The 57,671-nt window shown below is 70.2% G+C and carries 48 protein-coding genes and 1 pseudogene (1 of these 49 running past the window's edge); 13 read left to right on the top strand and 36 right to left on the bottom strand.

Annotated elements, in window-relative coordinates; all coding sequences use genetic code 11:
* From JW592_RS18710 to JW592_RS18725, 4 genes are all read right to left on the bottom strand, one after another.
* On the bottom strand, nucleotides 1-2,373 hold a 2,373-nt coding region (locus JW592_RS18710), incomplete at its 3' end, for a peptidoglycan binding domain-containing protein (protein ID WP_209266290.1).
* Nucleotides 2,374-2,500: 127 nt separating this feature from the next.
* Nucleotides 2,501-2,929 carry a DUF6113 family protein gene (locus JW592_RS18715; protein WP_229376374.1) on the bottom strand — a complete coding sequence of 143 codons (429 nt, stop codon included), beginning with the start codon at nucleotides 2,927-2,929 and terminating at the stop codon, nucleotides 2,501-2,503.
* Nucleotides 2,926-3,897, bottom strand: a complete 972-nt coding sequence (gene mshB, locus JW592_RS18720) for an N-acetyl-1-D-myo-inositol-2-amino-2-deoxy-alpha-D-glucopyranoside deacetylase (protein ID WP_209266291.1) — start codon at nucleotides 3,895-3,897, stop codon at nucleotides 2,926-2,928. The genes JW592_RS18715 and mshB overlap by 4 nt, the downstream gene beginning before the upstream one ends.
* A 103-nt stretch (nucleotides 3,898-4,000) precedes the next feature.
* Nucleotides 4,001-4,195: a hypothetical protein gene (locus tag JW592_RS18725; RefSeq protein WP_099883855.1), complete on the bottom strand. Its 195-nt coding sequence runs from the start codon at nucleotides 4,193-4,195 to the stop codon at nucleotides 4,001-4,003.
* Between the two features lie 276 nt (nucleotides 4,196-4,471).
* On the opposite strand from JW592_RS18725, the gene JW592_RS18730 reads away from it, so the two are divergent.
* Nucleotides 4,472-6,739 (top strand): prolyl oligopeptidase family serine peptidase, encoded by a 2,268-nt coding sequence (locus JW592_RS18730; protein ID WP_209266292.1) that lies wholly within the window; start codon nucleotides 4,472-4,474, stop codon nucleotides 6,737-6,739.
* Between the two features lie 123 nt (nucleotides 6,740-6,862).
* On the opposite strand, the gene JW592_RS18735 is transcribed toward JW592_RS18730, so the two are convergent.
* From JW592_RS18735 to JW592_RS18755, 5 genes are all read right to left on the bottom strand, one after another.
* A complete protein-coding gene (locus JW592_RS18735; RefSeq protein WP_209266293.1) occupies nucleotides 6,863-8,008 on the bottom strand; it encodes an ABC transporter ATP-binding protein in 1,146 nt (381 codons plus the stop codon).
* Between the two features lie 25 nt (nucleotides 8,009-8,033).
* Nucleotides 8,034-9,104, bottom strand: coding sequence for an ABC transporter ATP-binding protein (locus tag JW592_RS18740; protein WP_209266294.1), 1,071 nt, complete (start codon nucleotides 9,102-9,104; stop codon nucleotides 8,034-8,036).
* 12 nt (nucleotides 9,105-9,116) lie between these two features.
* Entirely contained in the window at nucleotides 9,117-10,094 is a 978-nt protein-coding gene (locus tag JW592_RS18745) for an ABC transporter permease (RefSeq protein ID WP_209266295.1), read from the bottom strand.
* Between the two features lie 132 nt (nucleotides 10,095-10,226).
* Complete coding sequence (locus tag JW592_RS18750; protein WP_209266296.1) at nucleotides 10,227-12,023, bottom strand: ABC transporter substrate-binding protein; 1,797 nt, start codon at nucleotides 12,021-12,023, stop codon at nucleotides 10,227-10,229.
* A gap of 95 nt (nucleotides 12,024-12,118) precedes the next feature.
* Complete coding sequence (locus JW592_RS18755) at nucleotides 12,119-13,156, bottom strand: ABC transporter permease (protein WP_267878042.1); 1,038 nt, start codon at nucleotides 13,154-13,156, stop codon at nucleotides 12,119-12,121.
* Between the two features lie 488 nt (nucleotides 13,157-13,644).
* Between JW592_RS18755 and JW592_RS18760 the strand changes: the two genes are divergently transcribed.
* Nucleotides 13,645-14,667, top strand: coding sequence for a hypothetical protein (locus JW592_RS18760; RefSeq protein WP_209266298.1), 1,023 nt, complete (start codon nucleotides 13,645-13,647; stop codon nucleotides 14,665-14,667).
* Nucleotides 14,668-14,711: 44 nt separating this feature from the next.
* Here JW592_RS18760 and JW592_RS18765 read toward each other — a convergent pair whose 3' ends face one another.
* The 12 genes from JW592_RS18765 to JW592_RS18820 form a co-directional block, all read right to left on the bottom strand.
* Nucleotides 14,712-15,794, bottom strand: a complete 1,083-nt coding sequence (locus tag JW592_RS18765; RefSeq protein WP_209266299.1) for an ABC transporter ATP-binding protein — start codon at nucleotides 15,792-15,794, stop codon at nucleotides 14,712-14,714.
* A complete protein-coding gene (locus JW592_RS18770) occupies nucleotides 15,784-16,764 on the bottom strand; it encodes an ABC transporter ATP-binding protein (RefSeq protein WP_209266300.1) in 981 nt (326 codons plus the stop codon). Before JW592_RS18770 ends, JW592_RS18765 begins: the two co-directional genes overlap by 11 nt.
* A 6-nt stretch (nucleotides 16,765-16,770) precedes the next feature.
* Nucleotides 16,771-17,772, bottom strand: a complete 1,002-nt coding sequence (locus tag JW592_RS18775) for an ABC transporter permease (protein ID WP_209266301.1) — start codon at nucleotides 17,770-17,772, stop codon at nucleotides 16,771-16,773.
* 282 nt (nucleotides 17,773-18,054) lie between these two features.
* Nucleotides 18,055-18,978, bottom strand: coding sequence for an ABC transporter permease (locus JW592_RS18780; protein ID WP_209266302.1), 924 nt, complete (start codon nucleotides 18,976-18,978; stop codon nucleotides 18,055-18,057).
* 6 nt (nucleotides 18,979-18,984) lie between these two features.
* A complete protein-coding gene (locus JW592_RS18785) occupies nucleotides 18,985-20,631 on the bottom strand; it encodes a peptide ABC transporter substrate-binding protein (RefSeq protein WP_209266303.1) in 1,647 nt (548 codons plus the stop codon).
* A gap of 139 nt (nucleotides 20,632-20,770) precedes the next feature.
* A complete protein-coding gene (locus JW592_RS18790; protein WP_209266304.1) occupies nucleotides 20,771-21,826 on the bottom strand; it encodes an ABC transporter ATP-binding protein in 1,056 nt (351 codons plus the stop codon).
* Nucleotides 21,810-22,796 carry an ABC transporter ATP-binding protein gene (locus tag JW592_RS18795; RefSeq protein WP_209266305.1) on the bottom strand — a complete coding sequence of 329 codons (987 nt, stop codon included), beginning with the start codon at nucleotides 22,794-22,796 and terminating at the stop codon, nucleotides 21,810-21,812. The genes JW592_RS18790 and JW592_RS18795 overlap by 17 nt, the downstream gene beginning before the upstream one ends.
* A 17-nt stretch (nucleotides 22,797-22,813) precedes the next feature.
* On the bottom strand, nucleotides 22,814-23,758 hold the full coding sequence (locus JW592_RS18800) for an ABC transporter permease (protein ID WP_209266306.1): 945 nt from the start codon (nucleotides 23,756-23,758) through the stop codon (nucleotides 22,814-22,816).
* Nucleotides 23,751-24,680 (bottom strand): ABC transporter permease, encoded by a 930-nt coding sequence (locus JW592_RS18805; protein ID WP_209266307.1) that lies wholly within the window; start codon nucleotides 24,678-24,680, stop codon nucleotides 23,751-23,753. Before JW592_RS18805 ends, JW592_RS18800 begins: the two co-directional genes overlap by 8 nt.
* A gap of 85 nt (nucleotides 24,681-24,765) precedes the next feature.
* The gene (locus tag JW592_RS18810; RefSeq protein WP_209266308.1) at nucleotides 24,766-26,376 is read right to left on the bottom strand and encodes a peptide ABC transporter substrate-binding protein; all 1,611 of its coding nucleotides are present in this window, start codon (nucleotides 26,374-26,376) and stop codon (nucleotides 24,766-24,768) included.
* A 452-nt stretch (nucleotides 26,377-26,828) separates the two neighbouring features.
* Complete coding sequence (typA, locus tag JW592_RS18815) at nucleotides 26,829-28,700, bottom strand: translational GTPase TypA (RefSeq protein ID WP_209266309.1); 1,872 nt, start codon at nucleotides 28,698-28,700, stop codon at nucleotides 26,829-26,831.
* Nucleotides 28,701-28,882: 182 nt separating this feature from the next.
* Entirely contained in the window at nucleotides 28,883-31,123 is a 2,241-nt protein-coding gene (locus JW592_RS18820; RefSeq protein WP_229376376.1) for an ABC transporter family substrate-binding protein, read from the bottom strand.
* 555 nt (nucleotides 31,124-31,678) lie between these two features.
* On the opposite strand from JW592_RS18820, the gene JW592_RS18825 reads away from it, so the two are divergent.
* The 6 genes from JW592_RS18825 (at nucleotide 31,679) to JW592_RS18850 (ending at nucleotide 38,112) form a co-directional block, all read left to right on the top strand.
* Nucleotides 31,679-31,978, top strand: coding sequence for an Rv0250c family protein (locus tag JW592_RS18825; RefSeq protein WP_209266311.1), 300 nt, complete (start codon nucleotides 31,679-31,681; stop codon nucleotides 31,976-31,978).
* Nucleotides 31,979-32,059: 81 nt separating this feature from the next.
* Complete coding sequence (gene sdhC / locus JW592_RS18830) at nucleotides 32,060-32,902, top strand: succinate dehydrogenase subunit SdhC (protein WP_209266312.1); 843 nt, start codon at nucleotides 32,060-32,062, stop codon at nucleotides 32,900-32,902.
* A gap of 16 nt (nucleotides 32,903-32,918) precedes the next feature.
* Nucleotides 32,919-34,901, top strand: a complete 1,983-nt coding sequence (locus JW592_RS18835; protein WP_209266313.1) for a fumarate reductase/succinate dehydrogenase flavoprotein subunit — start codon at nucleotides 32,919-32,921, stop codon at nucleotides 34,899-34,901.
* 53 nt (nucleotides 34,902-34,954) lie between these two features.
* Nucleotides 34,955-35,758 carry a succinate dehydrogenase/fumarate reductase iron-sulfur subunit gene (locus JW592_RS18840; RefSeq protein WP_209266416.1) on the top strand — a complete coding sequence of 268 codons (804 nt, stop codon included), beginning with the start codon at nucleotides 34,955-34,957 and terminating at the stop codon, nucleotides 35,756-35,758.
* Between the two features lie 121 nt (nucleotides 35,759-35,879).
* Nucleotides 35,880-37,346: a sensor histidine kinase gene (locus JW592_RS18845; RefSeq protein ID WP_307805459.1), complete on the top strand. Its 1,467-nt coding sequence runs from the start codon at nucleotides 35,880-35,882 to the stop codon at nucleotides 37,344-37,346.
* 88 nt (nucleotides 37,347-37,434) lie between these two features.
* On the top strand, nucleotides 37,435-38,112 hold the full coding sequence (locus JW592_RS18850; protein ID WP_209266314.1) for a response regulator: 678 nt from the start codon (nucleotides 37,435-37,437) through the stop codon (nucleotides 38,110-38,112).
* Nucleotides 38,113-38,131: 19 nt separating this feature from the next.
* Here the strand turns inward: JW592_RS18850 and JW592_RS18855 are convergent, their stop codons facing one another.
* The 10 genes and pseudogenes from JW592_RS18855 to JW592_RS33690 all read right to left on the bottom strand — a co-directional run.
* Nucleotides 38,132-38,845, bottom strand: a complete 714-nt coding sequence (locus JW592_RS18855; RefSeq protein ID WP_209266315.1) for a phosphatase PAP2 family protein — start codon at nucleotides 38,843-38,845, stop codon at nucleotides 38,132-38,134.
* 115 nt (nucleotides 38,846-38,960) lie between these two features.
* Nucleotides 38,961-39,860, bottom strand: coding sequence for an ABC transporter permease (locus JW592_RS18860; protein WP_209266316.1), 900 nt, complete (start codon nucleotides 39,858-39,860; stop codon nucleotides 38,961-38,963).
* Complete coding sequence (locus tag JW592_RS18865) at nucleotides 39,857-40,840, bottom strand: ATP-binding cassette domain-containing protein (protein ID WP_209266317.1); 984 nt, start codon at nucleotides 40,838-40,840, stop codon at nucleotides 39,857-39,859. The genes JW592_RS18860 and JW592_RS18865 overlap by 4 nt, the downstream gene beginning before the upstream one ends.
* Nucleotides 40,821-41,279: a lasso peptide biosynthesis B2 protein gene (locus JW592_RS18870; RefSeq protein WP_209266318.1), complete on the bottom strand. Its 459-nt coding sequence runs from the start codon at nucleotides 41,277-41,279 to the stop codon at nucleotides 40,821-40,823. The genes JW592_RS18865 and JW592_RS18870 overlap by 20 nt, the downstream gene beginning before the upstream one ends.
* A complete protein-coding gene (locus JW592_RS18875; protein WP_209266319.1) occupies nucleotides 41,276-41,536 on the bottom strand; it encodes a lasso peptide biosynthesis PqqD family chaperone in 261 nt (86 codons plus the stop codon). The genes JW592_RS18870 and JW592_RS18875 overlap by 4 nt, the downstream gene beginning before the upstream one ends.
* Nucleotides 41,533-43,446: an asparagine synthase-related protein gene (locus JW592_RS18880; protein ID WP_209266320.1), complete on the bottom strand. Its 1,914-nt coding sequence runs from the start codon at nucleotides 43,444-43,446 to the stop codon at nucleotides 41,533-41,535. The genes JW592_RS18875 and JW592_RS18880 overlap by 4 nt, the downstream gene beginning before the upstream one ends.
* Nucleotides 43,447-43,632: 186 nt before the next feature.
* The gene (locus JW592_RS18885; RefSeq protein WP_209266321.1) at nucleotides 43,633-43,758 is read right to left on the bottom strand and encodes a lasso RiPP family leader peptide-containing protein; all 126 of its coding nucleotides are present in this window, start codon (nucleotides 43,756-43,758) and stop codon (nucleotides 43,633-43,635) included.
* Nucleotides 43,759-43,906: 148 nt separating this feature from the next.
* The gene (locus JW592_RS18890) at nucleotides 43,907-44,782 is read right to left on the bottom strand and encodes an ABC transporter permease (protein ID WP_209266322.1); all 876 of its coding nucleotides are present in this window, start codon (nucleotides 44,780-44,782) and stop codon (nucleotides 43,907-43,909) included.
* On the bottom strand, nucleotides 44,769-45,320 hold the full coding sequence (locus JW592_RS33685) for a DUF8746 domain-containing protein (protein ID WP_443742760.1): 552 nt from the start codon (nucleotides 45,318-45,320) through the stop codon (nucleotides 44,769-44,771). Before JW592_RS33685 ends, JW592_RS18890 begins: the two co-directional genes overlap by 14 nt.
* Nucleotides 45,306-45,668 (bottom strand): annotated as a pseudogene (locus JW592_RS33690) (ATP-binding cassette domain-containing protein); the annotation flags it as partial. The pseudogene JW592_RS33690 and the gene JW592_RS33685, both read right to left, overlap by 15 nt.
* Before the next feature lie 213 nt (nucleotides 45,669-45,881).
* On the opposite strand from JW592_RS33690, the gene JW592_RS18900 reads away from it, so the two are divergent.
* Nucleotides 45,882-47,240, top strand: coding sequence for a histidine kinase (locus tag JW592_RS18900; protein ID WP_307805460.1), 1,359 nt, complete (start codon nucleotides 45,882-45,884; stop codon nucleotides 47,238-47,240).
* On the top strand, nucleotides 47,237-47,932 hold the full coding sequence (locus tag JW592_RS18905; RefSeq protein ID WP_209266324.1) for a response regulator: 696 nt from the start codon (nucleotides 47,237-47,239) through the stop codon (nucleotides 47,930-47,932). Before JW592_RS18900 ends, JW592_RS18905 begins: the two co-directional genes overlap by 4 nt.
* Before the next feature lie 89 nt (nucleotides 47,933-48,021).
* Here the strand turns inward: JW592_RS18905 and JW592_RS33390 are convergent, their stop codons facing one another.
* The 5 genes from JW592_RS33390 to JW592_RS18930 all read right to left on the bottom strand — a co-directional run bounded on the left by JW592_RS33390 (nucleotide 48,022) and on the right by JW592_RS18930 (nucleotide 55,200).
* Nucleotides 48,022-48,696, bottom strand: coding sequence for a response regulator transcription factor (locus JW592_RS33390; protein ID WP_209266325.1), 675 nt, complete (start codon nucleotides 48,694-48,696; stop codon nucleotides 48,022-48,024).
* A 225-nt stretch (nucleotides 48,697-48,921) separates the two neighbouring features.
* Complete coding sequence (locus tag JW592_RS18915) at nucleotides 48,922-50,928, bottom strand: ATP-binding SpoIIE family protein phosphatase (RefSeq protein WP_209266326.1); 2,007 nt, start codon at nucleotides 50,926-50,928, stop codon at nucleotides 48,922-48,924.
* A gap of 302 nt (nucleotides 50,929-51,230) precedes the next feature.
* Nucleotides 51,231-53,816, bottom strand: coding sequence for a SpoIIE family protein phosphatase (locus tag JW592_RS18920; RefSeq protein ID WP_307805461.1), 2,586 nt, complete (start codon nucleotides 53,814-53,816; stop codon nucleotides 51,231-51,233).
* Nucleotides 53,817-54,016: 200 nt separating this feature from the next.
* Nucleotides 54,017-54,250, bottom strand: a complete 234-nt coding sequence (locus JW592_RS18925) for an SPOR domain-containing protein (RefSeq protein WP_209266327.1) — start codon at nucleotides 54,248-54,250, stop codon at nucleotides 54,017-54,019.
* A 197-nt stretch (nucleotides 54,251-54,447) separates the two neighbouring features.
* Nucleotides 54,448-55,200, bottom strand: coding sequence for a GntR family transcriptional regulator (locus JW592_RS18930; RefSeq protein ID WP_209266328.1), 753 nt, complete (start codon nucleotides 55,198-55,200; stop codon nucleotides 54,448-54,450).
* Nucleotides 55,201-55,520: 320 nt separating this feature from the next.
* Between JW592_RS18930 and JW592_RS32835 the strand changes: the two genes are divergently transcribed.
* From JW592_RS32835 to JW592_RS18945, 3 genes are all read left to right on the top strand, one after another.
* Entirely contained in the window at nucleotides 55,521-56,120 is a 600-nt protein-coding gene (locus tag JW592_RS32835; protein WP_229376380.1) for a hypothetical protein, read from the top strand.
* Nucleotides 56,121-56,560: 440 nt separating this feature from the next.
* On the top strand, nucleotides 56,561-57,232 hold the full coding sequence (locus JW592_RS18940; protein WP_307805462.1) for a DUF4232 domain-containing protein: 672 nt from the start codon (nucleotides 56,561-56,563) through the stop codon (nucleotides 57,230-57,232).
* Nucleotides 57,233-57,635: 403 nt separating this feature from the next.
* Nucleotides 57,636-57,671, top strand: the 5' end (the start) of a protein-coding gene (locus JW592_RS18945) for a hypothetical protein (RefSeq protein WP_209266330.1). 276 nt of this gene lie beyond the right edge of the window; only the first 36 of its 312 coding nucleotides appear in the window; its start codon is at nucleotides 57,636-57,638; its stop codon lies beyond the right edge, outside the window.

Genomic DNA, 57,671 nt, shown 5'->3' on the forward strand with positions numbered 1-57,671 from the left:
GGCTCCCGGGACCTCGGCGACGCGCTTGGCGGGCTGCGCCGGTGCCTTCTTCCTGAGGGCGTCGACCATGGCGGCAGCCGCGTGCCGCGGGGTCATCCTGACCGTGCCGGCACCGCCCTGGATCACCACGTTGTCGAACGCCGACCCGTAGGTCTCCTTCAGCTTCGCGGTGTCGATGTAGGGCTGGAGCTTCCCGTTGGCTGAGGGCCGCATCGTCAGGAACGTCCCGATCGTCTTCTGGCTGTAGGGGACCTCCACATCCCCCGCCTTCAGATAGACCCAGCCGGACATCGCAGTCCGGCCGAAACCGTCCACCGCCTTGTTCAGCTCGGCAGAGGTCACCTTGGGTTTGCGCACGGTGCCGGGGAGTTCGACCGGTTCGTTCTTGCCGGAGACGGCCCGCTGGATGAACGCCTTCTTCAGCGCGGCCGGAGCCTTGTCGACATCGATGACCTTGTGCGGGCTGCCCTTGACCGCGACCGGCTTGCCGCCGGTGAACTTGACCATGCCCTCGGACGGCGACTTGGCCTCGGCCTTCGCGATCAGGGGCTTGAGCGCTGCGCGCACCTTGGCATCGTCCACCTCGACGGCGGGGTCCGCCTCGCGGGTGCCGCCCATGAGGGAGCCGATGACGGAGACCGGGTTGTAGTCGCGGCCCGCGGCGGAGCGCACGGTGGCCTCGGTGTCGAGGGTCACCCCCGCCACACTCGGCTTCAGCTCCGTCTGGCCACCGCTCGTCCTGATCCGGAACGGCTCCTTGGTCCGGTCGCCCAGTTCGTCGTCCAGCTTGTTGACGGCCTCGTGCTTGGTCAGCCCGCCGATCTCCACACCGAGCACCGTGGTGCCCTTGGGCACGTCGGCGTGGTCGAGCAGCAGGCCCGTTCCGTAGGCCACGCCGAGGACGCCGACGACGGCCACGCCCGCGAGCACCAGCTTGGAGCGGCCGCCCTTCTTGGCCGGCTTCGCGGGCTTGGCGGGCTTGGCGCCGCTCGGTGCCGACGGCGAGCCGGCGGGCCCCGCGCCGGGCGCCGGGGACGAGGGGCCGGGCGACGGCACGGCGGAGTCGCCGGGCGCGCCCGGGCCACCCACCTGCGGAACGCCGCTGACCATCGTGTCGCTCGACAGCCGCCCCTCGCCGGGCGCGCCCGGCGACTGCGCGCCGCCCGCGCCGAAGGGGGAGCTGCCGGTGTCCGGCACCATCGGGGTGCCGTCCGGCGGTGTTCCGCCGGGACCCGTGCCCGGACCGCCGTCGCCGTCGGAGTGCCCTCGGTCGAACGTGTCCAGGGCGGAGGTTCCACGCCCCTGGTCGCCCGGGTTCTGACCCGCTCCGGGCGCCGCCAGGGAGCCGGGCGCTCCGCCGCCCCGGGTGGGCGGTACGGGCATGTCGCCGGTCGCCGGGCCCGTTGTGGGGCCCGCGGGACCCCCCGGTGCGGTGGTGCCGAGGTGGGGCACGCCGTCGGGTGGCGTGTCCATCGGACCGGCCCCGCCGGGGAACGGCGACCCGCTCCCGGACACCTGCGGGATGCCGTGGGTACCGGTCGACTCGGGGATGCCGTGCGAGCCGGTCGACTCGGGGATGCCATGCGTGCCGGTCGACTCGGGAATCCCGTGCGTGCCGGTCGACTCGGGGATGCCATACGTACCGGTCGTCTCCGGCATTCCGTGCGTGCCCGTCGACTCGGGCCGCCCGTGCGTGCCAGTCGTCTCGGGCCCCGGCCCGGAGACGTACGGCAGATCGCCACGGTCCCCGGCAGCGGCGGGACCTGAGCCCGTACCGGCACCCGCGCCCGGACCGGCGGCGGCCGGACCGGACGGCGCCGAACTGCTGCGGGGTGGCTTGCGGGGCGCGAACCAGTCGCTGGTCTGCTGGGTGAACTTCTCCTCACCACCGGACGCGTCTCCGGCGCCTGCGCCCGTACCGCTGCCGACGGTCGGGGACGGACCGGACGCGGGGGACGGCCGACCTGCCGGGCCACCGGTCTGGCCGCCCGGCGGCGGCGGGACAGCGGCGGCACCGGAGCCGCCGCCGGTCGCGCGCTTGCCCGCGCCGAGGTCGGGGGTGCCCTTCGCCTCCTGGCCGCCGGTCCCCCTGTCCGTTCCGTCGGACGCGCCGTCATCGCCGTCGTCGGCGACCGGCGTCCGCATCACCACGGGCGGGATCGGCCGAGAGCCGGGGATGTTGATACGGATGCGGGTGGTGAGCGTCGTCTCCGTCTTCGGCTCGTCCGGCTTGGACCCGGCCGAAGGTTCGGCTTTCCGGTCGCCCTGGCCCGCGCCGGAGCCCGGGGTGCCGTACGGCTCGGTCCCCGAGGGGTACGACGAACCGCCGCGCCGCTTGGGCCCGGAGGACGAACTGTCAGTTTCACGACTCAAAACAGGTACTCCCGGATGGATTCGCCGTCTTCCTGTTGGCCTGAAGGCGGCTCGCCGGCGCGCACCACTGTACTTGGGGCGCGGGGCTGGGGCCCCGCGACCGCCGAATCGCCCGGTGGCGGCTCTCTCAGCGGTTTTTACCGGGCCGCACGGGGGGTGCGGGCAACGCGATGGTGGTACACATCACAGCCGCGAGCATGCCGCCGAACAGGTAGACATAGCTGGCGATTCCGGCGGCGAACAGAAAGTCGCCCTCGGCACGCGAGGGCGTCATCAGCAGCACCGCCAGCACCCATCCGGCGCCCGGCGCCGCTGCCCCCACCTTGGTACGGCACAGCTTGGAGCCGCCCCAGAAGAGTCCCACGGCGGCCGCCAGTGCCAGCAGCAGCCCGAGCGGGAACCATCCGCCCTGGACGAGGGTTCCGGTGATTCCGGTCAGCACGCCGAGGACGGCCAGCGCCGCGTAAACGGCGACCCGGCCCCCCAGCGCCCGCGGATACGGCCCCCAGTCCGCTGCGCCCTTCTCCACCGCCGTGTTCGCGCCCGCCGCTGTCATGCGTCCACCCCGGCGAACAGATCATCGGCTCCGGCCGGTGCCGCGTCGGGGTGGTCGGCGCGGTCGGCGCGCTGGAAGAACTCCGTTCCGGTCAGCGGCTGGGCCGCGCCGTTGGAGAGCGCGAAGAAGTGACCGCGCGAGGTGCGCCGTACCGACACCTGGGTCTCGTGTGCTGCCATCGCTTCGGCCTTCGCCTCCTCGTACGCCTCGGCGTGCACCGTGACATCGACCTCGCCCGCGCTCTCCACCACCCCCGGTACATCGTCCGGCTGCGCGAAGCCCGTTGTGCCCGAGAAGCCCGGAAAGGGAAACACCTCACCGTCGTCGGCGGCGGCATACAGCCGGGCGAATCCCTCGTCGAGCACGGGGCGCGGCACGACGTTCCAGTACACGCGCCGCACCTGGTGCGGCGCGCCCCCGGCACGGCGCCCGTCCAGCGCGGCGAGCTCGACGGCGCGCATGGCGACGCGGTGCGCCTTGATGTGGTCCGGATGTCCGTAACCGCCGTCGGGGCCGTAGGTGACCAGCACCTGGGGGCGGACCTCGCGCACCACGGCGGCCAGCAGGTGCGCCGCCTCGTCCAGGTCGGCCTGCCAGAAGCAGCCCGGGCGGTCGTTGGTCGGGGCGCCCATCATGCCGGAGTCCCGGTAGCGCCCCGGGCCGCCGAGGAAGCGGTGGTCGGTGACGCCCAAGGCGCGCATGGCGGCGCGGAGTTCGCCGATGCGGTGCGGGCCCAGGGTGTCGTCCTGGCCGGGTGCCAGGTGCGCCAACCCGTCCGGGATGACCTCGCCCTCCTCGCCCAGGGTGCAGGTGACGAGGGCGACGTGTGCGCCCTCAGCCGCGTACTTGGCCATGGTGGCACCCGTGGTGATCGACTCGTCGTCGGGGTGCGCGTGCACCAGCAGCAGGCGGCGCTCGGGGGCGGCCGGTGAACCGGGGGCCGCCCCCGGAGGAAACGCAGCGGTCATGCCCCGAGCCTACGACGGACGCCGCGGGCGGCCGCTGCGGGCTCGGGGTGGATGCGCTGTACGAGGTGAGGCCGGTGAGGCCGGAGTGCCGTAAGGGTTCGGGTCAGAACTTCAGCTCGCCGATCATCCCGGCGACGTTGGTGGTCAAGTCGTTGATGGTGGGCGCCATCGAGGAACTGGCCAGGTAGAAGCCCAACAGCACGCAGATCACCGCGTGTCCGGCTTTGAGCCCGGATTTCCTGACGAGCAGGATGACGATGATCGCCAGCAGCACCACCGCCGAAATCGAGAGTGCCACGGCGGTTCACCTCCAAGTACGCACGGTCGGTACGGGATCGGTACGGGTCACACGGACACGGCAGCACGCCTCCGGCATGGAGGAGCCACCGGCTTCATACCCAGCACTCACCATGCGCAACGGATCATAATTATCCGCACGACCGCACGGCTCGGTGCACAGGTGCAGAGGAGGGGCGCATATTCAGTTCCAGCCAACTGCACACCACCCGACGATCGTCCCGGCGGGCACCCGGAGCGGATCACAGCCCGGCTCAAGCGAAGTACGGTCGGCCGCATGGCTACGACTTTCCCGCGGCAGCACGCGCGTACCCACCGATTCACACTTGGCTCCCCCAGGTCCTTCACTGTCGCCCCTGACGGCACACGGGTGGCGTTCCTGCGCACCCGTAGCGGCTCCGACCGGGCACATCTCCTCTGGGTGCGGGATGTGGCCGGCGGCGAGGAGCGGATCGCGGCCGATCCCGAGGCACTGCTGGGCGGCGCGGCCGAGGAGCTCTCCCCCGAGGAGCGCGCCCGGCGCGAGCGGAGCCGGGAGGGGACAGCGGGCGTGGTCGGATATGCCACTGACACTTCCCTGCGGATGGCCGCGTTCGCCCTTTCGGGTCGGCTCTTCACGGCTGATCTGAGCGGCGCGGCTGATCCGAACGGCGGTAAGGCGGTGGAGCTGCCGGTGCCGACCCCCGTGGTGGACCCGCGACCGTCCCCGGACGGGCGGCATGTGGCCTATGTAGCAGCCGGTGCGCTGCGGGTCGTCGCGGCCACGGGTGAGGACGACCGGGCGCTGGCCGAGCCCGGGGCCGGGACGGTCACCTGGGGCCTGGCCGAGTTCATCGCCGCCGAGGAGATGTCCCGTACCCGCGGTCACTGGTGGTCCCCGGACTCGGACCGGCTGCTGGTCGCCAGGGTGGACGACGCTCCCGTACGCCGCTGGACCATCGCCGATCCGGCCAACCCGCAGGAGGAGGCGACCAGGGTGGCCTATCCGGCGGCCGGCACCGAGAATGCCGAGGTCACCCTGTATCTGCTCGGCCTCGACGGCTCCCGGACCCAGGTCGCGTGGGACCGGGAGCGCTACCCGTATCTGGCGCGTGTGCACTGGTCGCAGGCCGGGCCGCCGCTGCTGCTCGTCCAGAGCAGGGATCAGCGCGAGGCCGCGTATCTGAGTGTGGACACCGCCACGGGTGCGACTTCCGTCACACTCACCGAGCGGGATGCAATCTGGCTTGAACTCTTCGGCGGAGTCCCGGCGTGGGCGCCGGACGGCAGTCTGGTGCGGATCGCCGACGAGGCCGGCGCGGCTGCGGAAGCGGGGGAGGCCGGGGAAGGCGGTGAAACCCCCGGGGCGCCCGGCAGCCCGGGCGCACGGGTGCTGATGGCGGGCGCACGGCGGCTCACCACCTCCGCGCTGCACGTACGGGCCGTGCTCGACATCGGGGAGCGGGACATCCTCTTCTCCGCCTCGGAAGGCGACGGTGCCCGCTCCGACGAGGCGGAGGCGGACACCGCGAGTGGCCCGGCGGCGCGCAGCGCACCCGGGGACATCGGCGTCTACCGGGTGCCGCTCGACGGCGGGGAGGCGGTGCGGATCGCGGACGAGGAGACGCCGCACCTCGCCTCCGCCGTGCGCGGCGGAGGAACTCTGGTGCTCTCGACCGCGGTCCCCTCCCGGCCCGGCACGCGGGTGGTACTGCTGCGCGAGGCCGACTCGGCCCCGCTCGGTACCGTCGCCTCCTACGCCGAGACGCCGGTGCTGGCCACCGCGCCGCGGCTGCTGCACGCCGGGAAGCGGCGCATCCCGACCGCCGTCGTCCTGCCGACCGGCTACCGGGAGTCGGACGGGCCACTGCCGGTTCTGATGGACCCCTACGGCGGGCCGCACGGGCAGCGCGTCGTCGCGGCGCACAACGCGCATCTGACCGCGCAGTGGTTCGCCGACCAAGGCTTCGCCGTGGTCACGGCGGACGGGCGCGGGACGCCGGGGCACAGCCCCGGCTGGGAGAAGGCCGTCTCACGCCGGCTCGCCTCCGTCACGCTGGACGACCAGGTCGAGGCGCTGCACGCGCTCGCCGAGGACTTCCCGCTGGACCTGTCCCGGGTCGGTATCCGCGGCTGGTCGTACGGCGGTTACCTGGCGGCCCTCGCGGTGCTGCGGCGGCCCGACGTCTTCCACGCCGCGGTCGCCGGTGCGCCGGTGACCGACTGGCGGCTGTACGACACCCACTACACGGAGCGGTACTGCGGCACCCCGCAGAACGATCCCGAGGTGTACGCGGGGTCCTCGCTGATCACCGACGAGGGGCTGTCGCTGGTGGACGCGGACAGCCCTCATCGGCCGATGATGATCATTCACGGGATCGCCGACGACAATGTGGTGGTCGCCCACGCCTTGCGGCTGTCCTCCGCCCTGCTCGCCGCGGGCCGCGCGCACGAGGTGCTCCCCCTGTCGGGGGTGACCCATATGGCAAGCGGCCCCGAGGTGGCGGAGAACCTGCTGCTGCTCCAGGTCGACTTCCTGAAGCGGTCGTTGGGGGTGGCCGGCTGACGTTGCGACCCTGCGGGGGCTGCGCCCCGTCAGGGGCGCGGGGAACTGCGCGACCAGCCACGAATGCACCCGCAGCCTGCAACGGACAGCAAGGGGCACCCCCCTCCCCAGCAAAGGCGATGCCTAAGGCTTGCTGTCCTCCATGGTGCGGAGCGCCTCATCCCTCACGACGTCCTCCGCGCGAGCGGCAGTCGTCGGCTCCTCCGGGAAGTGGCAGGCCGTCAGATGGCCTGCCGTATTCCCGGGGAGCTGCACCAGCGGGGGCTCATCGGTGGCGCACTTGTCCTGCGCCTTCCAGCAGCGGGTGCGGAAGCGGCAGCCCGAGGGCGGGTTGATCGGCGAGGGCACGTCTCCGGCCAGCCGGATGCGCTCCCTGGCCGTTCCCGTGTCCGCCTGCTCCTCCTCGTGGAGCACGGCCTCGGGCACCGCCGACAGCAGCGCGTGCGTATAGGGGTGGCGGGGGCGGTTGTAGATCGCCTCCCGCTCCCCCACCTCGACGATCTTGCCGAGGTACATCACCGCGACCCGCTCGGAGAAGTGCCGCACGATCGCCAGGTCATGGGCGATGAACACGAAGGCGATGCCCATCTCCCGCTGCACCTGCTGGAGCAGGTTGACCACCTGCGCCTGGATGGAGACGTCCAGCGCGGAGACCGGCTCGTCGGCGATGATCAGCTTCGGCTCCAGCGCCAGGGCACGGGCCACGCCGATGCGCTGGCGCTGGCCGCCGGAGAACTCGTGCGGGAACCGGTTGTAGTGCTCGGGGTTGAGACCGACCGTCTCCAGCAGCTCGCGGATGCGCCGCTCACGCCCGCCGGGCGGGTTGATCCCGTTGACCTCCATGGGGCCGCCGATGATGGTGCCGACCGTCTGCCGCGGATTGAGCGACGAGTACGGGTCCTGGAAGATCATCTGGATCTCGGAGCGGATCGGCGCCATCTGCTTGCGCTTCGCGTGGGTGATGTCCTGCCCGGCGTAGCTCAGGGAGCCGCCGGTCGGCTCCAGCAGCCGGGTCAGCAGCCGCCCCGTGGTGGACTTGCCGCAGCCCGACTCGCCGACGAGGCCGAAGCTCTCGCCCGGGTGCACGGCCAGGTCGACGCCGGAGACGGCCTGGACCTCGCCCACCTTCCGTTTGAAGGGGAAGCCCCCCATGATCGGGAAGTGTTTGGCCAGGTTCTCCGCCTTCAGCAGCGGCTCTCCCGTCCGTGCGGGCCGTGTGTCCTGCGGCTCGCCCTCGCCTTGCTTGGTCAGGGTGAGGTCATCGCTCATTGGTCCGGTTCTCCCTCTGCCTGTCCTAGCTCAGCCTGGGCTTGATCTGCTCGACGAAGAACGTCCGCTTCTGCTCCGCCGTCAGATGACAGGCGGCGCCCCGGCCGTCCGGCAGCAGCGGCCGGTCGGCGGTGCATGACTTGCCGGCCACCTCGTCGACGTAGCCGCAGCGCGGGTGGAAGGGGCAGCCGGACGGGGGCGCCAGCAGGCTGGGCGGGGAGCCGTGGATCGGCGTCAGCTCCTCGTTGACGTTCCCGCTCAGCCGGGGCATGGAGGTGAGCAGGCCCCAGGTGTAGGGGTGCTGGGGCGAGCGCAGCACCTCGGAGACGCTGCCCCGCTCGACGGCGCGTCCGCCGTACATCACGAGGATGTCGTCGGCCACGTTGGCGATGACGCCGAGGTCGTGGGTGATGAAGATGATGGCGGAACCGAACTCCTGCTGGAGGTCCTTGAGCAGGTCGAGGATCTGCGCCTGCACGGTGACGTCGAGCGCGGTGGTGGGCTCGTCCGCGATCAGCAGGTCCGGGTTGCACACCAGCGCCATGGCGATCATCGCGCGCTGCCGCATACCGCCGGAGAACTGGTGCGGGTAGTCGTTGACCCGGGTCTTCGGGTTCGGGATGCCGACCTTCTCCAGCATCTCGACGGCCCGCAGGTGCGCCTCCCGCTTGGAGACCCCCATGTGCTTGCGGTAGGGCTCGGCGATCTGCCGCCCGATCGTGTAGTACGGCGAGAGCGCGGTGAGCGCGTCCTGGAAGATCATCGCCATCTTGTTGCCGCGCAGCGTCTCCAGCGTCTTCTCCCGCGCGCCGGTCAGCTCCTGTCCGTCCAGCAGGATCTCGCCGGAGACCTCGGTGGTCCGCGGGTTGTGCAGCCCGAGGATGGACAGGTTGGTGACCGACTTGCCGGAGCCGGACTCGCCGACGATGCCGAGGGTGCGGCCGCGTTCCACGTCGAAGGAGAGCCCGTCGACTGCCTTGACGGTGCCGTCCTCGGTGTCGAAGTGCACGTACAGATCGCGCACCGAGAGGAAGGCGTCCCCGCTGCCGCCGTCGCGCGGGGCCGGTACGTCCGCTTCCTTGGTCAGGGTGGTCATGTGCCGGTTCTCCTAGGACAGCCGTACGCGCGGGTCGATGAACGCGTAGGCGGCGTCCACGATGATGTTGAAGAGGATGATGAAGGTGGCCGCGAAGAGCATCACGCCCATCACCATGGGCAGGTCGGTGTTCTGCACCGAGTTGACCGCGAGGGTGCCCAGCCCGGGCAGTGAGAACGTCCACTCGGTGATCATCGCGCCGCCGAACAGCGAGCCCAGGTCGACGCCGAAGATGGTGATGATCGGGATCAGCGAGCCGCGCCAGGCGTAGCGGAAGAAGACGTACTTGCCCGACATGCCCTTGGCTCTGGCCGCTCTGACGTGGTCCTCCTGCAGCTGTTCGATCATCGAGGACCGGGACAGACGGGTGTAGTTCGCGGTGAAGATGATCTGGACGACCATCCAGGGGATCAGCAGACCCATGAACCAGCCGACCGGATCCTGGGTGAGCGGCACGTACTTGGGCTGGTCGAGCAACTCCAGGTTGTAGACCACCAGTGCCAGTACCAGCGGGCCGATGAAGTAGATCTGCATCGAGGAGAGCACCAGCGACATCGAGCTGAACGCCTTGTCGATGACCGTGCCCTTCTTCCAGGCGGCGATCATGCCCGCGCTCAGACCGATGGTCAGGAAGACCACGGCACCGCCGACGGTCAGCGAGACGGTGGTCGGGAAGCGGTCCAGGATGGTCTCCCACACGGGGTCCTGGTTGGCGAAGGAGTAGCCGAAGCACGGCGCCGGGCAGTCTCCCACGTTGAACTGGCGCCCGGCGACGATGCCGACCATGAAGTGGAAGTACTGGACCGGGACCGGCTCGTCGATCCCCATGTTCTTGCGGATGACCGCGAGCGCGTCCGGCGTGCAGTTCTTGCCGCAGGCCAGCATCGCCGGGTCCCGTGGGACGGCGTAGAAGAGGAAGAAGGTGACAGCGCTGATGACCAGCAGGATCACCACGGCGCCGAGCGACCGGCGGATGAGAAATCGCAGCATGACGGAACGCAGCTCTCGTGCGACAGCGGGATCGAGACGTGCGGGACGGACCGGGGGCTTGCCTCCCCCGGGGCTCCGCCGCCCGGCCTCAGCGGGCCGGGCGGCGGATTCGGCGCCCGAGGGCGCGGTGGGTTACTTCTTCACGTAGAGCGACGTCGGATTGATGTCGTGCAGTCGCTCGTCGAAGTACATACCGCCGATCTTCGAACCGGAGATCTGCATCGCCTTGTAGTAGTGCATCGGCACGGCGGGCACGTCCTCGGTGAGGATCTTGTCCGCGAGCTTCTGCCACTCATCGGCGGCCTTGTTCGCGTCGGACATGGAGCGGATGCGGTCCATCTCCTTCTCGAACTTCGGGTTCTTGTGGTGCGAGTAGTTGGCGGCACCGTCCTGGATCTGGCGTCCGTCGAACAGGTTCGGGACGACGGTCGAAGCGCTGGGCCAGTCGGCACCCCACGAGTTGTGGTAGATGTCGTAGCCGTTCTTGACCTTGCCGATCTGGTCGTAGTACGTGTCCGCGATGATGTCCTTCTTCTGGACGTCGAACCCGGCCTTCTCCAGGTTCTGGGTCGCGGCCACCGCGAACTGCTGCCACTCGGGCGCGTTCTGGTAGGCGAAGGTGAGCTTCATGCCCTTCTTGCCGGACTCCTTGAGGAGCTTGGCTGCCTTCTCGACGTCACCCTGCGGGTTCTTCAGCTTGTTGAAGGGGTCGGTCTTCTTGTGGCCGACCAGCGTGGGGCTGATGTAGTTGCCCGCCATCTCACCGCCGCCTGCGCCACCGAAGGCCGAGACGATGGACTGGTTCGGGATCGCGTAGGCGATGGCCTGCCGGACCTTCTTGTTCTTGATCCGGTCCATGTTGATGTTCAGGTAGCTGACGTACGACTGGAAGCCGCCGACGGTGCGCTTCTTGATCTCCGGGTCGGTGCGCACCTTCTGCAGGCTGGAGGCGTCGACCTGGTTGGTGAAGCTGGTGGCGGTCTGGTTCTCACCCGCGTCGGACATCAGCCGCTTGGTGGAGTCCTCGAAGGAGACTCCGAACTGGATGTTGAACGCGTCCGGGTACTGGTGCCGGGCCGGGTCCGTCTTCGGGTCCCACTCGGAGTTGCGGACCAGCTTCATGCTCTTGCCGGACTTGAACGAGGCGATCTTGTACGGGCCCGAGCAGAGCGGCTTCTTGTCGTACTTCTCCTTGGTGTCCTTCTTCTCGGACACCACCGAGTAGCCGGCCATCGCCAGCGCGTACGGCAGCTCGGCCTGCGGCTTCTTGAAGTGGAAGATGATGGTCTTGTCGTCCGGCGTCTCCAGGACGTCGTCCGGCAGGTGCTTGCCCTTGTAGGGGCCGTCCTTGAGCATCTTGCGGTAGTCGGTGCCGCCGGTGTCGGCCAGCCACTGCTGGATGAAGGTGGGGCCCTCGGTGACGAAGGGGGCGAACGTGCGCTCGATGGAGTGCCGGATGTCCTTCGAGGTGATGGCCGAGCCGTCCTCGAACTTGATCCCGTCCTTGAGCTTGTACGTCCAGGTCTTGCCGCCGTCGGACTTGGTACCGCTGTTGGTGGCCAGGTCGCCGACGACCTCGTACTTGTCGTCGCTGACCTTCTTGTAGGTGGTCAGACCGCGGTGGATCAGCTCGGCGAGCGCACCCTCGTCGCTGACGTAGATCTGCGCGGGGTCCAGGTGCGCGAAGCTGTCACGCTGCAGCACCTTGATGGTGCCGCCCTTGCGGCCGCCCTTGACCTCGGGGGCCGGGCCCTTGGAGGCGGCTTCGTCGGCGAAGGTGTAGGAGACGTCCTGGCCCTGCTGCTTGGCCTTCTCGTCCTTCTTCGTGTCGTCGCCCCCACCGCCGCTGCTGCACCCGGTGAGGAACAGTGCGCCGGCGGCGAGCGCCGCGAGGGAGGCACGCGCCGTGCGTATGCTCACTCTGCTCATGGTGGTGTCTGCACCTGCCTGTCGGTTGTCCGTCGCTGCCTGACTGATGCCGTACGGGGTGGCAGCACCCCCCACCACTCGGTCGCGCCTGGCCCTCATCGGCCGGACTTGGGGTCGAACGCGTCCCTGACCGAGTCTCCGAGCAGGTTGAATGCGAGGATGAAGATCACCATCGCGCCGCCCGGGAAGAACATGTAGGTGATGTCGCTCTGATAGATCTCGGCGCCCTTGGCGAACATCCGGCCCCAGTCGGGGGTGGGCTCCAGCAGACCGACACCGAGGAACGAGAGCCCAGCGATGGCGGTGACGTTGTTGGGCAGCATGTAGGTGGCCTGCACCAGGATGGGCGTGACGAGGTTCGGCAGCAGCTCCTTGCGGACGATGCGGCCCGAGGGGGTGCCGGCGACCCGCGCCGCCTCGATGAACTCCCGTTCCCGCAGCGACAGCGTCTGTCCGCGCAGCAGCCGTGCCAGTGTCATCCAGCCCAGCAGCCACATCACATAGACCAGCACGCCGGCCCGCAGCCACGTCGGCATCTCGTCCCGCGGGTCCACCAGGAGCGCCGCGACGACAGGCGTGAAGGCCACGAAGAACAGCTGGTTGGGGAAGGACATCATCAGGTCGGTGAACCGGCCGAGGAAGTAGTCGACCTTGCCGCCGAAGTAGCCCCCCGCGACGCCGATGACGATGGCCGTCAGCACCGACAGCAGGGTGATGATCACCGCGAGCGCCAGCGAGTTGCGGATTCCGTAGAGCAGCTGGGTGAACACATCCCGGCCAAGCCCGGGCTCCAGCCCGAACCAGAACTCCCCGTCGATGCCGCCGTTGGGCTTCACCGGGTAGAAGTTCTCGTTCAGCAGGTCCGGCCTCAGCTGCCCGTAGCGGGTGTACGGATCCTTGCCGTACAGCTTGGAGATCAGCGGGGCCAGCGCCGCGATCAGGAAGAAGGCGAGCACGATGCACGCCGAGACCACGCCGGTGCGGTCGCGCTTGAAGCGCATCCACATGAGCTGGCCGGGGGATCGGCCCGCGAGGTCGGCCTCTTTGGCAACTCGCGTAGAACTCAGACCGGCGCCGTCGGGGCCAGGGGTGTCGGCCCCGTCCGCCGCAGCAGTCTGGGAAGTACTCGTCATCGCGTGTGTGCTCCCGCGCTCAAATCTCGCCGGAACCCGAATCGTTGGGCGTGATGCGGGTGGGTTGAGCCGGACTTTCGCAAGCCAATTACGCACCAGTCAAGGGGTGTTGGTCAGGCTGAACGCCGTTCAACGCTTTCTTGAGCGAACGTTGCGCAGATCGAGGTCGCAACGTGCTTGACATCACAGCAGCCCAGCGGACATAGCTGAATAAATCCCAGGGAAACGCCTTAACAGACCCGCAACACGGCCGACTCCTCACCGATATCCGAAGCCGCCGCTGCGAAGTGCGTACGGCTCCCAACTCCCTCGGACGGCTGGTTTGATGGCGTTCCCATGCGCGAGCGGTGTGCATCGTGCGAACATGGGCGTGCGGACGCATCGGCGTGCGTCGCGGCACCGGGGGCGCTTGTAGCCGCACGGCGATCACGGGTAGACACGGGTGGATCTGGGACGTCGCGACACCGCACATAACGGGGGGCCGAGCCATGGGCCAGGACAGGACGCTCGCGCGCGGGGCGCGGGCCTTCGGAGCACTGCTGACCGCCGCGCTCGCGCTGATCAGCCTCGCCTGGATCATCAGGGACTTCACCAAGGCGCACGAGGTCGTCGACGTCTGGTGGAACTGGGCCGGCCTGCCCGCCCGCGCCGAGGACGGGGTGTGGGTGACCTCCTTCCTGGAGCCGACGCTGATGTTGCTGTACTCGGTCGCTGCGGTGACCGCGTTCCGCTCCTCCTCGTCCGCGGCGATACTCACCTGCACAGGGCTGCTGACCGTGGCCGTGCGCACCCCCGGCCTGTGGAACCTCAACGCCGACTGGATGCAGGGCGTCCCGGACGGGCTGCTGAGCAAGGTCCTCTTCAGCACCATCGCGACCGTCGTCATCGGGGCCGTGCTGGTGGTCACGGCCGTCGTCGGCCGCCGTCCGGCGCAGTCCGTCTCCGGGTACGGCCCCTCCGGATACGGCGTACAAGCCGCCCCCGACCCCGCTGACGAACCGCCCGCCGGCCCCACCCGGGGCGGCGCAGTGGCCGCCTTCCTGCTGTTGGGCGCCTGCGGTGTGGTGCTGGCCGCCTGGGAGATACGCACCTGGCAGCAGAACGGCTGGGACCGGTACGAGATGACGCTGACCGGCGAGCGGACCATCGTGCGGCTGCTGGACGCCCCTTCCGGCTGGGTGCTGTGGGCCGTCGTCCTGCTCACCCTGGTCGCCGCCGTCGCCGCACTCGCCGGGGTCGCCTTCTCCCGGCCCTTCGGCCTGATCGCGGCTGCGCCCCTGCTCGCTCTCGGCCTGTTCGCCATGGCCTTCGATCTCAAGACGGAACTGATCGAGCACTTCGGCGAGCTCGGCATCGAAGCGCAACTCCACATTCTGACCGACGCCTTCGAGGTGGCCGTCGGCTGCGCGCTGCTGGTGGCTCTCTCCCGCGGAGAGCGCCGCGACTCCTCCACCGTCCCCTCGTACCAGGGCGGCACCGCGCCCTACGGAGCTCCGCCGCGGGCCTGGTGATCCCCGGCCGTGAGCCCACCGTGGGGGACAGCCCACTGGCGGGGTCAGCCCACCGGCGGGATCACCGTTGCACGCTCAGCGGCGAAGTGACAGGCCGAGGGGTGGTGCACCGGCTCGTCCGGCAGGGTGGCGGCGAAGTTCTCCGGGACGGCCAGGGCCGGTTCCTCGTCGGCGCAGCGCTGCTGCGCCTTCCAGCAGCGGGTGCGGAACCGGCAGCCGGAGGGCGGGTTGGCCGGTGAGGGGACATCACCTTCCAGCACGATCCGCTCCCGCTTCCCCTCCGACTCCGGGTCGGGCACCGGAACAGCCGACAGCAGAGCCTGGGTATAGGGGTGCGTGGGATGGTCGTAGATCTCGGTCTCGGTGCCGATCTCCACGATCTTGCCGAGGTACATCACTGCGACGCGGTCGGAGATGTGGCGGACGATGGACAGGTCGTGGGCGATGAACATGTAGGAGAGCCCGAACTCGTCCTGCAGCCGCTCCATCAGATTCACCACCTGCGCCTGCACCGACACATCCAGCGCCGAGACCGGCTCATCCGCCACGATCACCTCGGGCCGCAACGCCAGCCCCCGCGCGATACCGATCCGCTGCCGCTGACCACCACTGAACTGATGCGGATACCGGTTGATGTACTCCGGATTCAACCCCACCACATCCAGCAGCTCCTGCACCCTCCGCCGCCGATCCCCCTTCGGCGCCACCTCCGGATGAATATCGAACGGCTCCCCCACGATGTCCCCCACCGTCATCCGCGGATTCAACGACGTATAAGGGTCCTGGAACACCATCTGAATGTTCCGCCGCACCGCCTTCAAAGCACGACCCGACAACCGCGTGACGTCCTCACCCTTGTAACGGATCGTGCCGGAGGTCGGCTGCTCCAGATGGGTGACCAGCTTGGCCACCGTCGACTTGCCGCAGCCCGACTCCCCCACGATCCCCAGGGTCTCGCCCTTGTGCAGGTCGAAGGAGATACCGTCCACGGCCTTGACCGCGCCGATCTGCCGCCTGAAGAGGACGCCCTGGGTCAGCGGGAAGTGCTTGACCAGGTCCCGCACCTCCAAGAGCGCCTCACGGCCTTCCCCCGGGGCCTGGGCGCGCCCCGAGTGGTCAGCTCGCATCGAACATCTCCTTCCAGAAGTGGCAGGCGCTGCGCCGCTCGTCGACGACCTCGTAGAGCGGTGGTTCGTCCGTACGGCACACAGTGCGTGCCATGGGACAGCGCGGGTTGTAGGCGCAGCCGGGCGGGATCTGCAGCAGGCTGGGCGGCATCCCACGGATGACGCTGAGCTGCTGCCCCTTCTGGTCCAGGCGCGGGATGGAGTCGAGCAGGCCCTTGGTGTAAGGGTGCGCCGGCGTTCGGTAGAGGTTGCCGACGGGGGCCGTCTCCACGATGCGGCCCGCGTACATCACGGCGATCTTGTCGGCCACATCCGCGACCACACCCAGATCGTGCGTGATCAGGATCAGACCCATGTTGTACTCACGCTGAAGATCCGCCAACAGCTCCATCACCTGCGCCTGCACCGTGACATCCAGCGCCGTCGTCGGCTCATCCGCGATGATCAGATCAGGCTCCAGCGCCAACGCCATCGCAATCATGATCCGCTGCCGCATACCCCCACTGAACTGATGCGGGAAGTCCCCCACCCGCTGGCGGGCGGCCGGAATGCGCACCCGCTCCATCAGCTCCACGGCCCGCGCCCTCGCCTCCTTGCGGCGCAGCCCCTGGTGGACACGGAACATCTCGGCCAGCTGATAGCCCACCGTCAGCACGGGGTTCAGCGACGAGAGCGCATCCTGGAAGATCATCGCCATCTTCGAACCGCGGATCTTCCGCCGCTCCTCCTCCGGGAGCGTCAGCAGGTCCCGGCCCTGGAAGACGATCTCTCCCCCGGTGATCCGGCCCGGCGGCATGTCGAGGATGCCCATGACCGCCTGGGCTGTCACCGACTTGCCCGATCCCGACTCGCCGAGCACCGCGAGGGTCTCACCGGCCTCGACGCTGTAGCTCACCCCGTTGACGGCCTGGGCCACACCGTCCCGGGTACGGAACTCCACGGCCAGGTCACGGACGTCCAGCAGGCTCACCCGCACTCACCTCAGCTTCGGGTCGAGGGCGTCGCGGACCGCGTCGCCGAGCATGATGAAGGCCAGTACGGTGAGGCTGAGCGCGGCGGCCGGATAGAGCAGGATGTGCGGCGCGTTGCGGAACTGCATGCCCTGCGAGGCCGCCGAGATATCGGCGCCCCAGGAGACGGTGGGCGGCTGGAGCCCGACGCCGAGATAGCTGAGCGTCGCCTCCAGCGAGATGTACGTCCCCAGCGCGATGGTCGCGGTCACGATCACGGGAGCGACGGCGTTCGGGAGGATATGGCGCGCCATCATCCGTACATGGCTCGCCCCCAGCGCCCGTGCCGCCAGCACATAGTCGTTCTGCTTGACGGTGATCACCGAGCCGCGCGCGATACGGGCGACCTGCGGCCAGCCGAGCAGGACGATGAAGGTGACCACCGTCCACACCGAGCGGCTGCCGGTCATGGAGAGGAAGACCAGTCCGCCGAGGACGATCGGAATGCCGAAGAAGATGTCCGTGACGCGGGAGAGGATCGCGTCCCACACTCCGCCGAAGAACCCCGCCAGCCCGCCCAGCAGGCTGCCCAGCACCGCGACCCCCGCCGTGGCGCAGACCCCGACGGTCACCGAGGTGCGGGCTCCGTGGACCACGCGCGTATAGACGTCGCAGCCCTGGGTGTCGAAGCCGAACCAGTGTCCCGCCGAGGACGGGTCGAGGGAGCGGCCGAGCCGGCAGGAGAGCGGGTCCTGGCTGGTGATCAGTCCCGGCCAGACCGAGATGAGCACCAGAAAGGTGATGAGCAGCCCCGCAATCACGAAGACGGGGTTGCGCCGCAGGTCGTGCCACGCGTCGGACCACAGGCTCCGCGCGCGCTCCTGGGACTCCCGCCCCGGAGGCGGTGGACCCGGTTCCCGCTGGTCGGACTCCCCTCCTGGTGGCGGCGCGCCCTCCGCGGTGAGCCCGTCCGCCACTCCGCCGTCGACGGCCCGGCTGCCCCCCTCGAACGCGGATGCCCCACTCACAACCTCCCCCTCCCCACCGCCCCCCTCTTCTCCGCCACAACGGCGAGAAGCCCGTGAGCGGAGACCGGCGGTGCCGAACGGAGTTCGGCCAAGAGGGCGTGGTGGCGCCGCCTGCCGTGCATTCCGCCGGACCCTGTCCGCCGTGGTCGCGCGCCGCGCCGGCGGCAGAATGGCTCCGCCCGGCAAGAGGGCTCCGCCCGGCAAGAGGGCTCATCCGCGAGCGGGCGCGTCCACGCGCGAGGGAGTACGCGACCGTCGGCGGCGACAAGGTGGGGGGGTGGGTTACGCATAGCGGATCCTCGGGTCAAGCACCGCGTACAACAGGTCGACGAGCAGGTTGGCGAGGAGGAAGACGATGACGAGGATGGTCACGAAGCCGACCACGGTGGGCGAGTTCTGCCGGACGATGCCCTGCCACAGCTGAAAGCCCACGCCCTGGATGTTGAAGATCCGTTCGGTCACCAGTGCTCCGGCCATCAGGTTGCCGACATCGGTGCCGAGGAAGGTGACGACGGGGATCAGCGAGTTCCGCAGCAGGTGCCGTACCGTCACCCGCCCCCTCGACAGCCCTTTCGCGACAGCGGTCCGTACATAGTCGGCGCGGGCGTTCTCCGCGATCGAGGTACGGGTCAGCCTGGTGACGTAGGCGAGCGAGACGAGCGCGAGGACCAGCGCGGGCAGCAGCAGCTCGCCCGCCGGCGCGGCCGGCGAGACCGCGGGAGCGATCCAGCCCCATTTCACCCCGAGCAGATACTGCGCGAGGGTGCCCGTCACGAACGTCGGTACGGAGATGACCACGAGGGTCATCATCAGCACCCCGGAGTCGACCGGCCGCCCGCGCCGCAGCCCGGTGATCACGCCCAGCACGATGCCGACGATGATCTCGAAGACGACGGCGAGCAGGGTCAGCCGGATGGTGATGGGAAAGGCCGTCGCCATCAACTCGGTCACCGGGCGGCCGTTGAACGCGTTCCCGAAGTCACCGGAGAAGATCTTTCCCATGTAAAGCACGTACTGCTGCCAGACGGGCTTGTCGAGGTTGAATTCCGCGCGCAGTTGCTCAGCGGTCGCCGGGTCGGGCGCCCGTTCTCCGAACATCGCGTTGACCGGGTCTCCGACTGCGTACACCATCACGAAGATGAGGAAGGTGGTCCCGATGAAGACCGGGATCATCTGGAGCAGTCGCCTGATGACGTAGCGCCCCACGGCGGCTCACTTGACCTTGATGTCCGTGAAGACCGGTACGGAGAAGGGGTTGAGTTTCACATTGCTGACCCGGCTGGAATAGCCGGCGTTCCCGTTCTGGTACCACAGCGGGATCGCGGGGAAGGTCTCCAGGATGCGCTTCTCGGCCTGCTGGAAGAGGCGGACGGCGGACTTCTCGTCGGTGGCGGCGTTCGCCTGGTCGATGAGCTTGTCGACCTGGGGGTCGGAGAAGCCCGAGTCGTTGGAAGAGGCATCGGTGTAGTAGATGGGCTGGATGAAGTTCTGGATGAGCGGGTAGTCCATCTGCCAGCCGGTCCTGAACATCCCCTTCATCTTCTTGTCCGAGATGTCGGAGCGGAATTTGCTGAACGTCGGCACGGGGTTGATGGTGCAGGCGTTGTTCTTGCCGAGCGCGCGGTTGATGCTGTTGCAGACGGCCTCCATCCACTGCCGGTGGGAGCCGGTGTCCACGTTGGAGGTCAGGGTGATCTTCCCGCCGGGCAGCCCGCCGCCCTGCTTGATGAGTTTCCTGGCTGCCTTGGGGTCGTATTCGCAGGCGTCACCGCAGAGGCCGGGCTTGTAGCCGCCGGAGGTCTTCAGCACAGGTGAGGTCAGGTCGGTCGCCGGTTCGCGGGTGCCGTGGTAGATCTTCTCGGTCACCTCCTTCCGGTCGATCGCCCTGGAGAGTCCGCGGCGCACCATGGCGGCCTTCTTGCTCTGCCACTTCTTGTCGTACATCGGGAAGGAGATGGTCTGGGTGATGCCCGCGGGCTGGTTGATGTACCGCCCCTCCAGGTCCCGTTTCGCGTTCTTGAGCTGTCCGGCCGGCAGTTCGTCGACCACATCGAGGTTTCCGGCCTGGAGGTCGGTGTAGCCGGTGTTCTGGTCCGTGTAGACCTTCAGCTCGACGCCCTTGTTCTGCGGCTTGTCCTCCCCGGCGTAGTACTTGTTCCGGGACAGCTTCATCGACTGGCCCTTGGTGTAGGAGTCCACCTTGTAGGGGCCGTTTCCGACGGGCTTGGTGAGCCAGGCGTCGTGGTCGGTGAAGAACGACTTGGGCAGCGGGGCGTAGGCGCTGTAGCCGAGCGTCTGCGGCCAGAGGGAGAACTTCTGGTTGAGCTTCACCGTGAAGGTGTGGTCGTCCTGCACCTTCAGCCCGGCCAGCTTCTTCGCCTTGGGCTTCCCCTTCTCGGGGTGGACGTCCTCGTAACCCTCGATGTACTGGAAGAAGTAGGAGTTGACCTGCTTGTTGGTGACCAGCGCTCCGTAGTTCCAGGCGTCCACGAAGGACTTGGCCGTCACGGGGGTGCCGTCGGAGAACTTCCAGCCCTTCTCCAGCTTGATGGTGAAGTTCTGCTGGTCGTCGGTCTCGATGGACTCGGCGACAGCGTTCTCGGCCTTCCCCGTGGTGGGGTTGTACTTCATCAGGCCCCGGGAAATCATGTCGAGGACCTTGCCGCCCTGCACCTCGTTGGTGTTGGCGGGCTCGACCGGGTGCTGCGGGTCGGTCCAGAACGCGCGTACGACCCCGCTCTGCGCGCCGGCGCCACCACTGGCGGTCGAGCCGCCGCCGCAGGCCGTCGCCGTCAGAGCGACAGCGCCGGCGGCGGCGAGCGCCCGCCTGGTCATGGTGGTGCGGGTGGCTCCACGCATGGGTGCCTCCTGGGTGCGCTGTGGGTCTCGAGTACGCCTCGAACCCACATAACACCTTTTGACACCATATGCCTGGCTGCCTTGCCCGCCGCGGAACGGGCCGGAACCCGTTTGGGGGACACCACGGGCAGCGGCCGCGTCAGGCCGCGACCACCGCCGCGCGCTCCTCGGCGAAGTGGCAGGCCGACGGGTGCGCCGCACCCGATCCCGAGCCCTCGAACAGGGTGGGAACAGCCAGCAGCGGCACCTCGTCGGCGCAGCGCTGCTGCGCCTTCCAGCAGCGGGTGCGGAACCGGCAGCCGGAGGGCGGGTTGGCCGGTGAGGGGACATCACCCTCCAGCACGATCCGCTCCCGCTTCCCCTCCGACTCCGGATCGGGCACCGGAACAGCCGACAGCAACGCCTGGGTATAGGGGTGCGTGGGGTGCTCGTAGATCTGCTCGTCGGTGCCGATCTCGGCCATCTTGCCCAGATACATCACACCGACGCGGTCGGAGATGTGGCGGACGATGGACAGGTCGTGGGCGATGAACATGTAGGAGAGCCCGAACTCGTCCTGCAGCCGCTCCATCAGATTCACCACCTGCGCCTGCACCGACACATCCAGCGCCGAGACCGGCTCATCCGCCACGATCACCTCGGGCCGCAGCGCCAGCCCCCGCGCGATACCGATCCGCTGCCGCTGACCACCACTGAACTGATGCGGATACCGGTTGATGTACTCCGGATTCAACCCCACCACATCCAGCAGCTCCTGCACCCTCCGCCGCCGATCCCCCTTCGGCGCCGCCTCCGGATGAATATCGAACGGCTCCCCCACGATGTCCCCCACCGTCATCCGCGGATTCAACGACGTATAAGGGTCCTGGAACACCATCTGAATGTTCCGCCGCACCGCCTTCAAAGCACGACCCGACAACCGCGTGATGTCCTCACCCTTGTAACGGATCGTGCCGGAGGTCGGCTGCTCGAGGTTCATCAGCAGCTTGGCGACGGTCGACTTGCCGCAGCCGGACTCTCCGACGATGCCCAGCGTCTCCCCCGGGTAGAGGTCGAAGGAGATACCGTCCACGGCCTTGACCGCACCGATCTGCCGCTTGAAGAAAACGCCCTGGGTCAGCGGGAAGTGCTTGACCAGGTCCCGCACCTCGAGGATCGGCTCACCCCGGCCGCCCTGCTCACGCCGCTCGGTCATCGATCGTCTCCTTCCAGAAGTGGCACGCGCTGCCACGTCCGTCGCCGACCTCGGCGAGCGGGGGCAGTTCGGTGCGGCAGACGTCCCGGGCGGCGGGGCAGCGCGGGTGGAAGGCGCAGCCGCCAGGCACTGTGGCCATGTTGGGCGGCAGGCCCTTGATGGCGTAGAGCTCCTGGCCCTTGCGGTCCAGGCGCGGGATGGAGTCGAGCAGGCCCTTGGTGTAGGGGTGCGCCGGCGTCCGGTACAGCTCCTTGACCGGTGCTGTCTCCACGATGCGGCCCGCGTACATCACGGCGATCTTGTCGGCCACATCCGCGACCACACCCAGATCGTGTGTGATCAGGATCAGACCCATGTTGTACTCACGCTGAAGATCCGCCAACAACTCCATCACCTGCGCCTGCACCGTGACATCCAGCGCCGTCGTCGGCTCGTCCGCGATGATCAGATCAGGCTCCAGCGCCAACGCCATCGCAATCATGATCCGCTGCCGCATACCCCCGCTGAACTGATGCGGGTAGTCGTTCACCCGGGCCTTGGCCGCCGGAATCTTCACCCGTTCCATCAGCTCGACGGCTTTGGCCTTGGCCTCCTTGCGGCGCAGCCCCTGGTGGACACGGAACATCTCGGCCAGCTGGTAGCCCACCGTCAGCACGGGGTTCAGCGACGAGAGCGCATCCTGGAAGATCATGGCGATCTTGGCGCCGCGGATCTTCCGCCGCTCTTCCTTGGACATGGCCAGCATGTCGTTGCCGTGGAAGAGGATCTCGCCCTGGGGGATACGGCCGGGCGGCATGTCGAGGATGCCCATGATTGCCTGGGCGGTCACCGACTTGCCGGAGCCGGACTCGCCGAGCACCGCGAGGGTCTCGCCGGCCTCGACGCTGTAGTTGACGCCGTTGACGGCCTTGACCAGGCCGTCGCGGGTCTTGAAGTCGACGTGCAGGTCACGCACTTCGAGCAGGGTCATGGCTTTACCCGCCTCCCTCAACGGCTCTTCGGATCGAGGGCGTTGCGGACCGCATCGCCGAGCATGATGAACGCCAGCACGGTGAGGGACACCATGACGGCCGGGGATATCAGGATGTGCGGCGCCGTGCGCAGGGCGTCCTTGCCGTTGGAGACGTCCACACCCCAGGAGACCGTGGGCGCGGCCAGGCCGATACCCAGATAGGAGAGAGTGGCCTCGGCGGCGATGTAGCCGCCCAGCGCCGTGGTGGCGACGACCACCACAGGGGCGAGCGCGTTGGGCACGATGTGCCGGAACATGATCCGTACGGTGCTCGCGCCCAGGGACTTGGCCGCCTGTACATAGTCGCTCTGCTTGACGGTGATCACCGAGCCGCGCGCCACCCTGGCGATCTGCGTCCAGCCGAGGAAGAGCAGCGCCGCGATGACCACCCACAGGTTGGACTTGGTGAAGGTGGTCAGCACGACCATGGCCCCCAGCAGGAAGGGGATGCCCTGGAAGATGTCGGTGATCCGGGAGAGCACGCTGTCCAGCCAGCCGCCGAAGTAGCCGGCGACGAGGCCGACGAGACCGCCGAGGATCGTCACGAACAGCGTCACCAGGACGCCGACGAGCACGGAGGCGCGAGCGCCGTGCACCATCCGGGCCCATACGGAGCGGCCCTGGGTGTCGTATCCGAACCAGTCCTCGGCGAAGAAGTGCCCGTAGTTGGGCTTGCCCTGATAGTGGTGCGTCAGGTCGCCCACGGTCGGGGAAGCGGAGGTGAACCAGCCGGGGAAGGCGACCATCGCCAGCAGTACCACGATCAGTACGGCGGAGATGAGGAACAGCGGGTTGCGCCGCAGGTCGTGCCAGGCGTCGGACCACAGACTGCGGCCCTTGGCCGGCTTGGCGTCCGCGCCCGGCGGGGCCGGCTGCGGTTCCATGGACGCCGACGCGGGCACGTTCAGGGTCTCAGTCATAACGGATCCTCGGGTCCAGGACCGCGTAAAGCAGGTCGACGAGCAGGCTGGCGACGAGATAGACGATGACGATCAGCGTGGCGATGCCGACGACCGTGGAGCCCTCACGCCGGTTGAGCGCTTCGAAGATGGTGTTGCCGACGCCGTGCACGTTGAAGATGCCTTCGGTGACGACCGCGCCGGCCATCAGCGCACCGATGTCGGTGCCGAGGAAGGTGACCACCGGGATCAGGGAGTTGCGCAGCAGGTGGACGCCGACCACCCGGCGCCGGGGCAGTCCCTTGGCGACGGCGGTGCGGATGTAGTCGGCACGCAGGTTCTCCGCCACCGAGGTACGGGTCAGCCGGGTGACGTACGCCAGCGAGAGCGCCGCCAGCACGATGGCGGGCAGCAGCAGCTGCCCCGGGTCTCGCGAGTCCTGGACGGTCGGGGTGAGCCAGTCGAGCTGGAAGGCGAACAGGTACTGGAAGAGGTAGCCGAGCACGAAGCTGGGCACCGAGATCAGCAGCAGCGTGAAGACGAGCACGATCCGGTCGAACGCCTTGTCGGCGAACAGGCCGGATACCAGACCCAGCAGCACACCGACGACGACGGTGAAGACGAAAGCGAAGAGCGTCAGCCGGATGGTGACGGGGAACGCCTGCGCGATCACGTCGGCCACCGGGCGCTGGGTGGCTATCTGGGTTCCGAAGTCACCCTGGAAGAGCCCGGTGAGGTAGTTCCAGTACTGGTGCCACAGGGGCAGGTCCAGTCCGAGCTGGTGTTTGATCGCCAGGATCTGCGCCGGGTCGGGCTTCTTCTCGCCGTACAGCGCCGCCACCGGGTCGCCGGGCAGCGCGTACATCATGCAGAAGATCAGCAGGGTCGACCCGATGAAGACCGGGATCATCTGGAGCAGTCGCCGCGCGACATAGCGCCCCATAGTGCCTCCGTAACGGAAAAGGAGATCAGGCGACGGCCGGGGCCGCCCGCGTCGGTGCGGGCGGCCCGGCGTCGGCAGCGTGCTGCTACTTGACGGTGATGTCGGTCACCAGGACGTTGCCGTCGAAGCCGACCTTGACGCCGTCGATGTCCTCGCCGTGCACGATGTTGGCCGCGTAGTCCCACAGCGGGATGGCCGGCATCTTCTTCAGCAGTTCCTTCTCCGCCTTCTGGTAGTCCTTGACGGAGGCGTCGAGGGACCCGGCGTGGTCACCCTTCTCGAACAGCTCGTCGACCTTCTTGTCGGAGAACCGGCCGTAGTTGGTGGAAGCACCGGTCTTGTACAGGTCCTGCATGAAGTTGACGTTCAGCGGGTAGTCCGCGAGCCAGCCGCCCCGGTACATACCCTTGACCTTGTTGTTCTGGCGGGCCTGCAGGTCGGTCTGGAAGTCCGGCTTGGAGTCGCCCACGCACGTGACGCCGGTGGCCTTGGTGATGCTGTTGCAGACAGCCGTCACCCATTCCTTGTGGCCGCCGTCGGCGTTGTACTGGATCCAGATCTTGTTGCCCGGGATTCCGCCGCCTTCCTTGATGTACTGCTTGGCCTTCTTCGGGTTGTAGGACAGCACATCCGTGTCGAGCTTCTGGTAGCCCTTGACCTGCGGCGGGGTGAAGCCCTTGGAGGGGATCCGGGTGCCCTGGAGGACCGTCTTGGTGATCGTCTTGCGGTCGATCGCCATCGACAGGCCCTGGATCACCTTGGGGTCGACGTCCTTGAACGGCTTGGAGTAGAAGACCGGCACGATGCTCTGGGTGCCGGCGTAGGGCACGTCCAGGGCCCGGTCACCGAAGTCGGCCTTGCGCTTGGGCAGGTCCTTCGGCCCGACGCCGTCGACCAGGTCGAGGTTGCCGGAGAGGGCGTCCTGGTAGGCGGACTCCAGGTTGGAGTAGTTCTTGAACTGGATGCCCTTGTTCTTGGCCTTGTTGGAACCCTTGTAGCCGCTGACGGCCTCGACCTGGATCAGCTTGTTGTGGGTCCACTTCTGGAACCTGTAGGGGCCGTTGCCGACCGGCTTCTGGCCGAAGCCCTTGGGGTCCTTGTAGAACGACTCGGGCAGCGGCGTGAAGGTCTTGTAGCCCAGCTTGTACTCGAAGTACGGCACGGGCTTGGACAGCTCGATGGTGAAGGTGTGGTCGTCGACGACCTTCAGCCCGGACATCTCGTCCTTCTTGGGCTCGCCCTTCTCCGGGTGGACGTCCTTGTAGCCCTCGATGTCGTCGAACCAGTAGCTGTTGGCCTGCTTGTTCTTGACGTTGGCCATCCAGTTCCACGCCTTGACGTACGACTCGGCGGTCACATCCGTGCCGTCGTGGAACTTCCAGCCCTTCCTGAGCTTGACGGTCCAGGTCTTGTTGTCCTTGGTGTCGACCGAGGCGGCGTTCATGTCGATCAGGCCGCCCTTGGCGTCGTAGCCGACGAGCCCGGTGAACAGCGCGTCGATGACGTAGCCGCCGAACTTCTCGTTCGTGTTGGAGGGAAGCAGCGGGTGCTGAGGCTCGCCGTTGAACATCGAGACGTACCCGGCGGGCTTCCCGGAGGCCGAGTCGCCGTCGCCGCCCGATCCGCCGCAGGCCGTTGCCGCCAGGGCCACGGCCGCCGCGAGAGTGGACCACTTCATCGTCTTCGCGCCACGCATGGGCCCGTCCTCCTCAAAGATGTCGCCAAGAGAAAAGGGGCGGTGCCAGGTCCGGCAGCAGCTCTGCCGGATCTTCTGCAACACGCCCCCACGCTCGCGGAGTCGGCGCCCATTTGACGGTGCGTGACCCTTTAACCCGAGCTCGATGGATTCACTATCAGCCCTCACCCCCCTGTTGAACCAGAGTCAAGGGATTTCATTTTGGTTACACATACAACTTCTTATCCGTTATCCGGAGAGCGAGGGCCGTCAAAACGGCACAAGAGGGGCATCACTCAGGGTTGCTGCCCTGTTTTCCGGACACCACGCCCCTCAGATGTGCACAGTGCGCTGGGGAACGGGGACTCAGCGTGCCCGGACCGGGAACACGCAAAGGGCCCCGCCCGGGAGGGTGGGGCCCTTTGCCAGCACGCTGGTCGCTACGGTGTGTAACGGCCGTGCGAGGGGATCGGCTACCGCTTGGCGCGAGCGGCGGCCCGCGCGCGCTCCTTCATGTCGAGGTTGACCTTCCGGATGCGTACCGTCTCCGGGGTCACCTCGATGCACTCGTCCTCGCGGCAGAACTCCAGCGCCTGCTCCAGCGAGAGCTTCCGCGGCGGCACCAGGTTCTCCGTCGTATCGGCGGAGGCGGCCCGCATATTGGTGAGCTTCTTCTCCTTGGTGATGTTGACGTCCATGTCGTCGGAGCGGGAGTTCTCCCCGACGATCATGCCCTCGTACACCTCGGTGCCCGGCTCGATGAAGATGACGCCCCGCTCCTGGAGGTTCATCATCGCGAACGGCGTCGCCGTACCGGAACGGTCCGCCACCAGCGAGCCGCTGCGCCGGGTGCGCAGCTCGCCGAACCACGGCTCGTGCCCCTCGAAGATCGAGTGCGCGATACCGGTGCCCCGGGTCTCGGTCAGGAACTCGGTACGGAAACCGATCAGCCCGCGCGAGGGGACCAGCCACTCCATGCGCACCCAGCCGGAGCCGTGGTTGGTCATGGTCTCCATCCGGCCCTTGCGGGTGGCCATCAGCTGGGTGATGGCACCCAGGTGCTCCTCGGGCGCGTCGATGGTCATCCGCTCCACCGGCTCGTGGAGCTTCCCGTCGATCTCGCGGGTGACGACCTCCGGCTTGCCAACGGTCAGCTCGAAGCCCTCGCGGCGCATCGTCTCCACCAGGATGGCCAGCGCCAGCTCACCACGGCCCTGCACCTCCCAGGCGTCGGGACGCTCGGTGGGCAGCACCCGCAGCGAGACGTTACCGATCAGCTCGCGGTCCAGCCGGTCCTTGACCAGCCGCGCGGTCACCTTGTGGCCCTTGCCGCCCTTGCCCACCAGCGGCGAGGTGTTGGTGCCGATGGTCATGGAGATGGCCGGCTCATCGACGGTGATCAGCGGCAGCGCCACCGGGCTCTCGGCGTCCGCGAGCGTCTCACCGATCATGATGTCCGGGATGCCGGCGACCGCGCAGATGTCGCCGGGACCGGCCTCGGCTGCGGGCTTGCGGGTCAGCGCCTCGGTCATCAGCAGCTCGGTGATCCGCACGTTCTGCACGGAGCCGTCCCGCTTCATCCAGGCCACGGTCTGGCCCTTCTTCAGCGATCCCTCCTTGACCCGCAGCAGCGCGATACGGCCCAGGAAGTTGTCGGCGTCCAGGTTGGTGACGTGGGCCTGGAGCGGCGCGCCCTCCTCGTACGTGGGCGCGGGCACCGTCTCCAGCAACGTGGTGAAGAACGGCTCCAGGCTGTCGCTGTCGGCGGGCACGGCGCCGTCCGCCGGCTGGGTCAGCGAGGCGATGCCGTCCCGTGCGCAGGCGTAGACGATCGGGAACTCGATCTGCTCCTCGTCCGCGTCCAGGTCGAGGAAGAGGTCGTAGGTCTCGTCGACGACCTCGGAGATCCGGGCGTCGGGCCGGTCCGTCTTGTTGACGCAGAGGATGACCGGGAGCCGCGCCTGGAGCGCCTTGCGGAGCACGAAGCGGGTCTGCGGCAGCGGTCCCTCGGAGGCGTCGACGAGCAGCACCACCGCGTCCACCATCGACAGACCGCGCTCGACCTCGCCGCCGAAGTCGGCGTGGCCCGGGGTGTCGATGATGTTGATGGTGACCGGCTCGCCACCGTCCTTGGGGTGATACCGGACCGCGGTGTTCTTGGCGAGAATGGTGATGCCCTTCTCGCGCTCCAGGTCGTTGGAGTCCATCACCCGGTCGTCGACGGATTCGAGCTGGTGGGCCGCGAAGGCTCCGGCCTGCTTGAGCATGGCGTCGACCAGAGTCGTCTTTCCGTGGTCGACGTGGGCGACGATGGCGACGTTACGGATGTCGTGGCGCGTGGGCACTGAGGGGTGTCTCCCGGGTTGACGGATCGGGCCGCGCTCCGGCCCTCGGCGGGCGGTCCGCGCTCCCTGACGCCGGGCATGGCTCGCCGCGGCCTCGTCAACCATGGTACGGGCCCGCTCGCGAAGCGCCGGACGGGGCCGCTGTGCGGTCCGTCCGGCGCTCCAACGACGCCAGGGGACGATCAGCTCTTGCGGTATCCCATGTCCTCGTACACCGGGGTGGTGAAGCCGAAGGCGCCCACATTGGCCAGGCCGCGCTTGGCCGCCACCAGCTGGGGCCGCTGGTAGAGCGGAAGCGAACCGGCCACCGCCCAGATCCGCTGATCGGCCTTCTCCATCAGCTCCCGGCGCCGCCCGTCGTCCAGCTCGTCCGCGGCCTGTTCGAAGAGCTGGTCGATCCGGTCGGTGCCGACCCTGGCGTAGTTCTGCTCGACCAGCAGCGAGCCGTCCGATGCGGCCTGCGGCTTGGCGAAGATCGGCCGGGCCTCGGTGGCGGGGAAGGCCGTCGCGGGCCAGGAGTAGAGCGCCAGGTCGTAGTCGCCAGTGGCGATGTGGTCCTTGAAGTAGCTGTCGTCGGGCACTTCCTTGAGCTGCGTACGGATGCCGACCTCGTTGAGCATCCGGGCGATCCGCTTGCCGGTGTCCCTCAGCTGCGCGGTGCCCTTGCCACCCGGCAGGACGAAGCGCAGCGCCAGCGGCTTCCCCTCCTTGCTGCGTACGGCGCTGGCCGGGTCACCCGCCAGCAGTCGCAGTTCCCGGGCCGTCGCCTGCACCCTCTCCGCCGTCTCCAGCGCCGCCTTGGCGCGGCTGAGCTTGCGCTCGGAGCCGGCCTGTCTGGCGGAGGCGAGGCTGGAGTGCGCGGACTGCGCGAGGATGGCGCCACGCTGGGCCGTGGCAGAGACGGAGAGGCCCAGCGGCTTGTCGACGACCCGGGCGATCTGGGCGGCGGTCAGCCGGACGACGGACGCCTCGGCCTCGGCGCGGTGGGGTGAGCGGGCCCCGGCCTCGGGCGAGTCCGCCGTACCGGGCTCGGCGGGCCCGCCATCGGCCCGCTTCTCCTTCTCCCCGTCGTCCTTGCCCTTGTCCTTGTCGTGAGCGCTCTCGGCACGCTCGTCGGCGGCCGAGCCGCCGAGGCCGCCCGGCTTCCAGCCCGCGTCGGCCAGCATGGACTGCGCCGAGTCCACGTCCGCCTTGCCGAAGACGCCGCTGTTGTCCCGGTAGCCGTCCTGGTTGACCATCCGCAGGTGGCTGCCGAGCGGCTCGCTCGACAGGCCGGTCCCCGCCAGCGCCTTCTCGGCCAGCTCCTCGCGGTCGATGGCGTTGGCCACCGCGCGGCGCACCCGCTCATCGGCCAGCGGTCCGCTCGCGCCGTTGAGTGTCAGCTGGGTGTAGGCCGGGTCGAGCGCGCGCCGCACCTCGTACTTGCTCAGGTGCCGCGCCGCCGAGACGCCGAGGCGCTCGCGGGCCTCCCGCTTGCGCGCCTCGCGCAACTCCGCCTCGCGCTTGCGGGCCTCCTTGGCCTCCTTCGCGTCCTTGGCGCCCTTGGCGGCGTCCGGGCGCTGGGGGCCGCCCAGCCCGTTCGCCGAGCCGATCCGCCTGGCCGTCGAAGCGCTGACGTCGGCCACGTCCACCTTGCCCTCGGCCAGCGCCTTGTCCCGCTCGTCGCGCGGTACGGCCGTCAGCACGATGCGGTCGAGCTTGGCCTTCTCGCCCCACCAGCGTGGGTTGCGCTTGAGGACCGTACGGGAGCGGTCCTTGCCCGCCTTGACGACCCGGAACGGTCCGGCGGCGGCGGGCAGCGAAGTGCGGACCCCGTCGTTGAAGACCTTCGGGCTCCTCATCGCCTGCTTCGGGTAGAGCGGCGTGAACAGCGAGCGCCAGTCCGCGTAGGGCTTGGCGAAGACGACCTTGACCTCGTCGGCGTCATCACCCTTGGTGATCTTGTGGATACGGTCGTATCCCGCGTTCCGCGCCGTCCAGTAGGCGTTGTTCTTGCCACGCAGCGCCTTCCACTGGGCGCGGAAGTCCGCCGCGCCCAGCCGTCGGCCGTCGCTCCAGCGGGCCTTCGGGTTGAGCTTGTAGACAACGGTCTGCCGCGGCTCGGTCTCGGTCACCTCGGCTTCGCGCAGAAAGTCCTCGTCGATCTGAGGCCGGCCGCGCTTGTCGAGGATGAACAGCGCGGGCAGGGTGGCGGCCGCGACCCGCTTGGTGGCGTCGGTCGAGTCCGGCTGGAACACGTTGAAGGTGGTGGGGGCCGCGTCCACCGCCCAGCGCAGGGTGCCGCCGGAGTCGATCCGCTGCCGCGGGGTGGCCCGTACCTCGCCGCCCGCCTCGCCGGCACCGGCGCGGGCCTCGGCGTCCTGCGAGTCCGAGTCGCCGCACGCGGCCAGCGGTACCGGCAGCAGCACACCGGCCACGAACATCGCCGCCCAGCGCAGGGTGCGACGCCGGTTTCGGCGGGGCCGGACGGTGGCGTCGCGGCGCGGGGGCTCGCCTGGCTGTGGCGGCCTCGGGGGCCTTCGTGATTCGGCTGGGACGGCTCGCATGCTGAAACCTCCGGGGCTGGCCGCGTGCCCGCATCTGTCCACTATTGGCGGCTTTGGCGGCTCATCACTCTTTTCGACTTTTCACACCACTGAAGGGGAGCCCACACCGGAGACCGGACAGACACGACATACGGAGCACATTTGCCACCCATGCGGAGCAGTTCCACGGCAGGGCGTGGGGCGTGGGCGTGGGGCGCGCGCCGCCGGCGTTCGCACACCCGTGCCACTCGTATGGAGTCAAGATCGGGGACCCGCTTCCCCTCCCCGGCCCCGACCCTCGACACCTCCGCACTGCTCCGCGGCTGAAGGCACCCCGCGGGGTCTCGTACGGCGGAAAGGCGTGTCGCACCCTTCACAAGCGGGAGTGTGACGCGCAACACTCGCCACGCGCATCGACCACGCCAGCCGCACCACCGCGGAGGTGGGCAAGTCATGTCTCTGCACAATTCGTTGCACGACGAACTGACAGCCGCTCAGCGCTGTCTGGACGATCTCGCGCGCTGCGTCAGCCGACTGGAGAAGCACGTCGGCAGCGGCCTGGAGATCCGGCGGGTACGCAGCGACACCGAGCATCTGAAGGAGTCGCTCGCCCTGCTGTCGGCCACAGCTCCGCGGCCTCGGCCCGAGCCGCACGCCGAGATGGTGACCATCTCCGACCAGCCCTACGACCCGGGCCTGTGGACGGATGTGGACGACGAGGGGCTCGGAGCGCGCGACCGGCACGCACCGTGACTCGTTGGACAACGAGTCGTTGAAGGCAGGCCCTTGCTGCCCGGGCCCGCCCTGACCCAGCCGTCTCATCCGGAGAATCCGTTGGCCACTGGCACCGAACCCCAACACAAGACACCCCCCGCGGGCTCCCGGCCCGCGGGCGTGCACACCAGCACACGCGCCGCCATCGCCGAACCGCATCTGCGCACGGACCGCTGGTGGCTCGCGCCCGCCGCGACCGCGTTCGGTCTGCTGGCGTTCGTCGTCTACTCGACCTGGCGCGCGTTCGCGAACACCGACTACTACCACGCGCCGTACGTCTCGCCGTTCTACTCGCCCTGTCTGGCCGACAATTGCGCGACCATGAAGGGCGGGCCCAACTGGGGTCTGTTCGGCGAATGGTGGGGCCTGTCGCCCGCACTGATCATTCTGATCTTCCCGCTGGGCTTCCGGCTCACCTGCTACTACTACCGCAAGGCGTACTACCGCGGTTTCTGGGCCTCACCCCCGGCCTGCGCGGTGGCCGAACCGCACAAGAAGTACACGGGCGAGACCCGCTTCCCGCTGATCCTGCAGAACATCCACCGCTACTTCTTCTACGCGGCGATGCTGGTCGCGGTGATCCTCACCTGGGACACCGTGCTCGGCTTCCGGAACGAGAAGTACGAGTGGGGCCACATGGGTCTGGGCACGCTGGTCTTCCTCGCCAACATCGGGCTGATCTGGGCGTACACCCTCTCCTGCCACTCCTGCCGGCACATCGTCGGCGGCAGGCTGCGGCACTTCTCCAAGCACCCGGTGCGCTACCGGCTGTGGGGCTGGGTCGGAAAGCTCAACGAGCGGCACATGCTGCTCGCCTGGGCCTCGTTGCTCAGCGTGGCGCTGGCGGACTTCTACGTCTACCTGCTGGCCACCGGCACCATCACCGACCCGCGGCTCTTCTGAGAGGGACTTGAGCGACATGGCACACGTCGAACGACACCAGTGGGACGTCGTCATCGTCGGCGCGGGCGGCGCCGGACTGCGGGCCGCGATCGAGGCCCGGGAGCAGGGCTTGCGCACCGCGGTGATCTGCAAGTCCCTCTTCGGCAAGGCCCACACAGTGATGGCCGAGGGCGGCATCGCCGCCAGCATGGGCAACGTCAACGAGGGCGACAACTGGCAGGTGCACTTCCGCGACACCATGCGCGGCGGCAAGTTCCTCAACCAGTGGCGAATGGCCGAACTGCACGCACGCGAGGCACCCGAGCGGGTGTGGGAGCTGGAGACCTGGGGCGCGCTGTTCGACCGCACACCGGACGGCCGGATCTCGCAGCGGAACTTCGGCGGGCACGAGTACCCGCGGCTGGCCCACGTCGGCGACCGTACGGGCCTGGAGCTGATCCGTACGCTCCAGCAGAAGGTCGTCTCCCTCCAGCAGGAGGACTTCAAGGAGAGCGGCGACTACGAGGCCCGGATCAAGGTCTTCCAGGAGTGCACCGTCACCCAGATCCTGAAAGAGCACAACCCGGAGGACGGGGAGCCGGACCGGGTCTCCGGGGTCTTCTGCTACGAGCGGGAGAGCGGCCGGTTCTTCGTGCTGGAGGCACCGGCGGTGGTGCTGGCCACCGGCGGTATCGGCAAGTCGTTCAAGGTGACCTCCAACTCCTGGGAGTACACCGGGGACGGGCACGCGCTGGCGCTGCTGGCCGGGGCCTCACTGATCAACATGGAGTTCGTCCAGTTCCACCCCACCGGGATGGTCTGGCCGCCGTCGGTGAAGGGCATCCTGGTCACCGAGTCGGTGCGCGGCGACGGCGGGGTGCTGCGCAACGCCGAGGGCGAGCGCTTCATGTTCGACTACGTCCCGGACGTCTTCAAGGAGAAGTACGCCGAGTCCGAGCAGGAGGCCGACGGCTGGTACGAGGACCCCGACAACCACCGCCGCCCGCCCGAGCTGCTGCCCCGCGACGAGGTGGCGCGCGCCATCAACGCCGAGGTCAAGGCCGGGCGCGGCTCCCCGCACGGCGGTGTCTTCCTGGACGTCTCCACCCGGATGCCCGCCGAGACGATCAAACGGCGGCTGCCCTCCATGCACCACCAGTTCAGGGAGCTGGCCGACGTCGACATCACGGCCGAGCCCATGGAGGTCGGCCCCACCTGCCACTACGTGATGGGCGGCGTGGACGTCGACTCGGACACCGCGGCAGCCCGCGGCGTACCCGGGCTGTTCGCCGCCGGCGAGGTCGCAGGCGGTATGCACGGCTCCAACCGGCTGGGCGGCAACTCCCTCTCCGACCTGCTGGTCTTCGGCCGCCGCGCGGGGCTGTACGCGGCTCAGTACGCGCGGGAGCACGCCGGATCGCGCCCCCGGGTGGGTGACGAGCAGATCGACGGGGCGGCCGCCGAGGCGCTGCGTCCCTTCGGCGTCGGCTCCGCGAAGGCCGACGAGGAGGCGCAGGGCCCGGCCGAGAACCCGTACACGGTCCACCAGGAGCTCCAGCGGTCCATGAACGACCTGGTGGGCATCATCCGCCGCGAGGAGGAGATGTCCGAGGCGCTGGAGCGGCTGGCCGAACTGCGGGAGCGCGCCCGCCGCGCCAAGGTGGAGGGGCACCGGCAGTTCAACCCGGGCTGGCACCTCGCCCTCGACCTGCGCAACATGCTGCTGGTGAGCGAGTGCGTGGCCCGCGCCGCGCTGAACCGTACGGAGTCGCGCGGCGGCCACACCCGCGACGACTTCCCCGAGATGGACCGCGAATGGCGGCGCGCCAACCTCGTCTGCACGCTGGCGGCCGCCGAGGGCGCGGCAGGGGCAGCGGGCGGGGACGCGGAGGCCGGCCGCGCCGGGCGGATCGCGCTGCGGCGCCGTGAGATGCCGCCGATCCGCAAGGACCTCCTTGAGCTGTTCGAGAAGGAGGAGTTGATCAAGTACCTGACCGACGAGGAGCTGACGAGCGAGTGACTACGGACGTACATCATGGCGCGGGCCCGGGAAGTGAGGGCATCGGCGGCGCGGTGAGCGGCGAGGCCCCGGACGCGACGCGGCCGGAGACCAGCTACGACGCGCACTTCAAGGTCTGGCGCGGCGATGTGGACGGCGGCGGCCTGGAGGACTTCACCGTCGAGGTGAACGAGGGCGAGGTCGTCCTCGACATCATCCACCGTCTGCAGGCCACTCAGGCTCCCGACCTCGCGGTCCGCTGGAACTGCAAGGCGGGCAAGTGCGGCTCGTGCAGCGCGGAGATCAACGGCCGGCCCCGGCTGCTGTGCATGACCCGCATGTCGGTCTTCGACCGCGCCGAGACCGTCACCGTCACCCCCCTGCGGACCTTCCCCGTGGTCAGGGACCTGGTGACCGACGTCGGCTTCAACTACGAGAAGGCCAGGCAGGTCCCGTCCTTCGTGCCGCCGCCCGGACTGGGGCCCGGTGAGTACCGGATGCAGCAGGAGGACGTCGGGCGCTCCCAGGAGTTCCGCAAGTGCATCGAGTGCTTCCTGTGCCAGGACACCTGCCATGTGGTCCGGGACCACGAGGAGAACAAGCGGGCCTTCGCAGGACCGCGCTTCCTGATGCGGGTCGCCGAGCTGGACATGCACCCGCTGGACGCCGCCGAGGACGCCGGTCTCGACCGCAAGTCCACCGCGCAGGACGAGCACGGCCTCGGCTACTGCAACATCACCAAGTGCTGCACGGAGGTCTGCCCGGAGAACATCAAGATCACCGACAACGCCCTGATCCCGCTCAAGGAACGGGCCGCCGACCGCAAGTACGACCCGCTGGTCTGGCTCGGCAACAAGATCCGCCGCCGTACGACATAGCACGGCGCCGGATCGCAGGTCAGGGCGGCGAGGCGGCGGGCTGAGCGGGCCCGGCGGCCGGCCGGTGACATTCGACTTTCGGCAGTGTCACCGGCCGCCCGGACCTCTTACCGTCGCATACGTGACCGAAAGACGCAGTCAGCTCATCACCAGCGCCCTCACCGCTGCCGCGGGTGCGGCGGCGGTCCTCGGGGTGCTCGCCTCGCCGTGGTGGACCGCGGTGACCGCCTGCTGCTCGTTCCTCGCGGGGCGGCGCCCGGGCGTGGGCCCCTCCCGGCAGGAGGCCGGGGGAGCCCTGATACCCGCGCTCTTCCTGGCCGGCTCCCTCGCCGCGAGCATGACGGCGGCCCTCACCCACCCCGCCTGGCTCACGCCGGGCACCCGGTTCGTGGCGGTGGCGCTCACAGCGGGTGCGCTCTCCTGGTGCGCCGGCCGCTTCTGGCGGCAGTACCAGGAGCTGGCCCGCGCCGGCTGGGAGCGGGCCGAACAGCTCGCACGGCAACGTGAGCTGGTGGCCGGCCAGGCCCGGCTGCGCGAGCGGTCCCGTATCGCACAGGACATGCACGACGCCCTCGGCCACGAGCTGAGCCTGCTCGCCCTCTCCGCGAGCGCCCTCAAACTGGCCGACGGCCTGAGCGCGGAACACCGCAGGGCGGCCGAGGAGATCAGAGGCCGCGCCGAGACGGCGGTCGACCGGCTCGGCGAAGTCATCGGTGTCCTGCGGGAGACGGAACAGGACGCCCCCACCCGGCCGCAGGACACCGGCGTCACGGACCTGGTCGAGGAGGCGGCGGCCGCCGGGCTGGCCGTCACCGCGCGGATCGAGGGCGACCCGGACGACGCACGGAACGCCCTGCCTCCGCACACCCTGCGGGCCGCGCACCGCGTGGTGCAGGAGTCGCTGACGAACGTCGTCAAGCACGCGCCGGGCGCCACCGCCACGGTCACGGTGGAGTACGGAGCGGACGAGACACGGGTGGCCGTGGAGAACGGCCCCGCCGCTGCGCCGCCCTACAGGCCGTCCGAGAGGGCGGGCGCCCGGCCGGGGCTCGGCGGGCGCGGGCTGATCGGGCTCGACGAGCGGGTACGGCTGGCAGGCGGGACCTTTCACTGGGGGCCGCGTCCCGACGACGGCTTCACCGTGCGGGCCACACTCCCCCACACCCGCGCACCCCAGCCGCCGAGCGCCCCGACCACGCCACCCGCGCCCTTCCAGGAGCAGCGGCACGCCCGCCGCAGACTGGGGCGTACGGCACTCGCCGCCGTCACCGCCTGCCTGGCGCTGGGCGCCCTGCTGGGCGGGGCGCTGACCTGGTGGGACATGCTGGTGACCAAGCGCGCTGTGCTACCGGCCGAGGACTTCGGCCGGCTCCGTGCCGGGCAGCAGCGGGAGCAGATCGCCCCGCACCTGCCCGCCGAGCAGACCCGGCACCGGCCCGCACACACCCCGCCACCGCCACAGGGAGCCGGAATCACATGCGAGTTCTACGCGATGACAGCCAACCCGTTCGACGACCGCTCAGGAGATGTCTACCGGCTCTGCTTCCGCTCGGACACACTGGTCTCGGCCGAGGCGCTGCGCCCGTGAGGCCCGCCGGGATGAAGCCCGCCGCGGCGGAGGACGTCGCTGGGAGGCCCGCCGCGATGAGGGACGTCACTTTGAGGGACGCCGCCCGATGACCGCACCGACGATCCGGGTCCTGATCGCCGACGACGAGCCCATGGTCCGCACCGGAGTGCGGACCATTCTGGCCACGGACCCCGCCATCGAGGTCGTCGCCGAGGCGGGCGACGGGCACGAGGCGGTGGAACTGGCGCGCAGGCACCGCCCCGACGTGGCCGTGCTCGACATCCGGATGCCCAAGGCCGACGGCATCGAGGCGTTGACCGCGCTCGGCCGGGCCGTGCCCGACACCCGTGCCGTCATCCTGACGACGTTCGGGGAGGACGACTACATCCTCCGGGCACTCGGCGGAGGGGCGGCGGGTTTCCTGGTCAAGGCCGGAGAACCGGAGGAACTGCTCGCGGGCGTACGGGCGGTGGCCGACGGCGCCGCCTACCTCTCGCCCAAGGTGGCGGCCCGCGTCGTCGCCCACCTGGCGACAACCGGCGCCGGAGCCGCAGCCGGCCGCCGCTCCTCCGCGCGGGCCCGGGTCGACGCGCTGACCGACCGCGAGCGGGAGGTCCTCTCCCACCTGGGAGCCGGACTGTCCAACGCGCAGATCGCACGGCGCCTGCGCGTGGTGGAGGGCACGGTGAAGGCCCACGTCAGCGCCGTCCTCGCGGGGTTGGGCGTGGACAACCGCGCGGCGGCGGCCGTGGTGGCGTACGAGGCGGGCCTGGTACCGCGCTAGGGGCGCGGGGGCTGCGCGTTCAGCCCCCACTCACCCGAGGTCTGCACACGTCGGCAAGGGGCAGCCCTCTCATCAGGACGGCCGCGAGAGCACACGCGGAACCCAACAGCGCGCCCGCCAGCACATCGTGCGGATAGTGCACTCCCACCAGCACGCGCAGCAGCGCCGCGGCGCCGGCCAGCGGCAGCGTCACCGCCGCGAGGCGGGGCAGCGTCATGGCGAGGCCCACAGCCAGCGCGGCGGCGAGCGTGGCATGGTTGCTCGGGAAGGACCAGTCACCCGTGGGCGGGCACTCCGCCACTGGGTGGGCCCCGGCCAGCGCCCGGCACGGCCGCTCCTCGTCCACCACCAGCTTCAGCGCCTCGCTCGCCGCGTAGGCCACCACGGTGCCGACGCCCGTCAGCACCGCGCCCACCACTCGCGGGTCCTTCGTACGGCCGTCGCGCCAGCCGCGCCATCCCACCCAGAGCAGCAGCAGCCCGAGGGCGACCAGGGTGCCTTCCGTGGCGAGCTCCAGGAGGCCGCCCAGCCAGCCGGGACCGTCCCCGGCGAACTCGCTCAGCTCCCGATAGCCGGAGGCCGAGGCTCCGCTGGTGATCCGTACGGGGTCCTGGTGACCGAGCCCGCCGGGCGCCAGCACCCAGACCCCCGCGCCGCCGGCCGTCAACGCCGCCACCGCGCCGAGCGGCCCGCGCACAGGTGACCGCCGTCGTATTTTCCGTTCCGTGGACATGGCACGGAAGCTACGGACGACACCCGGCCCGGGGCCCGGCTCGAAAGTCGGCCGGGCGGTTGGCCGTTCGTCAGGGTTGACATACCGGCTCGGAGCGTTCACCTGGCCTGCGGCGTCACCCCCCGCGCGCGAACCGGCGGGCCGCCGCCACGAGCATCAGCACCGCGAGCACGGTGACGAAGCAGACCTCCACGGCGACCGGTGGCGTCCAGCCCGCTATCTGCGGCGGCCCCGCGTAACCGCCCATGTCGAGCTCGCCCGGCAGCGTGCGGCGTACCGCGTCGACGGCGTAGGTGAGCGGGTTGAGGTGGACGACGATGCCCAGCCAGCGGGGCAGCCCGCTGGGCGAGAACATCGCCCCGGACAGGAACATCAGCGGCATCAGGGCGAGCCCCATCAGCACCTGGAAGGTCTGGATGCGCTGGATGGTGACGGCCGCCAGCATGCCCCCGGCGGTGAACAGCAGTGCGATGAGCGCGACTTCGAGCAGCGCGACCAGCAGCAGCGGATGATAGGCGATACCGACCGTGCCGGAGATGGCGAGCACCAGACCGCCGTAGACGGCGCCGCAGGTTGCGCCGCCCAGCGAGAGGCCCAGCAGGAGACTGACCCGGTGCACGGGCGCGACCATCGCCTGCCGCAGCATGCCGCTCTGCCGGTCCATCACCACGGAGAGGCCGACCGCCAGCGCCGGGGCCTGGGTGGCCATCACCAGGACGCCGGGGAAGAGGAAGCTGCGGAACTGCTCGAAGGCGTCCCCTGCCGTGGTGCCCATCGACTCCAGCCCGGTGCCCATCACCAGCAGGAACATCACGGGCGTCACCAGTCCCATGACGATCTGCACCTTCGTACGCAGCAGCCGCACCATCTCGCGGTGCCACAGCACGCGGACCGCCCGCGCCTCGCGGACCAGACGGCCGGGCCGGGCTCCCCGCGCTCCGCCCGTCCCTCCGGCCGACGGGGACGCCTTCGGTTCGGCCCCCGGCCCAGGCGGGACCGCCTCCACGGCGCTCATCGCCGCCTCCCCACGTCGTCCACGGTCAGCGGCCCGCCGCGCTCGGTGCGGATGGTCCGGCCGGTGTGGTGCAGGAACACATCGTCGAGCGAGGGCGGGGTGACGGTCGCCGACAGCACGGGAATGCCCGCCTCGGCGCAGAACTTCGGTACGAACGCCGCGCCGTCCGACACGCTCAGCCGCACCCCGTCCGGGCCCGAGGACGCCGCCACACCGAAGCGCTCCCGCACGAGGAGGGCCGCTCCCGCATCGTCGCAGGTACGCAGCACCACCGTGTCGTCGCCCACCTCGGCCTTCAGCTCGGCGGGGCTGCCCTCCACCTCGATCTGGCCGTTGTCGATGATGGCGAGCCGGTCGCAGTTCTCGGCCTCCTCCAGGTGGTGGGTCGTCAGGAACAGGGTGATGCCGCGCTCTTCGCGGAGGCGGTGCAGATGCTCCCAGATCACGGTGCGCGTCTGCGGGTCCAGACCGGTGGTCGGCTCGTCCAGGAAGAGCACCTGCGGCGCGGTGAGCAGCCCCCTGGCGATCTCCAGTCTGCGCCGCATGCCGCCGGAGAACTCCCGGACCGGACGGCCTTGCGACTCGGTCAGCCCCACCAGCTCCAGCAGCGCCGCCACCGTGCGGCGGCTCTGCCGCCAAGGGGTGCCGAACAGCTCGGCGTGGAAGCGCAGCGCCTCCCGCGCCGTCAGGTCCAGGTCCAGCGTCGTCTCCTGGAACACCAGTCCGATCCGCTCCCGTACCGCATGCGGCTCCCTCACCACGTCGTGCCCGCCCACGAAGGCCCGCCCCGCGGTGGGCCGCAGCAGCGTGCACAGCATGCTGAGAGTCGTCGTCTTGCCGGCGCCGTTGGGCCCGAGAAAGCCGAATGTCACCCCCCGTGGCACCGCCAGGTCGAGACCGATGACCGCGGGCCTGTCTCCGTACGTCTTGCCCAGGTCGTCGGTGCGCACCGCCAGGTCCTCAGCCGTTGCCGTGGCCATCACTCGCTCCCTCCCCCGTTCGCGCCGCTTTCGCGCGGACCGCGATCACCGTGCGGAAGGCGCCGATGGCCTCGCTCTCGCCGACCGGCTCGCCGTCCACCTCGATCCAGGCATGCGCCCCGAACGGCCTGGTGCGGAACCCCGAGCACCAGTCCGGCCATTCGCCGTGCAGCCGGCACAGCAGCGCCGCTGCCACGGACCGCTGCAGGCAGCCCAGCCCGGCGCAGCGCGCACTCACGGCGACGGCCGCCTGCCGTGCCCGCAGCGCGCGGTCCCGCCCTGCGGGCCTGGCGCCCCGGCTGAGCACTGTCAGCACCCGGCGCAGCCGACCCGGCTTCAGCTTGACCAGCAGCCGGGCGATGCCGACCGCCAGCCGCGCCTCCGCCTGCCGGTGCGGCGCGAGCCGCACCGCACGCTCCCCCACCCCCGGCAGACTCATCGCGCCACCAGCAGACCGGCGCCGCGCAGCGCGTCCACAAGGCCGTGCACATCGGCGGTGGCCCGCCCGAGGAACTGGGGGCTCGCGGCGCTCAACCGCTCGGCCGCCTCCTGCGGCGTACTGCCGTCGAGCAGCAGCCGCAGCACGGTGGCGCCGGAGCCGTTCAGCCGCCAGAAGCGGCCGTCCTTCTCGTTGAGCAGCACCACTCCGGATTCGGTTTCGGTCAGGATGACCTCGCGGGGCAGGGCGAGCGTCATGATGCCTCCTTCAGCTCGGTCGCGGACGGGAGCGGCGAGGCTGCCGGACCGACTGTCCGCGGGGCGGTCGGCAGCCGTGGCGCCGGGGTGGTGTGCGGGGAGCGGAGCCATGCCTCGACTGCCACGGTCCGCTCCAGATGGGCCGCGTAGCGACCCTCGTCGGACGGGTTGAGCAGCGCGGCACGCAGCACATCGGCGTCGGCGAGACCGCGTGCGCCCAGCCGCAGCCCGGCGCACACGGCGACGGCCGACTCCTTGCCGCGAGCCAGCCCTTCGTAGAGCTCGGCGCTGAACTCGCCCTTGTCGGTGCGGCCGAGGATCTCCGGCGGGACGATGCCGCGCATCGCCTCCGTCAGCAGCGGCTTGAAGCGTCCTGACGGCATCCGCTCGGACAGGCGCACCGACAGCGCGGCCTCGATCACCCGGTCGTCGAGGAACGGCGCCTCCCAGCCGATGCCGTACCGCGCCATGGCCCGCGCGGTCTGCCGCATGGTGGTGCCCTCGAAGGCCAGGTACTCCAGCACCTGGTGCCCGAACCGGTCCCCGTCCAGGGGTGGCGTGCCCGCTTCGGCCTCCTCCAGCAGCGCGCCGCGCACCAGCTCGACGGCCTCCGGCGTGCTCCACGCGGGCATCCGCAGCTCCCCCGTCCAGCCGAAGCCGACCTGCCAGCGCTGCGGTGGCGGGCTGGTCAGCCGCCCGGCCAGTGCGCGCAGCGCTTCCGGGAAGCCCGCCCGGTCCGCCAGTCCCCGCACCGTGCCGGTCAACGGCCACCGGTTGAGGAGCCGGCGGCGGCGGATCTGCGGTAGGGCCGCGCGGGGCTCGGTGCGGAGCATGCTCCACAGTCCGTTGGGCAGCGGCCCGAACAGTTCGTCGCCGCCGAGTCCCATCAGATGCAGCCGGGAGCCCGCTGCGGCCGCCGTCCGGGACAGCGCCCGCAGATGGGGGCCTCCCCAGCGCCAGTTGAGCGGTCCCTCGCCCCCGTCGGGCTCCTCCTCGACGCCGCCCTGTACGGCGGCGTCGGGAGGGAGGCCGAAGAGCCGCTCCGAGTGGTCGTGCGGCAGGTCGGTGTGGTGTACGGCCGGGCCGAAGTGTGCGGCGGCCCGCCGGGCCCAGCGGTGGTCGGGGTTGCGCGGGTCGAGGGGTACCGCGTGGTACGTGTGGGTGCGTACGGCCAGGTCGTCCGCGACGAAGCACAGCGAGGTGGAGTCCAGTCCGCCGGACAGATCCGCACTGAGCGTGCCCGCCGACCCGGCCCGTACGCGTACGGCCTCCCGCAGCGCCTCCCGCAGTGCCCCCGCGGCCTGCGGCAGCGGCGTCCGGGGTGCCGGTCGCTGCCACCAGCGCCGTTCACGCGCGGCGCCGTCGGGTGTGAGCTCCAGCCAGTGCCCGGGGGTGACCGCCTCCACCCCGCGCCAGACCGAACGCCGGGACAGCGGCCAGGGCAGGTACGGCGTCAGCAGTCGGCCGGCGAGCGCCGCCTCGTCGCAGGGCGCCTTCGCGAGTGCGGCGAGTGGCGCGGGACCGCTGGCGGCAACCGTGATCCCCGCCAGGCGCACGGTGAAGATCTGCCGTGCTGTGGAGAGCGACCCCTGAGCGCGCACCCACCCGTCGAAGCAGGCCACCAGATGGCAGCAGCCCGCCAGGGACCGGGCAGCCTGGTCGAGTTCGGACAGCGATCTGGCCCGGTCCACCAGGTGCTGGAGGGGTTCGGCCGCCGTCCGGGTGTGCCCGGCCACCACCAGCCGCCGCGACGGCGGGCCGAACACCCGTATCCCCTCTCCGTCCGCCCCGAGGCCGACGATCCAGGGGCGGCCGGAAGCGTGCGGAATCACCGCGGCGTCAGCCAGTGCGGGAGTGCGGGCGATGAGGTCGTGGGCGGCCGGATGGTCGGGAAGAACGAGAAAGTCCATGTGCTGCGCGTCTCCTCAGATGCGGCGCCGGCCCTGCCGCGTTCGCGCCGGTCGCGCGGTGGGGCTCCGGGGCCCGAGGCGGATCGGCGGATGGGGCGGGTCGTCGGTGACCGCTGGCCAGTGGCCGGGGCGTGCTCCGCCCCGGCCACTTCCTCATGTCGACTCAGCCGGGTGGCTGGGCAGGCGTCAGATGCACCAGAGCGCGCGTCCGCAGCCGAGGAAGTCGGGGCAGTCGCCGGACGGCAGGCACTGCGTCAGCTCCTCGAACTCGCCGAGTTCGATCAGGGCCGGGGGCTCGTAGGTGTGCTCCATGGGATCCTCCGTTGAGAGTCATCGGTCGGTCGGGCGATGTCGGCCGATGCACCGCCGTCCCTGTGGACACCACTGAAGTTAAGGCCCCTTGTGTCCCTATGAGCTGGGACAGTTGTCCCTGAAGTGTCCCGTTCTTCCGAATTCCCGCTCACACCTCCCTGCGACGGAAGGCGAACCAGCCGGCGAGCAGGGCCAGCGCCGTCCAGCCGGCGACCACGAGGATGCCGCCCCACGGGCCGAGGGCCGGGTCCGCGTCGGCACCCACTTTCAGCGCCTGGATGCCCGCCTTGTCGGGCAGATAGCGCGCGGCCTCCTTGAGGCCGGGCACCGCCTGGCTCAGGGGCGAGAGGGCGAACAGGAAGACATACAGCGCTCCCAGGGCGACGGCTGTGGAGCGGACCGCTGTGGCCATTCCGAACGCCAGCAGGGCGATCAGCGTCAGATAGACCGCCCCGAGCAGCATGCCCCGCAGCACGCCCGGCTCGTCCACCCCTACGCCGTACTCACCCAGCCCCGCCTGGTCGATGAGGAAGGAGAGCACCACGGTGAGCGCCGCCAGTGGCAGCGTCACAGCGGCGCACACGCCGGCCTTCGCCAGATACAGCCGGGCGCGCCGGGGCACCGCGGCGAGAGAGACCCGGATCATGCCGCTGCCGAACTCCCCGCTGATCAGCAGCACTCCGAACGCCACGAGTCCCAGTTGCGTGTACCAGACGATGTTGAAGCCGGAGTCCACCGGATGGAAGTCCGGGCGCACCCTGCCGTTGTCCGCCGCGAGAGCGTTGCCGACCGAGACGCCCGAAAGCAGCGCGAGCCCGATGCTCGCCAGGAAGGTGCCCACCAGCAGGGCGAGGGTGGAGCGCAGCGTGCGGACCTTCGTCCACTCCGCGCGGATCGCCGCCGCCGTCCCGCCACCGCGCGCGGGGGCGAGCACGGCGGCGGGCGCGGCGCCACCGGAAGCGGCCGGGGAGTCGGGGCCGCGCGCGGGGCCCGAGGGGGTGGCGGCGGTCTCAGAGGACGCCATGACCGGCACCTCCCCGCGAGCCGACGCCGCTGCCGGCCGTGAACTGCGTATCGCGTGCGGTCATTTCCAGGAACGCCTCCTCCAGCGAGGTCGACTCCCCCGCCAGCTCGTCGAATCCGATGTCGTGGGCGCGGGCCAGCTTCGCCACCTCGCGGCTCTCCATACCGGTCACCCGCAGGGTGCCGTCCGGCTCGATCTCGGCCGCTGCCCCGGACTCGCGCAGCAGGGCGCCCAGCCGCTCCGGCTCGTGACCGCGGACGCGGACCACGCTGCGGCAGTGCTCGGCGGTGAAGTCGGCCAGGCTGCTGTCGGACAGCAGCCTGCCGCGCCCGATGACGACCAGATGGTCGGCGGTGACGGCCATCTCGTTCATCAGATGACTGGAGAGCAGCACCGTGTGCCCTGCGGCGGCCCGCTCCTTGAGCAGGTTGCGCAGCCAGTGCACGCCCTCGGGATCGAGGCCGTTGACCGGCTCGTCCAGCAGCAGTACGTCCGGGTCGCCCAGCAGCGCGGCGGCGATGCCCAGCCGCTGGGACATGCCGAGCGAGAAGCCGCCCGAGGCGCGCCGCGCCACGTCGGAGAGGCCGACCATCTCCAGGACCTCCCGCACCCGGGAGCGTGGGATGCGGTGGGTGTGGGCCAGCCACAGCAGATGGTGGTAGGCGCTGCGGGTGCGCTGGGTCGACCCGGCCTCCAGCAGGCCCCCGACGCGCAGCAGCGGGTCGGACAGCTCCCGGTAGGGCTTGCCGAAGAGCAGGGCCCGTCCCGCGTCCGGCTCGCCGAGGCCGAGCAGCAGCCGCAGCGTGGTGGACTTGCCCGCGCCGTTGGGGCCGAGGAAGCCGGTGACCTTTCCCGGCCGCACCACGAAGCTCAGGTCGTCGACGGCCCGGGCCGGGCCGTAGGACTTGGTCAGATGCTGGACTTCAATCACGTATCGAGCATGGCCGCGGGCACGGCCTGCGCACATCGGACCGGGCTCCGAAGTTTCCGCCCTACCCCCGGGTGGACGCGGACCCACAGCACCCGCCGGGCTTCCTACCGTGGTCTGACCGACTGTGGTCGGAGGTGCGCGAGGCGCGGTGCGGGCTACCGTGTGCGAGTGGCCGGTGAATCCTCCCAGCTCGACGACGGGCAGCGCCGCGGCTGGATGCCGGGCGGTCTGACCCGGCGGCAGCTCGTGGCCTGGGACGGTGCGGCGGCGCTCGCCTTCCCGGTGCTGTACGCCATGCTGGCCCCCCTGCAGGACTCGGCCGGGGGCGCCGCGGCAGCGCTCCGGGTGCCGCTGTTCCTCGCGATGGGCCTGCCGCTGGCCGTGCGCCGTCTGTGGCCGCGCACCGTGCTGTTGGTCGTCGCTGCGGCGTCGGCCACTGCGGCGGTGTCGGGAGCGCTCCTGGAGCCGTTCCTGGCCGTGGCATACGCGCTGTACGCGGTCGCCGTGTCCACCACCAGCGCCGGCCGCGCGGTGCGGTGGGCCGTCGTGGGAGGCAGCGCGCTGATCCTGCTCGCCCTCGTCGCCGGTGGCACACCGTCCGCCGCCCTCGGCACCGGGCTGCCGACCTGGCTGTCCGGCCTCACCGTCTGCGGGCTGACCTGGGTCTCCGGGCAGGCCATCAGGGAGCGTCGCGCCTACGCCGAACGGGCGGCCCGGCAGCTGGCGCTCAACGCGGTGGCCCAGGAGCGGCTGCGCATCGCCCGCGAGCTGCACGACGTGGTGGCGCACCACGTGGGGGTGATCGCCGTCAAGGCGGGGGTCGCCCGCCATGTGGCCGCGGTGGCGCCCCAGGAGGCGGCCGAGGCGCTGCGGGTGATCGACCAGGAGAGCCGTACGGCGCTCCAGGAGATGCGGGGCATCCTGGGCCTGCTGCGCAACGAACCCGACGGCGAGGAGGAGCCGCGCCACCCGGACCGCAGCCTGGCCGACGAGTCCGACCTCCAGGCGCTGGTGCGCCGGGCGGGCGAGGCGGGCGTGGATGTGCACCTGACAGCGGTGGGGCTCGCCGACCTCCCCGACGGGGTGGCCAGGGCCGGGCACCGGGTGGTGCAGGAGGCGCTGACGAACGTCATCAAGCACGCCGCTCCCTGCTACTGCCGGCTCGCCCTGACGGCCGGGCCGGAGCAGTTGCGGCTGGAGGTGCTCGACGACGGCGGCCGCCAGGAGCGCTACGGCAGAAAGAGCCTGGCTCACCGGATGGCGGCAGGGGCTGCCGGAGCCGCCGGGACAAGGACCCCTGGAGCCGCCGGCACCGCCGGGGCCGCCGGAGGCGGCACCGGGCACGGCCTGATCGGCATGCGGGAGCGGGTCGCGGTGTACGGCGGGGAGCTGGCGGCCGGCCCGGTACCGGGCGGAGGGTTCCTGGTGCGCGCCCGTATCCCGCTGTCCGCACGGCCGGTTGCACGTGAGGAGGCCGCCGGGGCGGCAGCCGGGGACACGAGTCGAGGAGCGTCGCAGTCGAGATGAGTCAATCCTCCGCGCCCGTCAGGGTACTGATCGCCGACGATCAGGAGTTGCTGCGGGAGAGCTTCCGGGTGCTGGTGAACGCGGAGCCCGGCCTCGAGGTCGTCGGTCTGGCCGAGGACGGTGACGCCGCGGTCCGGCTGGCGGTGCGGGAGCGTCCTGACGTGGTGCTGATGGACGTACGGATGCCGGGTCTCGACGGGATCGAGGCGACGCGGCTGATCCGTTCGCATCCCCAGGCCGAGGGGGTGCGGGTGCTGGTGCTGACCATGTTCGACCTGGACTCGTATGTGTTCGCGGCCCTGCGCTCGGGGGCCAGCGGCTTCCTTCTCAAGGATGTCGCGCCCGCCGATCTGGTGCGTGCCATCCGTACGGTGGCGGCGGGGCAGGGGCTGCTGGCGCCGAGCGTCACCGCCCGGCTGATCGCCGAGTTCTGCCGGCAGCCGCAGGCCACCCCCGAGGTCTCCGCCAGCCTCGAGCCCCTGACGAGCCGGGAGCGGGAGGTGCTGCTGCTGGTGACCAAGGGCCTCTCGAATGCGGAGATCGCCGCCGAGCTGCATGTGTCGATGGCGACGGTGAAGACCTACATCGGGCGGCTCTTCGACAAGCTGGGGGCCCGGGACCGCGTCCAGTTGGTGATCACAGGTTATGAGCACGGCCTTGTCACACCGAGCCGGAGAAGTAACCACCCGTAATTCCAGGGCCCTGGATTTCCCGAACGCCCGACTTCCGCTTTTTCACTGTCTGTGAATTCCTGGCGCGGGATGAGCGCCGCGCCAGGAATTCAGACCTCCGCAGCTTTGTGTTCCAGCCCTATCCCGGCGGCTCGCGCCCGCATCATCGCGGCGTTCCGGTCCGGGACTTCCAGCTTTCTGAAGAGGCCCGTGATGTGGTTGCGCACCGTCTTCTCCGCGAGCACCAGGCGACGGGCGATGCGCTTGTTCTCCCAGCCGAGCGCCAGCAGTTCGAGGATGTCCCGCTCCCGTTCCGTCAGCGTGGGGAAGGCCAGCCGGCTGGACAGCTGCGGCAGCATCCCCAGCCCGCCACGCAGCCCCTCGGCGACCCCTGCCCCGAACGCCGCACCGCCCTCGGCCAGCAGATGCACCGACCTGAGCAGCGTACGAGCGCTGACGCTCTTCATCACATAGCCCATGGCACCGGACCGGACCACCGAGAGGACAGCGGCAGTGCTGCCGTCGTCGGAGGCCACCAGCACCCGTACCGCCGGGTCGGTGGCGGTCAGCAGCCGTACCGTACGGGCCAGCCGGGCCGGGCCCGGGCCGCCGACGAGCACCACGTCCGCCTGTGCCACCAGTTCGGCGGGCGGGCGCGGCATCCGTCCGGCGCACCGCTCCGGCAGCCCCTGCTGGGCCACGACAGTGACGGCGCTGTCGATTTCGGCCGCCGCCGCGACTCCCATCCGGTACACCGGGTCGTCGTCAAGGATTATGAGCCGCACGCCCACACGGCACCCCCGTTTCAAGAATCACTGATCCCCGAGCGGAAATCTTATCGGGGCGGAGCCCTGGAAAAAAGGGGAATCCAGACATATGTAAGGGCGCTGGGCAGTGCCGTGGAATTGGGGCACTGCCTTTCGGCCACTTCATCGAATCCGGCGCTTGCTCTCCGGTACGTCATCCGGAACGCTTCGGGTGCGCAGCTCAGAACGCTTCCGGTGCGTCGCTCAGAACAATTTCAGCAACGCCTCGGTCGGGTCCGGTGCTGCCTTGCCCTCCTCCGGTCGCGGCAGCTGGAACCAGACGGCCTTCCCGGAGGGCACCCGGCGACTCCCCCAGCCGGTGCTGAGGAGATCGACCAGTTGCAGACCGCGGCCGCCTTCATCGGTGTCCCGGGCCCGGCGCCTGCGCGGCTGGACCTGGCCCGCGTCCCACACCTCGCACACCAGCGTGCGCTCCAGCAGCAGCCGCAGCCGGATGTTCCCCTCGCCGTACCGCAGTGCGTTGGTGACCAGCTCGCTCACCAGCAGCTCCGCGGTGTCGCTGAGCGCGTCCAGGCCCCAGGCGGAGAGCTGTTCGCAGGTCAGCTCCCGTGCCCGGGCGACCGAGCGCGGCTCGGGCGGCAGCGTCCAGTCGCCGACGTGCTCGGGGTCCAGGCCCTGTACGCGGGCGACGAGCAGCGCGATGTCGTCCTCGCCGTGGTGCACGTTGAGAGTGCGCAGCACCCGGTCAGCGGTGTCCTCCAGCGGCTCGGTGGCGTCGGTGAGCGCCGAGCGGAACCGGCCGAGGCCCTCGTCGAGCGGGTGGTCGCGGGACTCGACCAGGCCGTCGGTGTAGAGGGCCAGCATCGCACCCTCCGGCAGCTCGATCTCGATCTCCTCGAACGGCTCGCCGCCCACTCCCAGCGGCACCCCCTTGGGGACCTCCAGCAGCAGCGCGGGCTCGCCCGGCTCGACCATGATGGGCGGCAGGTGACCTGCGTTGGCGAACGTGCAGCGCCGTGAGACCGGGTCGTAGACGGCGTAGATGCAGGTGGCCAGATACACCTCGGACAGGTCGGTGTCACTGCCGCGGTTTCCCCGTTGCGGGTGCTGCCTGCGGGGGTCGCCGAGGCCGCGCGCGATCTCGTCCAGCGCGCCGAGCACTTCGGCCGGTTCCATGTCGGTGAGGGCCAGCGTGCGTACGGCGGTGCGCAGTTCGCCCATGGCGACGGCCGCGCGCAGCCCGCGCCCCATCACGTCGCCGACGACGATGGCGGTGCGGTGGCCCGGCAGTTCGATGACGTCGAACCAGTCACCGCCCACCTCGGTGGCCGGGTTGCCCGGAAGGTAGCGGCAGGCGATCTCCAGCCCCGCCGCCTCCGGGTCACCGGGCGGCAGCAGGCTGCGCTGGAGGATGAGCGCCCGCTCGTGCTCCCTGCGGTAGAGGCGGGCGTTGTCGATGCAGACAGCGGCGCGGGCGGCCAGCTCGGCGGCGAGCGCCCCGTCCCGCTCGCCGAACGGCTCACTGCCCTTGGCCCGCGAGAACTGCGCCAGCCCCAGCACCCGGTCCCTGGCGACCATCGGCACGGCGAGCGTCGACTGCACGACGGTGCCGAACTGCGCGGGCACGCTGCCGTCCTGGCTGGCGATGTTCTGCACCCGGCCGGTGCGCAGCGCGGTGGCGAACGGGGAGTGCTCGGCATAGCAGTGGGTGGAGCCCACCTCGGCGGGCTGGCCCGGCTGCGCCGCCGCGGCGGCCACGCCGTTGGCGCGGGCTCGCGCGCCCTCCCCGGCTGCGTCGCGCGGGCGGATCACCGACTCGCCGGTGCGGGCCTCCTCGTCCGGGAGGCCGTACTCGTACGGGGTGTTGGAGACGGCGCTGGCGAAGGCCACCCTGCGCAGTTCGCCGCGCGGCGAGCCGATCGGTTTGCGGCGGCGCCGGGGCAGCTCGCCGGCGAGGCGCACTTCCGGTCCCTGGCGCCGGGCGGCGTCCGCCTCGTGGAAGCCGGCCTGCTCGGCCTCCTGGGGGCTCGTCGGCCCGACGGGGCGGGGCTCGTCCCCGGCCAGCACACTCTCATAGAGGTCGACGGAGGCCAGGTCGCAGAACTGCGGCACCGCCACGTCCAGCAACTCGCGGGCCGTGGTCTCCAGATCCAGCGAGTTGCCGATCCGTGCGCCCGCGGCGTTCAGCAGGGCCAGGGCACGACGTACGTCGTCCTGCTTACCGGCCGCCTCCACCGGGATATCGCTCAATGCCGCCCCTTCCACTGCCGGTGCTCGCCTCCGGTCCGAGCAGTGTGGCAGCCCGGAGGGCCATCCGGAGCCCGCTCTTCCCGATCGCTACAAGTCTTCCTTGTCACGACGAGGCAACATGCGCGTACCCCCGTTGTTCACGGGGGTCACCCCTGACTCCTAACCAGGTAACGCCGGGTCGAACCCCTGGAGTGCTCTCCGGACCGGACAGGCTGACCTGCCCGGGACCACGGCACCCCGCACCACCGGGGCAGGTTGTCCGAACGGGGCCGTATGTCCGGTCACGCCACTGGCGGTTCGCATCACGACAGCGGCAGTTCGAACCACACCGTCTTGCCCTGGGGGCCGTGCCGGGTCCCCCACCTGCGTGCCTCGCTCGCCACCATCTGAATCCCCCTGCCGCCCTCCTGCTCCGCGGTGACGACGCGTTCTCTGGGCGGCTCGGGCAGCGGGTCCGAGACCTCCACGATCAGCACCCCTTCGCGACCCGCCGGGTCCCGGCTGGTGTCGCGCACCACCCGCACGCCGATGGGGCCGTGCGCGTACCGCAGTGCGTTGGTGACCAGTTCGCTCACCAGCAGCACGGTGATGTCCTCCAGAACCGAGAGCTCCCACTCGCGCAGCGTCTTGCGCACGGCCTCCCGCGCCCGCCGCACGGCGTAGCTGCCGGTGGTGAACGACCAGGATGCGGCGGTGTCCCCCGGCAGCCCACCGAGCCTGGCCATCAGCAGTGCGACGTCGTCCCCGGTGCTGAGTCGGCCGTTGACGCTGGAGCCGTGGAGGCGCAGCGAGTCGATCAGGACGTCGCATGCGTGCTCGATGCCGCCGCACCCGGTCTCCTCCACCGGTCCGGGCGAGACATACGCACCCGCGCCGTTCCAGACGAGCCCTTCCTCCGGCTCCGCCCGGTAGCAGCCGGGCCCGGCCAGCAGTGAGCAGACCCGGTCGATGCCCTCGGTGATGTCCTCGCCTCTGCTCTCGACGAGTCCGTCGGTGTAGAGGACGAAGACGCTGCCCTCCTCGATCTCCACCTCCGCCAGCTCGAACCCGCCGTCCAGCGCGGCTCCGACGACACCGAGGGGGGTGCCGGAGGGGATGTCGACGGGCCGGGCCCGGCAGCCGCCGCCCTCCTCGCGGGTGATCAGCAGCGGCGGCACATGGCCAGCGCTGGCCATGGTGAGCACCCCGCACCGGCTGCCGGCCGAGGTGGGCGCCGGCTCGTAGACCGCGTACAGGCAAGTGGCCATCAGCGGGTCGTCGGGGCCGTGCGACAGATCTTCCCCGACGGTGCTGACACGGGCGAGCAGTTCGTCCGGGGGCAGGTCGAGACCGGCCAGCGTACGGACGGCGGTACGCAGCCGCCCCATGGTGACGGCGGAGTGCAGCCCGTGCCCCATCACGTCACCGACCACGAAGGCGACCCGGCCGCCGGGCAGCGGGATGACGTCGAACCAGTCGCCGCCCACTTCGGTGCCGCTGCTGCCCGGCACGTAGCGGTAGGCGAGGCTGACCCCGGGCGGTTCGGCGATGTGCTGCGGCAGCAGACTGCGCTGGAGCATCAGGGCCCCCTCGCGCTCCCGCGCGTACAGCCGCGCGTTGTCGAGAAAGGTGCCGGCCCGGTCCGCCAGCTCGACCGCGAGCGCCCGGTCGTCACTCGCGTACGGCTCGTCCCCGTGCGCCCGGCTCATCAGCAGCAGCCCCAGCACCGTGCCGCGCGCCCGCAGCGGCACCGCCATCAGCGAGTGCACCCCCAGCTCGAAGGTGGCCTCCACCTTGGGGTCGCCGGGCCGGGTGGCGCGCAGGATCTCCTCGGGGGTGGAGGCCAGTTGGGGGGTGCCGCTGTCCAGCGCGCGGCCGAGCAGCGACTCGCGCTCGTAGATGATCTCGCCACCGAGCCGGAGCAGCCTCTCGACACGCTCCCCGGCCTCCCGCGCCGCGAAGCCGAACAGGTGCAGCGGCGTCCCCACGGAGATGACCGGCTCGGGCAACTCCCCGCCGACGGCGACCTCGCCGCGCAGCATCACCCCCGCGTAGTCGGCGAATCTCGGCACCAGCACCTCGGCCAGCGCCTGCGAGATGGCGCGGACGTCGAGCAGATCGCCGAGGGCCACCCCCACCTCGTCCAGCAGCGCGAGCCGCTGCCGCGCCGCCTCGGCCTTGTTGAGGGCCTCCAGCCGCTCGGTGATGTCCATGACGGTGCAGCTGACGCCGAGCACCTTGCCGCTGCGGTCGGTGATGCGGGAGTACGACACGGAGCGCGCACCCTGCCCGTTCGGCGAGGTGGTCACCACGTCCACGACCGAGCGCCCGGTTTCCAGCACACTGGACTGGATTTCCATCACCTCGTCGGCCATCTCGGCGGGCAGCAGCTCGGCGACCGTACGGCCCAGCAGATCGGTGTGTGTGGCGTTGTTGAGCCGGACGAGGGCGTCGTTGAAGCGGACGAAGCGCTTCTCGGTGTCGAAGACGGCGATGCCCAGCGGCGAGGAGGCGAACAGCGCGTCCAGCGCGGCCAGGTCGTGCTCGACGGCGCGGAGCCTGCTGGTCTCCATGATGTTCGCGAGCACGAATGGCCGCTGATCGGTGTCCCGCAGCGTCGAGCCGCGCCCCTCGACCTCGACCACGTGTCCGGCGCGGTGGCGGATGCGCAGGATGCCGCGCCACCTTCCGGTGCGGCCGAGGCTGTTGCGGCGCGACCGGCGCTCGGCCTCGTCGCTGACCACGAAGTCCTCGATCGACCGACCGACCACGTCGTCCGCCGGCCAGCCCAGGATCTCCTCGGTGGTCGGGCTCCACGCCAGGACGGTGCCGTAGCCGTCCAGCATGACGATCCCGACGCGGAGGGTATCGAGGAGCGAGGTCGCCCCGTCGGCGGGTTCGGTGCTCACACGGCCCACGCCCCTGGTCGGGATCTGGATACGTCCAAGATGGATCAATTATCCATATACCCGACACACTGCGCGATCGGACGCATGCGGAGCGTCACCCCCCTCCCCCACCCCCTGACTCCCGGAGCAGGGCCCGCGCCCGGACAGGGAGGGGAGGGGCCAGGTGAAGTCAGAGTGAGGAGTGGAGGGCGAAGCGGGAGTCAGGTACGGCTGTCGTCGCGCTCACCACGAAGACGAGCGGCGACGCGGTCGCGGTGCTCCACCAGATAGCCCTCACCCTGTTCGTTCAACCGATGTTCGCTCAGCCGTTCGGCGAGATGCTGCGCCTCGTCCCGGGTGGCATAACTGCCGACGCGGTAGCGGTTGCCGTGGCAGTCCTGGCGGATGAGCTGCCAGGGCAGCACCGCGTCACTGTCGCCGCTCGCACTTCGCATATGCCGGAGCTTACGCCCGGCCTTCACTCACCGCATTCGGCTTTGCACATGGGGCAAAATTTTTCGGCCACGTGTTCGCTCCCCACGGGGCGTGCACCGGGGCACGGACGGGGCACGAGCCGGGCACGGGCCCGGGGGTGCGAGCCGGGGTGCGAACCGGCCTCAGGGACTTCCAGCGCTCGACGGAGGGAGCGGCACTACTTCACCGGAAGGTGGTACGCCAGCTTGAAGCGGTCGGCGGGCACCACCACGTCCGCCGTCTCCACGGGCCGCTTACCCGCGAAGTACGTACGCGCGATGACCAGCACCGCATGCCCGGGGACGCCGCCCAGCGCCGTCATCTCCTCGGCGCGCCCGGGGCGGCTGCCGACCTCCTCGGTGACGTTGTCCACCACGAGGTCGATCGCCGCCATGCGCTCCACCACCCCCCGGCCACCCAGGGGCCCCTCCTCCGGGAGCATCACCGGCGTCCGCCCCGTCACCGCCAGCGGCTCCCAGGAAGTGGAGAGCATCACCGGGTCACCGTCCACGTGGAAGACATAGCGGGTACGCATCACCCGGTCGCCCCGCTCGACGAACAGCCGGTCGGCGATGTCGGCCGAGGCGTCCTCCTGCTCGCTCTGCGACTCCCAGGTGCCACGCACCCGCTCGTCGGACTGCTCCTGACGGAAGGGGGTGCACTCGCCGAGTGCGCGGTAGCCCGTACGCGAGACCCGACGGGCGGCCGGCAGCTCGCGTACGTACGTCCCGGAGCCGGAGCGTCCCTCGACCAGACCTTCGGCCATCAGCACCTTGCGGGCCTCCAGGGCCACCGTGTCGGAGACGCCGTACTCCTCGCGGATGCGGGCCTGCGAGGGGAGGCGCGCGTGCGGCGGCAGCGAGCCGTCCGCGATCTTCTTGCGGAGATCCGAGGCCACACGCAGGTACGCGGGCTGCTCACCGAATGGCACGTGTGCCCTCCCCGTTTCGGACAGATGCTGAGAGAAGCCGACTGATGCTGAGTCATGCCGGTCATGCTGACGGTCAGCAACAGCTTGACAACAGAGGGTTGTTGGCCGCAACAGTCGGCCAAAGTTTCACCCGATGTGATGAGCACCTGCTCAGACCCCACGCGCCCCTCACCTCTCCGCCTGGCGGGCGGACCGCTAGAGTTCCGCACCACCGGCCACAACCGGCCACAACCGGCCACCGAGTGCGACCGGCCACCGTTGGCCACCACCGGCCATCACGAGACATCACCAGCCACCACGGGCTCCTGGGAGAACGCTCGATGACGTTCCGGCAGCACATGAGGCAGCAGGCGGCGAGCGCCCTGACCGAGTTCCCCACCGCACCGGATTCCGGCCTCTACACCGTCACCTTCCGGATCGACAGCGTCGACCAGGACTCCCGCTTCCCCTACCTGGCCCTCGGCTACAACACCGAGGCCGAGGTGGCGCGGCTGCTCGCGGAACCGAGCCCGCCCGAACCGTGGGAAGCCCGCTGGAACTACGCCTACTTCCCGCCCTCCGGCCTGGAGGGCGTCCGCGTCATCGGTCACGACGAGCAAGCCGATCCGCGCGGCGCCGAGTTGCACGGTCAGGAGGCACGCGCGGCCGGCCTCTGGTTCGAGGAGGACGAGCCCGAGCACATACGGGACGAGCGGACGGAGCGCCTGGACGCACAGTTCCAACAGCTGTGCGTCGACCTGGCGCGGCAATTCCACACCGAGGGCGACCTGATACGTGCCCTGGGACGGCCACTGCCGGTGATCCTCTATGACATGTTCGACCCGGACGTGATGTTCGCACTCACCCGAGCCGCCAACCCGCCCGCGCTGGTCGCCGACTTCCTCAGCGCAGACGCCGAGAACGCCGACGACACCGGGTGATTCACCCCTTCCCCCGGGTCTCCGTCTCCTCCTGGGCATGTCCGGTTCCCCCGTCCATATGGAACTCACCCAGCACGGCGATCCGCCCCGTGTCCCCGCCCCGCACCCCGAGAAGGCGGCCCCCTCCCTCTGCGCCGGGGCCCGTCGGGACACCGTGCCGAAAACGGAGCCCCGCCGTGAACTTTCGCGGCGTGCATGTCATCAGACTGTGTACAGCACGGAGGTGCGGGTGCGAGAGCCTGGCACTCCGCATCCGGTGCACGTCGGCGATCAACGGTCGGGAAGTGACGGCAGTGAGAAAACAACCGCAGCAGCACGCGACGGGCGCGACCGGGCGGCCTGAAGGGGCGTGGACCGGGCGACGGCGCATGGACCTACGCCTGGACAGGCGCACGGGCAGGTGCGGGGACAGGAACACGCGCCCGGCGGTGGTTGCCGCAGTGGGGCTCGCAGCGGGACTGGCGGCTGCCCTGCTGACCGGATGCGGTACGGAGCGGCCGGGCGACTCCGCACCCAAGAAGGTGGCCGGAGAGGCGGCACCCGCACCCGCCGACTCCCCCAGCCGCCCGACGCGGAAGGGCGGTCCCTCGCCTTCGTCGTCGTCGAATCCACGCGGCGGTGGCGCCGACAACGACAAGACACCGCCCGCTTCCTCACAGGACAGCGGCGGGAACTCCGCCTCCGGCGGGAAGGGCGGCTCCGGGGGCGGGGCGCCCGAGTCCAGCTCCTGCAAAACCGCAGGGCTCGCCTTCAGCACCTCGCACGGCATGGCCGAGGGCACCCTTCTGGTGAACCTCAGGAACTCCGGCTCCGCCGCCTGCACCCTGAAGGGCTTCCCGGGAGTCGATCTCCAGGGCGAGGCGGGCTCCCTCCACGCCACCCGCAACAACCTCACGCCCTCGACGGTCAACCTGCAGCCCGGTGAGACAACCCGCTTCACCCTCAACTACCCGCGCAACGACACCGGTGGCAGCGGTGTGGACATCACCAGCCTCGTGGTCACCCCGCCCAACGAGACCCAGTCCCGCACCCTGCCCGTCAGCATCAACCTGCCCGTCACCGACGGCTCCGGTACCCCGATCACGGTCGGTCCCGTCGGCTCCGGCAAGTGACCACCACGACACCGGTCCCCGCGGGGGTCCGCCCCTCCACCGCCACCACGGTTCGAATACGCAAACAGGTGGTCCGCGCGCGAGCGGAGGCCCTTCCGGTCAGGCAGGACGCTCAAGGTCCTCCTTTCCAGGCCGGCCGTTACGAGGCGACCAGGCGCTCGAAGGGCCGACACCAACTTGGCGTTCTGTGCTAAGGCGTCGGCACAGGGGGCCCACTTAAGGTGAGGGGCGTTCGGGTCGGCGGACAGTACCGCCATGGATGGGTGGCCTGAACACCGGGCACAGAACTGACCGAAAGCCACCGCCTCCTCCTGCAAGGCCCGGCCCGTCGTAGCGGGCTGGTTGATGGTCGGGGCCTGGGCCCGCGAGCGCGAGTAGCCGCGTGGGAAGGGCGGGGGCGGACGTGGGAGCGATGAAGTCGGGCGAGACGCCGGAACAG

The organism is Streptomyces spirodelae (assembly GCF_017676385.1).
GTDB classification, from domain to species: Bacteria; Actinomycetota; Actinomycetes; order Streptomycetales; family Streptomycetaceae; genus Streptomyces; species Streptomyces spirodelae.

Bases quoted from the DNA above. Each gene is read 5' to 3' on its own strand.
- JW592_RS18715 (WP_229376374.1), bottom strand. From the start codon at position 2,929: ATGACAGCGGCGGGCGCGAACACGGCGGTGGAGAAGGGCGCAGCGGAC.
- mshB (WP_209266291.1), bottom strand. From the start codon at position 3,897: ATGACCGCTGCGTTTCCTCCGGGGGCGGCCCCCGGTTCACCGGCCGCC.
- JW592_RS18730 (WP_209266292.1), top strand. From the start codon at position 4,472: ATGGCTACGACTTTCCCGCGGCAGCACGCGCGTACCCACCGATTCACA.
- JW592_RS18735 (WP_209266293.1), bottom strand. From the start codon at position 8,008: ATGAGCGATGACCTCACCCTGACCAAGCAAGGCGAGGGCGAGCCGCAG.
- JW592_RS18740 (WP_209266294.1), bottom strand. From the start codon at position 9,104: ATGACCACCCTGACCAAGGAAGCGGACGTACCGGCCCCGCGCGACGGC.
- JW592_RS18745 (WP_209266295.1), bottom strand. From the start codon at position 10,094: ATGCTGCGATTTCTCATCCGCCGGTCGCTCGGCGCCGTGGTGATCCTG.
- JW592_RS18750 (WP_209266296.1), bottom strand. From the start codon at position 12,023: ATGAGCAGAGTGAGCATACGCACGGCGCGTGCCTCCCTCGCGGCGCTC.
- JW592_RS18755 (WP_267878042.1), bottom strand. From the start codon at position 13,156: ATGACGAGTACTTCCCAGACTGCTGCGGCGGACGGGGCCGACACCCCT.
- JW592_RS18760 (WP_209266298.1), top strand. From the start codon at position 13,645: ATGGGCCAGGACAGGACGCTCGCGCGCGGGGCGCGGGCCTTCGGAGCA.
- JW592_RS18765 (WP_209266299.1), bottom strand. From the start codon at position 15,794: ATGCGAGCTGACCACTCGGGGCGCGCCCAGGCCCCGGGGGAAGGCCGT.
- JW592_RS18785 (WP_209266303.1), bottom strand. From the start codon at position 20,631: ATGCGTGGAGCCACCCGCACCACCATGACCAGGCGGGCGCTCGCCGCC.
- JW592_RS18790 (WP_209266304.1), bottom strand. From the start codon at position 21,826: ATGACCGAGCGGCGTGAGCAGGGCGGCCGGGGTGAGCCGATCCTCGAG.
- JW592_RS18795 (WP_209266305.1), bottom strand. From the start codon at position 22,796: ATGACCCTGCTCGAAGTGCGTGACCTGCACGTCGACTTCAAGACCCGC.
- JW592_RS18800 (WP_209266306.1), bottom strand. From the start codon at position 23,758: ATGACTGAGACCCTGAACGTGCCCGCGTCGGCGTCCATGGAACCGCAG.
- JW592_RS18805 (WP_209266307.1), bottom strand. From the start codon at position 24,680: ATGGGGCGCTATGTCGCGCGGCGACTGCTCCAGATGATCCCGGTCTTC.
- JW592_RS18810 (WP_209266308.1), bottom strand. From the start codon at position 26,376: ATGCGTGGCGCGAAGACGATGAAGTGGTCCACTCTCGCGGCGGCCGTG.
- JW592_RS18820 (WP_229376376.1), bottom strand. From the start codon at position 31,123: ATGTTCGTGGCCGGTGTGCTGCTGCCGGTACCGCTGGCCGCGTGCGGC.
- JW592_RS18825 (WP_209266311.1), top strand. From the start codon at position 31,679: ATGTCTCTGCACAATTCGTTGCACGACGAACTGACAGCCGCTCAGCGC.
- JW592_RS18835 (WP_209266313.1), top strand. From the start codon at position 32,919: ATGGCACACGTCGAACGACACCAGTGGGACGTCGTCATCGTCGGCGCG.
- JW592_RS18850 (WP_209266314.1), top strand. From the start codon at position 37,435: ATGACCGCACCGACGATCCGGGTCCTGATCGCCGACGACGAGCCCATG.
- JW592_RS18855 (WP_209266315.1), bottom strand. From the start codon at position 38,845: ATGTCCACGGAACGGAAAATACGACGGCGGTCACCTGTGCGCGGGCCG.
- JW592_RS18860 (WP_209266316.1), bottom strand. From the start codon at position 39,860: ATGAGCGCCGTGGAGGCGGTCCCGCCTGGGCCGGGGGCCGAACCGAAG.
- JW592_RS18865 (WP_209266317.1), bottom strand. From the start codon at position 40,840: ATGGCCACGGCAACGGCTGAGGACCTGGCGGTGCGCACCGACGACCTG.
- JW592_RS18870 (WP_209266318.1), bottom strand. From the start codon at position 41,279: ATGAGTCTGCCGGGGGTGGGGGAGCGTGCGGTGCGGCTCGCGCCGCAC.
- JW592_RS18875 (WP_209266319.1), bottom strand. From the start codon at position 41,536: ATGACGCTCGCCCTGCCCCGCGAGGTCATCCTGACCGAAACCGAATCC.
- JW592_RS18880 (WP_209266320.1), bottom strand. From the start codon at position 43,446: ATGGACTTTCTCGTTCTTCCCGACCATCCGGCCGCCCACGACCTCATC.
- JW592_RS18885 (WP_209266321.1), bottom strand. From the start codon at position 43,758: ATGGAGCACACCTACGAGCCCCCGGCCCTGATCGAACTCGGCGAGTTC.
- JW592_RS18890 (WP_209266322.1), bottom strand. From the start codon at position 44,782: ATGGCGTCCTCTGAGACCGCCGCCACCCCCTCGGGCCCCGCGCGCGGC.
- JW592_RS33685 (WP_443742760.1), bottom strand. From the start codon at position 45,320: ATGTCCCAGCGGCTGGGCATCGCCGCCGCGCTGCTGGGCGACCCGGAC.
- JW592_RS18905 (WP_209266324.1), top strand. From the start codon at position 47,237: ATGAGTCAATCCTCCGCGCCCGTCAGGGTACTGATCGCCGACGATCAG.
- JW592_RS18925 (WP_209266327.1), bottom strand. From the start codon at position 54,250: ATGCGAAGTGCGAGCGGCGACAGTGACGCGGTGCTGCCCTGGCAGCTC.
- JW592_RS32835 (WP_229376380.1), top strand. From the start codon at position 55,521: ATGACGTTCCGGCAGCACATGAGGCAGCAGGCGGCGAGCGCCCTGACC.